Origin of the sequence: Clostridium sp., from assembly GCF_050717545.1 — a bacterium.
GTDB lineage: Bacteria > Bacillota > Clostridia > Clostridiales > Clostridiaceae > Clostridium_AD.
The window spans coordinates 57672-115342 of the sequence record NZ_JBOITN010000017.1 but is presented as its reverse complement, the minus strand read 5'-3'; the positions used below and the strand labels follow the sequence as shown (position 1 = coordinate 115342).

The 57671-nt window shown below is 30.3% G+C and carries 64 protein-coding genes (2 of these 64 cut by a window edge); 4 read left to right on the top strand and 60 right to left on the bottom strand.

What is annotated here, in order from left to right; all coding sequences use genetic code 11:
- The 23 genes from ACREVX_RS03755 to dapF form a co-directional block, all read right to left on the bottom strand.
- Window positions 1–734 carry the 5' portion of a bifunctional 5,10-methylenetetrahydrofolate dehydrogenase/5,10-methenyltetrahydrofolate cyclohydrolase gene (locus ACREVX_RS03755; protein ID WP_431542828.1) on the bottom strand. Its footprint begins 115 nt before the window's first position, so 734 of the gene's 849 nt are visible here — the first part of the coding sequence; the start codon lies at window positions 732–734; its stop codon lies beyond the left edge, outside the window.
- Window positions 735–882: 148 nt separating this feature from the next.
- A complete protein-coding gene (gene nusB / locus ACREVX_RS03750; RefSeq protein WP_431542827.1) occupies window positions 883–1278 on the bottom strand; it encodes a transcription antitermination factor NusB in 396 nt (131 codons plus the stop codon).
- 95 nt (window positions 1279–1373) lie between these two features.
- On the bottom strand, window positions 1374–1763 hold the full coding sequence (locus tag ACREVX_RS03745; protein WP_431542826.1) for an Asp23/Gls24 family envelope stress response protein: 390 nt from the start codon (window positions 1761–1763) through the stop codon (window positions 1374–1376).
- An 81-nt stretch (window positions 1764–1844) separates the two neighbouring features.
- The gene (locus ACREVX_RS03740; RefSeq protein WP_431542825.1) at window positions 1845–2345 is read right to left on the bottom strand and encodes a SpoIIIAH-like family protein; all 501 of its coding nucleotides are present in this window, start codon (window positions 2343–2345) and stop codon (window positions 1845–1847) included.
- A gap of 37 nt (window positions 2346–2382) precedes the next feature.
- Window positions 2383–2931 carry a stage III sporulation protein AG gene (gene spoIIIAG, locus ACREVX_RS03735; protein WP_431542906.1) on the bottom strand — a complete coding sequence of 183 codons (549 nt, stop codon included), beginning with the start codon at window positions 2929–2931 and terminating at the stop codon, window positions 2383–2385.
- A 155-nt stretch (window positions 2932–3086) separates the two neighbouring features.
- Entirely contained in the window at window positions 3087–3680 is a 594-nt protein-coding gene (gene spoIIIAF / locus ACREVX_RS03730) for a stage III sporulation protein AF (RefSeq protein ID WP_431542824.1), read from the bottom strand.
- 82 nt (window positions 3681–3762) lie between these two features.
- A complete protein-coding gene (spoIIIAE, locus tag ACREVX_RS03725; protein WP_431542823.1) occupies window positions 3763–4920 on the bottom strand; it encodes a stage III sporulation protein AE in 1158 nt (385 codons plus the stop codon).
- 48 nt (window positions 4921–4968) lie between these two features.
- Window positions 4969–5352 (bottom strand): stage III sporulation protein AD, encoded by a 384-nt coding sequence (spoIIIAD, locus tag ACREVX_RS03720; RefSeq protein WP_216305389.1) that lies wholly within the window; start codon window positions 5350–5352, stop codon window positions 4969–4971.
- Between the two features lie 74 nt (window positions 5353–5426).
- A complete protein-coding gene (gene spoIIIAC, locus ACREVX_RS03715) occupies window positions 5427–5624 on the bottom strand; it encodes a stage III sporulation protein AC (RefSeq protein ID WP_216286890.1) in 198 nt (65 codons plus the stop codon).
- A 16-nt stretch (window positions 5625–5640) separates the two neighbouring features.
- Window positions 5641–6159: a stage III sporulation protein SpoIIIAB gene (gene spoIIIAB, locus ACREVX_RS03710; RefSeq protein WP_431542822.1), complete on the bottom strand. Its 519-nt coding sequence runs from the start codon at window positions 6157–6159 to the stop codon at window positions 5641–5643.
- Window positions 6152–7081: a stage III sporulation protein AA gene (gene spoIIIAA / locus ACREVX_RS03705; RefSeq protein ID WP_431542821.1), complete on the bottom strand. Its 930-nt coding sequence runs from the start codon at window positions 7079–7081 to the stop codon at window positions 6152–6154. The genes spoIIIAB and spoIIIAA overlap by 8 nt, the downstream gene beginning before the upstream one ends.
- Window positions 7082–7246: 165 nt before the next feature.
- Window positions 7247–7804, bottom strand: coding sequence for an elongation factor P (gene efp, locus ACREVX_RS03700; RefSeq protein WP_431542820.1), 558 nt, complete (start codon window positions 7802–7804; stop codon window positions 7247–7249).
- 357 nt (window positions 7805–8161) lie between these two features.
- Window positions 8162–8566 (bottom strand): hypothetical protein, encoded by a 405-nt coding sequence (locus tag ACREVX_RS03695; RefSeq protein WP_431542819.1) that lies wholly within the window; start codon window positions 8564–8566, stop codon window positions 8162–8164.
- Between the two features lie 2 nt (window positions 8567–8568).
- Entirely contained in the window at window positions 8569–9021 is a 453-nt protein-coding gene (locus tag ACREVX_RS03690; protein WP_431542818.1) for a hypothetical protein, read from the bottom strand.
- Between the two features lie 6 nt (window positions 9022–9027).
- Window positions 9028–9804 (bottom strand): type IV pilus biogenesis protein PilM, encoded by a 777-nt coding sequence (locus tag ACREVX_RS03685; RefSeq protein WP_431542817.1) that lies wholly within the window; start codon window positions 9802–9804, stop codon window positions 9028–9030.
- Between the two features lie 11 nt (window positions 9805–9815).
- Complete coding sequence (locus tag ACREVX_RS03680; protein ID WP_431542816.1) at window positions 9816–10268, bottom strand: hypothetical protein; 453 nt, start codon at window positions 10266–10268, stop codon at window positions 9816–9818.
- Window positions 10258–10701: a prepilin-type N-terminal cleavage/methylation domain-containing protein gene (locus tag ACREVX_RS03675; protein ID WP_431542815.1), complete on the bottom strand. Its 444-nt coding sequence runs from the start codon at window positions 10699–10701 to the stop codon at window positions 10258–10260. Before ACREVX_RS03675 ends, ACREVX_RS03680 begins: the two co-directional genes overlap by 11 nt.
- Window positions 10701–11141: a type IV pilus modification PilV family protein gene (locus tag ACREVX_RS03670; RefSeq protein WP_431542814.1), complete on the bottom strand. Its 441-nt coding sequence runs from the start codon at window positions 11139–11141 to the stop codon at window positions 10701–10703. Before ACREVX_RS03670 ends, ACREVX_RS03675 begins: the two co-directional genes overlap by 1 nt.
- Window positions 11142–11521: 380 nt before the next feature.
- Complete coding sequence (locus tag ACREVX_RS03665; RefSeq protein WP_431542813.1) at window positions 11522–12943, bottom strand: IS4 family transposase; 1422 nt, start codon at window positions 12941–12943, stop codon at window positions 11522–11524.
- 187 nt (window positions 12944–13130) lie between these two features.
- Entirely contained in the window at window positions 13131–13436 is a 306-nt protein-coding gene (locus tag ACREVX_RS03660; RefSeq protein WP_431542812.1) for a pilus assembly FimT family protein, read from the bottom strand.
- Window positions 13437–13483: 47 nt separating this feature from the next.
- Window positions 13484–14680 (bottom strand): type II secretion system F family protein, encoded by a 1197-nt coding sequence (locus ACREVX_RS03655; RefSeq protein WP_431542811.1) that lies wholly within the window; start codon window positions 14678–14680, stop codon window positions 13484–13486.
- A gap of 29 nt (window positions 14681–14709) precedes the next feature.
- Complete coding sequence (locus tag ACREVX_RS03650; protein WP_431542905.1) at window positions 14710–16215, bottom strand: GspE/PulE family protein; 1506 nt, start codon at window positions 16213–16215, stop codon at window positions 14710–14712.
- 320 nt (window positions 16216–16535) lie between these two features.
- Complete coding sequence (gene dapF, locus ACREVX_RS03645) at window positions 16536–17357, bottom strand: diaminopimelate epimerase (RefSeq protein ID WP_431542904.1); 822 nt, start codon at window positions 17355–17357, stop codon at window positions 16536–16538.
- Window positions 17358–17539: 182 nt separating this feature from the next.
- Between dapF and ACREVX_RS03640 the strand changes: the two genes are divergently transcribed.
- Window positions 17540–19276: an Rqc2 family fibronectin-binding protein gene (locus ACREVX_RS03640; protein WP_431542810.1), complete on the top strand. Its 1737-nt coding sequence runs from the start codon at window positions 17540–17542 to the stop codon at window positions 19274–19276.
- A 230-nt stretch (window positions 19277–19506) separates the two neighbouring features.
- Here the strand turns inward: ACREVX_RS03640 and ACREVX_RS03635 are convergent, their stop codons facing one another.
- The 26 genes from ACREVX_RS03635 to mraZ all read right to left on the bottom strand — a co-directional run bounded on the left by ACREVX_RS03635 (window position 19507) and on the right by mraZ (window position 42464).
- Window positions 19507–19692 carry a hypothetical protein gene (locus ACREVX_RS03635; RefSeq protein ID WP_431542809.1) on the bottom strand — a complete coding sequence of 62 codons (186 nt, stop codon included), beginning with the start codon at window positions 19690–19692 and terminating at the stop codon, window positions 19507–19509.
- A gap of 33 nt (window positions 19693–19725) precedes the next feature.
- Window positions 19726–20190, bottom strand: coding sequence for a PH domain-containing protein (locus ACREVX_RS03630; protein WP_431542808.1), 465 nt, complete (start codon window positions 20188–20190; stop codon window positions 19726–19728).
- A gap of 537 nt (window positions 20191–20727) precedes the next feature.
- Entirely contained in the window at window positions 20728–21867 is a 1140-nt protein-coding gene (locus ACREVX_RS03625) for a THUMP domain-containing class I SAM-dependent RNA methyltransferase (RefSeq protein WP_431542807.1), read from the bottom strand.
- Between the two features lie 142 nt (window positions 21868–22009).
- Window positions 22010–23293, bottom strand: a complete 1284-nt coding sequence (uraA, locus tag ACREVX_RS03620) for a uracil permease (protein WP_431542806.1) — start codon at window positions 23291–23293, stop codon at window positions 22010–22012.
- A gap of 117 nt (window positions 23294–23410) precedes the next feature.
- On the bottom strand, window positions 23411–23947 hold the full coding sequence (gene pyrR / locus ACREVX_RS03615) for a bifunctional pyr operon transcriptional regulator/uracil phosphoribosyltransferase PyrR (protein WP_431542805.1): 537 nt from the start codon (window positions 23945–23947) through the stop codon (window positions 23411–23413).
- Between the two features lie 236 nt (window positions 23948–24183).
- On the bottom strand, window positions 24184–25095 hold the full coding sequence (locus ACREVX_RS03610; protein WP_431542804.1) for an RluA family pseudouridine synthase: 912 nt from the start codon (window positions 25093–25095) through the stop codon (window positions 24184–24186).
- Window positions 25096–25542 (bottom strand): signal peptidase II, encoded by a 447-nt coding sequence (lspA, locus tag ACREVX_RS03605; RefSeq protein ID WP_431542803.1) that lies wholly within the window; start codon window positions 25540–25542, stop codon window positions 25096–25098.
- Window positions 25543–25659: 117 nt separating this feature from the next.
- The gene (locus ACREVX_RS03600; RefSeq protein ID WP_431542802.1) at window positions 25660–26259 is read right to left on the bottom strand and encodes a TraR/DksA C4-type zinc finger protein; all 600 of its coding nucleotides are present in this window, start codon (window positions 26257–26259) and stop codon (window positions 25660–25662) included.
- A 118-nt stretch (window positions 26260–26377) separates the two neighbouring features.
- Window positions 26378–27091 (bottom strand): 5'-methylthioadenosine/adenosylhomocysteine nucleosidase, encoded by a 714-nt coding sequence (locus tag ACREVX_RS03595; protein WP_431542801.1) that lies wholly within the window; start codon window positions 27089–27091, stop codon window positions 26378–26380.
- Window positions 27092–27163: 72 nt separating this feature from the next.
- Window positions 27164–27775, bottom strand: a complete 612-nt coding sequence (locus tag ACREVX_RS03590; protein WP_431542800.1) for a DivIVA domain-containing protein — start codon at window positions 27773–27775, stop codon at window positions 27164–27166.
- A gap of 16 nt (window positions 27776–27791) precedes the next feature.
- Window positions 27792–28565, bottom strand: a complete 774-nt coding sequence (locus tag ACREVX_RS03585; protein WP_431542799.1) for a YlmH family RNA-binding protein — start codon at window positions 28563–28565, stop codon at window positions 27792–27794.
- A gap of 24 nt (window positions 28566–28589) precedes the next feature.
- Window positions 28590–28847 carry a YggT family protein gene (locus ACREVX_RS03580; RefSeq protein WP_431542798.1) on the bottom strand — a complete coding sequence of 86 codons (258 nt, stop codon included), beginning with the start codon at window positions 28845–28847 and terminating at the stop codon, window positions 28590–28592.
- A 15-nt stretch (window positions 28848–28862) separates the two neighbouring features.
- The gene (locus tag ACREVX_RS03575; RefSeq protein WP_431542797.1) at window positions 28863–29315 is read right to left on the bottom strand and encodes a cell division protein SepF; all 453 of its coding nucleotides are present in this window, start codon (window positions 29313–29315) and stop codon (window positions 28863–28865) included.
- A 19-nt stretch (window positions 29316–29334) separates the two neighbouring features.
- Window positions 29335–30006: a YggS family pyridoxal phosphate-dependent enzyme gene (locus tag ACREVX_RS03570; protein ID WP_431542796.1), complete on the bottom strand. Its 672-nt coding sequence runs from the start codon at window positions 30004–30006 to the stop codon at window positions 29335–29337.
- Window positions 30007–30143: 137 nt separating this feature from the next.
- On the bottom strand, window positions 30144–30842 hold the full coding sequence (locus tag ACREVX_RS03565) for a DUF881 domain-containing protein (RefSeq protein ID WP_431542795.1): 699 nt from the start codon (window positions 30840–30842) through the stop codon (window positions 30144–30146).
- A gap of 12 nt (window positions 30843–30854) precedes the next feature.
- Window positions 30855–31193 carry a small basic family protein gene (locus ACREVX_RS03560; protein WP_431542794.1) on the bottom strand — a complete coding sequence of 113 codons (339 nt, stop codon included), beginning with the start codon at window positions 31191–31193 and terminating at the stop codon, window positions 30855–30857.
- Between the two features lie 10 nt (window positions 31194–31203).
- Complete coding sequence (locus ACREVX_RS03555; RefSeq protein ID WP_431542793.1) at window positions 31204–31932, bottom strand: DUF881 domain-containing protein; 729 nt, start codon at window positions 31930–31932, stop codon at window positions 31204–31206.
- Window positions 31933–31981: 49 nt separating this feature from the next.
- The gene (locus tag ACREVX_RS03550; protein WP_431542792.1) at window positions 31982–32791 is read right to left on the bottom strand and encodes a cell division protein FtsQ/DivIB; all 810 of its coding nucleotides are present in this window, start codon (window positions 32789–32791) and stop codon (window positions 31982–31984) included.
- 281 nt (window positions 32792–33072) lie between these two features.
- On the bottom strand, window positions 33073–34179 hold the full coding sequence (spoVE, locus tag ACREVX_RS03545) for a stage V sporulation protein E (protein WP_431542791.1): 1107 nt from the start codon (window positions 34177–34179) through the stop codon (window positions 33073–33075).
- A gap of 18 nt (window positions 34180–34197) precedes the next feature.
- On the bottom strand, window positions 34198–35151 hold the full coding sequence (gene mraY, locus ACREVX_RS03540) for a phospho-N-acetylmuramoyl-pentapeptide-transferase (RefSeq protein ID WP_431542790.1): 954 nt from the start codon (window positions 35149–35151) through the stop codon (window positions 34198–34200).
- Window positions 35148–36599 (bottom strand): UDP-N-acetylmuramoyl-tripeptide--D-alanyl-D-alanine ligase, encoded by a 1452-nt coding sequence (locus ACREVX_RS03535; RefSeq protein ID WP_431542789.1) that lies wholly within the window; start codon window positions 36597–36599, stop codon window positions 35148–35150. The genes mraY and ACREVX_RS03535 overlap by 4 nt, the downstream gene beginning before the upstream one ends.
- Window positions 36600–38045, bottom strand: a complete 1446-nt coding sequence (locus tag ACREVX_RS03530) for a UDP-N-acetylmuramoyl-L-alanyl-D-glutamate--2,6-diaminopimelate ligase (RefSeq protein WP_431542788.1) — start codon at window positions 38043–38045, stop codon at window positions 36600–36602. It abuts the gene before it with no gap.
- A 248-nt stretch (window positions 38046–38293) separates the two neighbouring features.
- On the bottom strand, window positions 38294–40489 hold the full coding sequence (locus ACREVX_RS03525) for a stage V sporulation protein D (RefSeq protein ID WP_431542787.1): 2196 nt from the start codon (window positions 40487–40489) through the stop codon (window positions 38294–38296).
- 84 nt (window positions 40490–40573) lie between these two features.
- The gene (locus ACREVX_RS03520) at window positions 40574–41062 is read right to left on the bottom strand and encodes a hypothetical protein (protein ID WP_431542786.1); all 489 of its coding nucleotides are present in this window, start codon (window positions 41060–41062) and stop codon (window positions 40574–40576) included.
- 27 nt (window positions 41063–41089) lie between these two features.
- Entirely contained in the window at window positions 41090–42022 is a 933-nt protein-coding gene (gene rsmH, locus ACREVX_RS03515; RefSeq protein WP_431542785.1) for a 16S rRNA (cytosine(1402)-N(4))-methyltransferase RsmH, read from the bottom strand.
- Between the two features lie 13 nt (window positions 42023–42035).
- Window positions 42036–42464: a division/cell wall cluster transcriptional repressor MraZ gene (gene mraZ, locus ACREVX_RS03510; RefSeq protein ID WP_431542784.1), complete on the bottom strand. Its 429-nt coding sequence runs from the start codon at window positions 42462–42464 to the stop codon at window positions 42036–42038.
- A 311-nt stretch (window positions 42465–42775) separates the two neighbouring features.
- Between mraZ and ychF the strand changes: the two genes are divergently transcribed.
- Entirely contained in the window at window positions 42776–43873 is a 1098-nt protein-coding gene (ychF, locus tag ACREVX_RS03505; RefSeq protein WP_431542783.1) for a redox-regulated ATPase YchF, read from the top strand.
- 46 nt (window positions 43874–43919) lie between these two features.
- On the opposite strand, the gene ACREVX_RS03500 is transcribed toward ychF, so the two are convergent.
- Window positions 43920–46214 (bottom strand): AAA family ATPase, encoded by a 2295-nt coding sequence (locus ACREVX_RS03500; RefSeq protein ID WP_431542782.1) that lies wholly within the window; start codon window positions 46212–46214, stop codon window positions 43920–43922.
- A gap of 284 nt (window positions 46215–46498) precedes the next feature.
- Between ACREVX_RS03500 and ACREVX_RS03495 the strand changes: the two genes are divergently transcribed.
- Entirely contained in the window at window positions 46499–46912 is a 414-nt protein-coding gene (locus ACREVX_RS03495) for a hypothetical protein (RefSeq protein WP_431542781.1), read from the top strand.
- Window positions 46913–46981: 69 nt separating this feature from the next.
- On the opposite strand, the gene ACREVX_RS03490 is transcribed toward ACREVX_RS03495, so the two are convergent.
- Complete coding sequence (locus ACREVX_RS03490) at window positions 46982–49591, bottom strand: calcium-translocating P-type ATPase, PMCA-type (RefSeq protein ID WP_431542780.1); 2610 nt, start codon at window positions 49589–49591, stop codon at window positions 46982–46984.
- A 229-nt stretch (window positions 49592–49820) separates the two neighbouring features.
- Between ACREVX_RS03490 and ACREVX_RS03485 the strand changes: the two genes are divergently transcribed.
- Entirely contained in the window at window positions 49821–51461 is a 1641-nt protein-coding gene (locus tag ACREVX_RS03485) for a putative manganese-dependent inorganic diphosphatase (RefSeq protein WP_431542779.1), read from the top strand.
- 92 nt (window positions 51462–51553) lie between these two features.
- Here the strand turns inward: ACREVX_RS03485 and ACREVX_RS03480 are convergent, their stop codons facing one another.
- The 9 genes from ACREVX_RS03480 to flhF all read right to left on the bottom strand — a co-directional run.
- The gene (locus tag ACREVX_RS03480; protein WP_431542778.1) at window positions 51554–52333 is read right to left on the bottom strand and encodes a hypothetical protein; all 780 of its coding nucleotides are present in this window, start codon (window positions 52331–52333) and stop codon (window positions 51554–51556) included.
- A gap of 165 nt (window positions 52334–52498) precedes the next feature.
- Complete coding sequence (locus tag ACREVX_RS03475) at window positions 52499–53296, bottom strand: flagellar hook-basal body complex protein (protein ID WP_431542777.1); 798 nt, start codon at window positions 53294–53296, stop codon at window positions 52499–52501.
- Between the two features lie 27 nt (window positions 53297–53323).
- The gene (locus ACREVX_RS03470; protein ID WP_431542776.1) at window positions 53324–54106 is read right to left on the bottom strand and encodes a flagellar basal-body rod protein FlgG; all 783 of its coding nucleotides are present in this window, start codon (window positions 54104–54106) and stop codon (window positions 53324–53326) included.
- Window positions 54103–54240, bottom strand: a complete 138-nt coding sequence (locus ACREVX_RS03465) for a hypothetical protein (protein WP_431542775.1) — start codon at window positions 54238–54240, stop codon at window positions 54103–54105. Before ACREVX_RS03465 ends, ACREVX_RS03470 begins: the two co-directional genes overlap by 4 nt.
- A gap of 62 nt (window positions 54241–54302) precedes the next feature.
- Window positions 54303–54818: a hypothetical protein gene (locus tag ACREVX_RS03460; protein WP_431542774.1), complete on the bottom strand. Its 516-nt coding sequence runs from the start codon at window positions 54816–54818 to the stop codon at window positions 54303–54305.
- Between the two features lie 46 nt (window positions 54819–54864).
- Window positions 54865–55596, bottom strand: a complete 732-nt coding sequence (locus ACREVX_RS03455) for a FliA/WhiG family RNA polymerase sigma factor (protein WP_431542773.1) — start codon at window positions 55594–55596, stop codon at window positions 54865–54867.
- A 12-nt stretch (window positions 55597–55608) separates the two neighbouring features.
- Window positions 55609–56253, bottom strand: coding sequence for a flagellar brake protein (locus ACREVX_RS03450; protein ID WP_431542772.1), 645 nt, complete (start codon window positions 56251–56253; stop codon window positions 55609–55611).
- A 15-nt stretch (window positions 56254–56268) separates the two neighbouring features.
- Complete coding sequence (locus tag ACREVX_RS03445) at window positions 56269–57132, bottom strand: MinD/ParA family protein (RefSeq protein WP_431542771.1); 864 nt, start codon at window positions 57130–57132, stop codon at window positions 56269–56271.
- On the bottom strand, window positions 57126–57671 hold the 3' end of the coding sequence (gene flhF / locus ACREVX_RS03440; RefSeq protein WP_431542770.1) for a flagellar biosynthesis GTPase FlhF. 822 nt of this gene lie beyond the right edge of the window; 546 of the gene's 1368 nt are visible here — the last part of the coding sequence; the start codon falls outside the window, past its right edge; the stop codon is at window positions 57126–57128. The genes ACREVX_RS03445 and flhF overlap by 7 nt, the downstream gene beginning before the upstream one ends.

Sequence of the window (57671 nt, the reverse complement as noted above, 5' to 3'; positions counted from 1 at the left end):
TAAAAATCTACATCACCAGTAATTTTACTATCTACCATTGTAGTTCCAACATCTATAACAACTGCGCCTTCCTTAACAAATTCACTTGTTACAAACCCTGGTTTACCAATAGCTGCAACTATTATGTCTGCTGATCTACAAATTTCTTTTAGATTAGTTGTTTTTGAGTGACATATAGTCACGGTTGCATCTTCGTTAAGTAATAATTGTGCTGCTGGTTTTCCTACAATATTACTTCTGCCAATAACAACAGCATGTTTTCCTTTAATATTACATCCAGTTTGTTTAATCATTTCAATAACACCCAATGCAGTACAAGGAATAAAACTTTTAGCTCCCATATAAAATCTACCCATATTTACATCTGTTAATCCATCAATATCCTTTTTATATGAAATTTTAGAAGTAATTTCTTTCTCATTCAAATTTTTAGGTAAAGGTAATTGAATAATTATCCCATCTACATTATTATCTTCATTAAATTTTTCTATAATATCTATTATATCGTTTTGACTTATCTCTTTATCTAATTGAGTACAAGTATAAGAAATCCCTAATTTATTACAGAGATTGTTTTGACTTTTTACATATGACAAAGAACCTCCATCATCTCCAACCAATATAGTTTTAATTGATGGCACTCTAAGACCTTTACTAATCCCATCCTCTATAATGGACTTAATTTCATTTCTGTAGGTTTCAACTATTATTTTACCATTAACTCTAACTCCCACATTATCTTCTCCTTTTAAACATTTATAATATATTAACTATAATAATACATTTCTAATAAACTTTTAGATTTCCTCTTTTATGAACTAAAATAACTAGTCAAATATACCTTTATATTTGACTAGTTATTTTATTATTATTAATTTAATTTCAGATCATTTTTGCTAAAATACCATTTATAAAAGCTGGTGAGCTGTCTTCCCCATAAATTTTTGCAAGTTCTATACCCTCATTTACGGAAACCTTACCTGGTATTTCTTCCTCGAATAAAATTTCATATGTACATATCCTTAAAATAGCCAAATTCATTTTAGATAATCTAATCAGTTTCCATTTAATTAGGTGTTTTTCAATATTTTGATCAATTTTCTTGGCATTTTCTTGAATCCCAGCAAGCACCTTAGTAATATACTCCATGTCTAAATCTACTAAATTCACATCTGTGTGTTCTTTAAAATTTTCAATTATCTCCTCATACTTTTCTTTATTTATTGACATTTCAAAAAGTAATTTCATTGCTGCTTCTCTCGACTTTCTTCTATTCATTAGTAATCCTCCTAGTCTTCCTAGACTAAATATAGTCTTAATATAATAAAACCTACATAAAAATAAACACCCTCTGTTACAGAGGGTGTTTATTTTTATGCTTCTATTTCCTCTAGCTTTTCTGTTTTAGGTAATACAACATTTTGTACATATACATTTACGGCTGATACTGTAAGACCTGTCATTAGCTCTACAGATCTTTTTACATTTATTTGTGCTTTTTCAGTAACTTCTGGAATTTTAACACCATATTCAACTACAATGTGTAAATCAATTATTGCACTATTTTCTCCAACATTGACTTTTACACCTTTAGATAAATTTTTCTTTCCGCTTAATATTTGAGTTATTCCATTAACTAAACTAGCACTCATTCCAACAATTCCTTGTATTTCAGCAACAGCGAGTCCCGCTATAACACTAACAACATCCTCAGATATCTTAACAACACCCATTTCCGTTTCGTTTAAAATTTTATCTTCCATATTAGTACCCCCTTATTTAACTTAGGTAAAACATGACAATGCTATATTTATTATATCAGATAAATATAGCATTTACAAATATTATTCTTTTATTTTAACATCAATCTTTTCAAGTTTTGTTTTACTCATTACAACATCCTTTATGCTTCTGAGCTCAGCTTCTGTAAGTACTTTTTTATCAGTTTTAACTAATATTTCTACCTTGTCATCTACTATGCTGCACATTGCCTCATTATATCCTAAAGCCTTTAGTGCAAGTTCAATGTCGCCTTCATTTTGCGTAGCCATTGATATGTTCATGTACTCAGTTGCAGCAATTTTCTTTTGTGCTTCTGGTGTATTAGCATCATCCATTAAAACTTTAATTTCTTGAAGAGCACTGTTATTTTGTTGCGTTCTTGATAATTTTGCTTCTGTAAAAAAGCTTGAAGTTGCTGTCTCTGTAAGTGATATTGCACTCTTCTCACTACTAAAATCACCATCATTTACATACAATGGTCCATTCACCTTCGTTGCAAGATACCCTGCAAACACAATAAGTACTACCAATGTAACAATTATACCAGACTGTTTTTTATTCATAATATTTCCCCCCATCTACCTTTCTTTGAATTATATGCTACTTATTCATAGGATATACATTAACTTTGCTTTCTGGCAAATTAAATAAATTAACTACTGCTTGTCTAATTCTAAGTTCTGTAATTTTCTCACTTGATCCCTGGGCCACTACGCAAACACCAGTAATAACAGGCTTGTATTTCTTTACTATTAACGGTTTATTTTCTTCTCCATTGTTAGTCATAACAACAGTACTTCCATTGTTATCTTGAGTAATGTTTCTTTTACCACCAGTTGTATCATTCTCTACTGTAAGACTGCTAGAATCATTAACGTTTACTGCAGGAACACTTTCTTCCCCGCTCTCAAAATATATCATAAGTTGTACCGTTCCAACCCCCTGAATCCCCTCAAGCGTTAATTTGAGTTTACTTTCAAGCTGTGCTTCATAGTCATCTAATCCTGCCGCGCTACTGCCGCTTGAAATTTTTGGGGTTTGCGCGCCAGCATCTACCTCCGTTGTAGTTGATTTTGGTGTTTTAAAAAAACTGCTTGCTAAAACTATTACAACAGCTACTAAGATAACGAGTACTAAGTTCCCAAGCATTTTGTCAGATTTTTTGTTTTTATCATTTTTATTTCCTCCTTTTCCACCATTTAATTTTATTTTAATATACTCAGTAAATTTACTAAGCAAATTATCATTATTCACGAAAATTCCCCTCATTTCTTGTTATAATATTATACTTATCAATCCATAATTTATGAATTTGATTTATAAACCGTAATAACATTATTAGATATTTTGTACTTACTACTTATTAGTTTCTTTATTTTATTCCCCTCATTGCCCTTTAAAACATCCTTTTGTGGCGCACTTACACTTTTTACATCAATGTCTATATTATTTATATTTTTAACTCCTAGTCCCACTACTTCAACCCCAACAGAATCTATATTAAATATTCCATTTTTGCTATCATAAGCAACCTGTATATCAACATTATATTTATTTTCAGGATAAGTCTCTTCTAAATTTGTAATGCAATCTTTTTCTAAATTCTTTTTAAAATTTTCAGTTGTATTTAATATGTTGCTATCTTTATACTTCTTAATATCAGCCTTGTCAGTCCCTGTCTCCATATAACTTGTAGCTTTATCTGAGTAAGAATTTAAATTAAAATCTTTATCAAAAGCTTTTATTATAGGGTTAATTATTACTACTATTAGTATCAATCCCAATACGAATTTGGCATATTTTTTCATGCTATTATCTGGCAAAAGCATCTCCACTGCAGTAATAAAAAACACAGCTATGGTAATACTTGTTATCCAGACCTTTAATATCTCTATCAAATTGCCACCACCTCCTTTATTATCGAGTTTTCTATTGCATTATAATCATTACACCAGTGAATGCTTATCCTCTTAAATATTCTTATCCACCAATTATCCCTCTACCAGTGGATGCAACTATTGCCACCATTATGAAAAACATTACACTAACCGATATTACGCAAGACATTAAAAGAAGAATAGAATCACCTACAGAATTTATACACTGTACTGTTCGGGTGTCACTTATTGGTTCAATTAGTGCTGCTGCTATTTTATATAAAAAAGCCATAATTAAAAGTTTAATGATAGGAAATAAAACTATTACTATAAGAATAACGAGTCCAAGCCCACTTATTGCACTTTTTAAAAGAAGTGAGTATCCAGCAACTGTAGAAATTGCATCAGATAAAAGTTTTCCAACCACTGGTACAAAGGTATCTACTGCGAATTTTGCTGTTTTTATAGTAACTTGATCTAAAGTTTTTGCGGCTATACTTCTTATGGTCATTACAGCAATAAATGCTGTCATTACCAGTCCCTGGACCCATATAGCAATTTGTTTTAAAAGTTTTGTTAAATTATTTATCTTATAATCACTGGATATATTATTAACAAATTGTAGTACAAAGCTCATAAATATTATGGGTATTATAATATCCACGTAAATTCTAGAGCTTATCATTGCAAACCCCATTATCACAGGGTCCAGTAATGTTGCCTCTGCGAATCCACCAACGCTTGCTAGAAGCATCATAAGCACTGGAATAAGTGCCGCCATAAAATCTGTCATACTAAGAATAGTAGTTTTGGCAAGCTCTGCTACTACATAGAAACTTTTAGTTATCATCACAATCATTACGCCATAACAAGCAAAATAAGCTATATTTGATAAACTCTCCCTATTAAATGCACTTTGTAAATTATTAAGTAATGAGCAAATGATAGCAATGATCATAAGGCTTCCTATTAACTGCATAGATGCAATAACTTCTTTAAAAGTATATTTTATAACATACCCGGAAATGTCTTTAAAACTAAGTCCATTTTCACCAGTCTTTATAAATTGATCTACAAAATCTTTCGGCTGCATATCGTTTATTATTTCGTACTGCGTTTTCACATTAGAAATATACTCATATAAATTACTTATTTGCGTTTGTTCTTTTTCCCCTATTTTTCCTATTTGCCCTGCCTCAGTAGCTTGTACACTAATAGGAAAACATATTAAAAATAATAAAATCAATAATATTTTTTTCATATTTTACCTCTACGTTAAAATTAGGAACATTTTTTTAATATTGTGCATCTACATTATTTTAAGAATAGATTGCATTACTGCCATTAGGATAGGAATAGCTAAAACTAGTATTAATATTTTCCCAGCAAAATCTACCTTAGCTGCAATGCTACTTTCTCCAGCATCCCTACAAATCTCACTACAAAATGAAGCTAAGTAGGCAATTCCCAATATTTTGAAAACTGTATTTAAATAAACAACATCAATATTCGCTTTATTTGCAAGTGTTTGTAAAAATCCCATAATTATTGTAAGTTTGTTTACCATAAATAAAAAGATCAATATTCCTGCGGCAATACTCACCTGAATGGCTAAATCATCTCTTCTACCTTTAAATATAAGCACAATAAATAATGCCATGAAAGCAAATGCAACAATCTTGATTATTTCCATAACACCCTCCTCGATTGCCTCTGCAAGTGTCTTTGCGAAAGTAAATGAAAACTATAAATTTTTATATACATGTCCTAAAACTGAAACAAAGTCTTTACAGAAGTAAACAGCTTGTTCACTAAATTTATAACCATCATAAGAAGCAGTATTACTCCTGCTAAATTTGCAACTACAGCAATGTCATCCTTGCCACCGCTTTTTAAGATCTTATCGATAATAATAATTAAAATACCTGTTGCCCCTATTTTAAATAGCAAACTTACATCTAACACCTAAAAAACCTCCTCCCTATAATAATACGATTACCAGCATTGCTCCAAATGAAAAACCCAAATATCTATACATTTTCACATTTTTATTCATAAAATCTTCAGATATCTTAATTTGTTTTTTTAAATTTGATATAGTTAGTGAGAATATACTGCACTGCCCCTGAATATCAGATTCGCCTAAAGTTTTTGTTAAATCTAAAATGACATTAATATCTTCTGCATTTAAATATAATTTGTTTTTCAATAAGTTTACAGCTTCTTTCATTGCCTCATATACATTTTCATATTCATTTCCAGATAATAATTCACTGGTTTTATTAAAAAGTTCCTTTATAGGCTCTTTGCTTTTATCTGCTATATTTTTAAAAGCATCTGGCAATAGCACATGAACATAAGTTATTTCATTTTGAAGTTGGTAAATTGCCCGTTCTATCTCATTAAGCTGAAAAACTCTATATTTAAGTCTTTCACTATATATAAATCCAGCCATAGTTGAAGCCCCTAAAATCACCATACATCCAATTATCTTAATCATGCTGTGACCTCCATACATCTGTACCTTTAGTAAAATCATAAATAGATTCTATTGTTCCAATTCCTTTTTTGTTACTTAGTACTATCGCTCTTGAAAATACGAAATTCTCTACAATGTCTTTAAAAACTAATCTTTTATACAAATCTTCAATTCCAAACCCATGAATGGTTGTAACTAAACTAATTCCAGAATTAAGTGCCATTAATATACTTTCCATATCTCTTTGAGTTCCAATCTCATCACAAACTATGACATCAGGTGACATGCTTCTAATAGCCATCATTATTCCTTGACTCTTAGGGCAATTATCAAGTACATCAGTTCGCACTCCCACTTCCATTTGCGGTATTCCTTTAAAAGAACCAGCTATTTCAGACCTCTCATCAATTATCGAAACATTTTTTCCATTAAAATTTTTATTTTTATCACCATCAGATATTTGCCTTGAAATATCCCTAAGTAGAGTTGTTTTACCACACTTAGGAGGCGATATAATAATGGTGTTATGCATTGAATTATCATGTGTAATGTAAGGCATTACTTTATCAGCACAACCAATAATTTCTTTACATGCCCTTATATTTATAGACGATATGTCCTTTATAGTTTTTATGTTATTGTTTTCTATAACACAAATTCCACAAAGTCCCACTCTATGTCCACCTTTTATAGTTATATACCCCTGCCTAATTTCCTCCTCAAAGGCATATATTGAGTAATTGCTTATCCTCTGCATTATGTATTTGATATCTTCTGGAGTAGCAATATAATCCCAGATTTCCTCTTTGCTGCCAATGTGAATAAACAGAGGCTTGTTTACCTTTATCCTAATCTCTTCAAGTTTTTGTAAATTATTGACTTGTTCCAGTTTTTCTCTGATGTTTTTAGGTAATATCTCAAATAAATCTTTTGTAGCTAACATTTTTTTCACACTCCCATATATAATTTCTATTATAAAATCTTTTAAAATATTCCAAAAACATAAAATTTTTATTGATTTGAATGAATTCATTTTACATATTATACGTGGTAAACAAAAAAAAAGAACAAAAAAAAAGAACCAAATAGGTCCTTTCTCACTTATTCCTTATACTCTTAGCATGTAGTCACCATTTCTAGTATCTATTCTTATCGTTTCACCTTCATTAACAAACATTGGCACTTGAATTATTGCTCCTGTTTCTACAGTAGCAGGTTTTGTTACACTTGATGATGTATTGCCTTTAACGCCAGGTTCTGTAGCAGTTATTACGAGTTCTACAAAGTTTGGAGCTTCTACTGAAAAAGCATCATCTTTATAAAATTTTATTATAGCAAACATATTTTCTTTTAAGTATTTTATAGCATCTTCAACTTTTGCATATTCAAGCGGTACTTGTTCGTATGTTTCTTGATCCATAAAGTAGTATAATCCGTCAGCTGCATATAAATACTGCATTTCCTTTCTTTCTATAACTGCTTCTTGTAATTTTGTAGTAGGATTAAATGTCTTTTCTGTAACCCCTTGATTAATAACATTTCTTAATTTAGTTCTAACAAATGCAGCGCCCTTACCAGGTTTTACATGTAAGAAATCTATTACAGTGTAAACTTGTCCACCTTCATCAAATGTAGTTCCTTTTCTTATGTCTCCTGCTGATATCATAAAGTACCCCTCCAAAATTCATTAATCATTCAATTAACTTAATATATTATAAACATACTTGTTTTTCAAAAGGCTCATCTCTAAACCTTTTATATATTATCATATTTAGTATAGACTAACAATACTTGATTTATACACTTAATCTCATATAAGCTTTATGAATGATATCAATCTACGGCTGATGTGCAGCATATTGATAAACAATGTATTTAATCCAGTTTAGTATATCTATACTAAGCATAACTCAATTCACTAATTATTATAGCACATTCCTGACTAAAAACAGTAAATATAAACATTACAGAGGAACAATGTTATTTTATCAAAACCTAATGACATTTGCAAACATATTTTTCTTTACTTATTCTTTTTAAAATTAATACTTATATTTGTGATTTTGGCATCTTTATCAACAGTTATTTTGTTTATATTTAAAAGATTTCCACTTTCATTTAATTTAAATAAAGAAAATTGCAATAATTTCATATCACCATCATAAATAACTTCCACATTACAAATTTCATCTTGCATCTCGTTAATAGATTTAACTACGAAATTTTTATTTTTTTGTAAACATTCCAAAATATCACTGTATCCATATTTCTCTACACGAACAAAGTTATCTGTTTTGGGATTTTTATTTATAATCTGCTTTTTATTTTGAATAAATACATTATTAAGAAAAGTAAATTTTAAAGTTAAAATAATCATTATTAAGACTAATCCTTCAAGTACCCACTTAATTCTTCGGTTTTCATACATTTTTATACCTCTAACATAACTTTAAAGTTATATTCACCCTCATTTTTAGTGTTTGGAACTAATTTTTTTATTATATAATTATCTTCTAAACATCTTACTATCATTACGTATTCTTCATAACTTTTAGCTCGAATCTCTATTTCAGTCTCAAACTCAGTTATTATAATATTTGTGAAATTAAGATTGTTTTGTTTTGAAAAATCACTAATCTCCTTATATTTTTCAATAGTAATACTACTCTTCTTGAGCACCTCTACTTTTTCTTTAATTTCATTTTTTGGGTTTACTGCCCTAACATCATTTATGTCTTTCAATTTATCTGAAGTATTAAATATAAGGCTCATTAGAAAAATATTTAAAACTATAGTTACCACAATACATATTTTGATCTTTTTATTTTGAATTTCGTTTTTTTGATCTATATACCAATTAGGAATAAATGTTTTTTTCATCATATCAACTTATTCCTTTCCTATAATATATTTTATTAATTCTTCTCGTTTTAGATCCTCAAATATTTGATAGGTTAATTTTAAATATCCAAATTCATCCAAATCTAATTCACTTATATTCGCATAATAAATCTCTTCGCATAACTTGGCGTAATCGTTATAGAGTTCTAAAAATTCATTCATTACCCTAGAAAATTTTATCAAAGGTAATTCCCGAACTTTTATAATATTATTAGCTCTAATTTCATTATTACAACATATTAAAAAGTACAAATTATGATTATAATAAAAAACGAATATATAATTTTTAACACTAATTTTGCTTGCATAATAGTTCTTAAAGCAAAATTGAATTAGATTTACCTTTTTCAAATTAACATTGTTAGTAATACTATTTTCTAAAATGTCTAAGTTATTCCCCTTTAGACAAAAAACTAATATTTCCATATTTGATTTGTCTTGTTTAATTAACTTATAGGTAAATGCTATATTCTTAATATCCTTATAATAATATTTTAATTCATTTTTAACCATATCATTAATTAAATATTTTTTAACCACCGGCAATGTAACCATTTTAATATAAACTGCTTCCCCTTCAACAAGAACATATAAATTTTTATTTTTTATATCTATTCTAAAATCTTGTATATTCTGCGCCTCCTTATAATATACATTTTTGCTCGTCATATTTACTACTCTATTTAATACTATACTTTTAAAAAATTCAGTGCCCGAAATATTTTGCGTTGAAACTTCAAGAAACATATTTTTTCTGAATTTCATATTTGCCTCCCTTAATTCTCATATTTAGTTTTTATAAATATTATATTAAATCCACTAGAAACATCCTCTAATTTAAAATAATCATTTCTATATCCATATACTTCATGCGGATCTTTTAAAATTATGTAACGTGTTCTAAAAATAAAGTCATTATCCTTTTCATTATAACTAACATTAGCTGTGCCATAATTTACTATGGCACTTTTAGACCCTTTAAAATAAACGGCCACTCCTGCATTTTTAATTAGCGTTTTATTTGTATCATTATTGATATATGTGGAAAATAAAGTTGTTAAATATTCTTTGTCTCTTTGATAATTGTCCTCCCTTAATACATATCTTTTATTACTTGTTGAATACTTCACTTCTGACATTTGAATATCGAACATATACATCATAACAATTAAACAAATAATTCCTACTAAAAGAGTATAGATTAATATAAATCCTTTTTTAGTTTGCATTTTCTATCGCCAAAAACTTCTCAATGCTTTGACCATTGCGCCATACAATTTTAATATAAAGAATTTTGCCAGTTTTAATGGCTACAAAGTCTTTAACCTCACTCATAATTGTATTAGAGTAATATGTATTTCCAGAATTAGTAAGTACTATAAGCTTTCCATTAACACATTTTACACGTTTAGGACTACTTCCTTTGTAACAATCTATGGTAATAATATTACCATCAGTTTTCACACACTTTGCATACTCATTAACTTCTGAATCTATCATAAAAATGGCACTGTTTAAATAATTAAATCCACTGTTTTGTACTAAACTATTTTTATAACTTTTCACATAAGACACAAGCATACTCCCTATTGCCCCAAGCATTAAAAATGCCAGTGCCATGACAATTACTATTTCCATAAGCGTAAATCCTTTTTTCTTCATTAATGATCACCTTTATAGAAAGTACACTCAAGCTCTAGGACATCGCTTGGTTTTCCAGAATATAAAGCAAGATTCAGCTTATAAACATTAACATCTAAACATAAAAATGTTAATTTTATGTACTGATTTAATGATGGCTCTTGATTTGTGAACACAGTTTTTACTATCATTTTATTTTCATCTAATATAATATCTTTTTTATTTATATAAATTTTACCTTCATTCTTCAAATTAGTAAGTTCTATAAATGTCATAGCATATATAATATTATTTTTTAAATTTTCTATAATAACTACATTATTATTTATATTTTTAACATCTTTTTTCATGTTAAGAGCTGCTACCTCATAAGACATAATGCAAATAAAAATTATGGAGAAAACCCCAAGGCTGCATATTACTTCTACCAACGTAAATCCTTTTTTATTCTCTATCAACATAGACTGTACCTACTCCCATTCTAATTATATATATCTTTTTATCATTATCCATTAAGGTTATCGACCCTGCATCACCAGTAGAACCCATTCTATTAATTAGGAAGTGATCATCTCCTCGCGTCCCCGTGAGGTCACCTAATGTTATATTCTTTGGAAGTATAAGTTCGTTTACCGTGTTTAGTCCATAGCCATCAACCTAAGAATTCAATAATTTGTAAATAAGGTTACAACTATATTTTTATACAAATTGGAAATAATTTTTGGTAATGATTTTAGAGTTAAACATGATATTTTTAGTTTTGACCCCGAATTGACGCAACTTAATAAGCCTTCACAAAACAAATAAAATAAAGTTCTAAATAAGTATTTATATGCCAGTATTAGCTTGCCATTTTTACCAAATCAATTTCAAATTTATTAAGGCTTTGTAATATTAAAAAGGGTGTTTTTTTGTCTTTTTTCTTAGATTTCACACCATATCGTTCAATAGAGGATACTATACGATGAAATATTTGATTTAAAACTATTTTACCTTTAAAAATATTCATATATATTTCATTAAAATATTGTTTCACAGTACCAAAAGATTTTATTTCACTTAACTCTTTACCAGTTTTCAAATAACTTAAATTACGAGCTGTAAAAACTATTGTTGAAGTTAGTAATAACATAATTAATCTACCATATATGAAACATTGTATTCTTTCTAATCCTGACTGTCTAACTTCATGGATTTTAAAAAGAGATTTCCATATTTTAAACATTATTTCCACCTGCCACCGCAATGTGTACATCAGATGCACTTGTTCCATAGATATCATTTCACTAGGTACGTTGGTTATGTAACAATTAAAGTCAAGCCACCATTTGTTTTGTTCAAGACCTTTAATTTTACCACTATCTTTCATTTTTTTATTATTAATTTCTTTTTTTCTCTTGCATTCTTCTGTTAATTTAGTTAAGATTAATCTGCATTTGGTACTATTTTTAACGGTATTTCCTATGTAAATATTATTGAACTCTATGCTTTCGCCTTCTGATAAAGGCAATACGAGTGATTTAATATCTACGTAGGAGTACCTTTTTCTTATTGTAACTTTTCCTTTAAATCCATATTCAGTTATTTCCTCTTCTTTATAAAGATTAGTATTAACTTTAAGTCTAGAAATATAGAAAGCTTCATTTTCTTCAATAAATTTTAAATCAGCAGTTTTAATATATCCTAAATCTTTTAAAGATAAATCACCTTTTTCAATAGTGCTTTGAAGTGTTGGAAGGTATTTAGCATCTGAAACTGAGCCTGCTCCGAGCTCGCAATGAATAAATTCACCAGTTAATAAATCATACTGTAATTGAATTTTTACAGATGATTTTATACCGCACCCCTTATATTTATCTGCATGCTTATCATCTAACTTAAATCCAGTAGAATCAACTATTGTTATCCTATTAAAACAACTTTTTAATAGAGGCCCATTATCTCTTAAAACCTCATTTTCAAAATTTATCATGTCGTGTAATATCTTTTCAAGAAAATTCACGGATTTCTCATTAAATCTTTTACTTAATGCCTGAGGAGATATTGATACTTTCTCATTAGCTTCTAATTTGGCACACAAATTCGATAAGGAAGAGGAACATAAGTCCTCACCTAGAAAGGTGCATAGGTTTAGAAAAGATTTAGCAGAAACTTTACCCTTCCTAATATTAAACTGATGTTTTTTAGCTAACTTTTCAATCCTATTAAGGTTGTACACCTTTTCTAAATTGAGAATTATTTGCTTTATTTTTTTTCTGTTCATTGTAAATAACATCCTTTCGGTTAGTTTTATATATATTTGAATAAAAGTAATATATACACTAATTATATATTATTTAGCAATAAATCAAAAAACAAAAGGTGTATTTTATACCATAATTAGGTTAAAATACACTCTTTAATGAAAATAAATATTCTGTTTTTTTTAGGTTCTATTTATATACAAGTATTTAGTTAAAATCTATACTATTTACATTTAATGGTTCTGTTAGGTTGATGGCCATGGTGTTTAGTCCTCTATCAAGTAAAATCTTACCTCTAATCTTATCAAAAGTTATAACTGCACTACAAGAATTTTCCTTACAATACATTTTTGAATTATTAATAAAACTTATTACCTCGTTACAATTATAATCTACCAACATTTTGTTTTGAATGTCATTATAATACTTAAACGAAAGTACACTACACCCCATTAATATACCCATTATAGCCATAACTATCGTTATCTCAATTAATGTAAATCCTTTATTCATAAACCACCTATCCTTATTAAATCATCTCCTGCGGAGCTGAAATATTGTTAAAATTTTCCTGCAGAGTCCATAACATTTAACATGGGAAGCATTACCGCAAGTATAATAGTCCCAATCATAATTCCTAAAAATATTATCAAGATTGGCTCTAGTAGTACTGTGGCTTTTTCCACATTTTCCTCGGCATCTTCATAGAAAATATCTGCAGCATTTAAAAACATTGAATCTAAATCACCTGTTTCTTCCCCTATTTTTATCATAGCAACAAAAAATTGCGGAAATAGATCCATATCATTTAATGCATTTGATAAATTCTTTCCTTTTTTTATTTCATCAGATACTGTTTTAAGTTTTAGTTTAAAATACCTATTGCTTATAACATCATTAATTATTTCAAAAGATCTTACGATTCCCACTCCACTACTTAGTAATATATTAAGACCTCTAGAAAACCTTGTATATATAAGTCGTTTATATACTGGCGAAAGTATTGGGCAGATAAATTTGAATTTATCAAAAACAAATTTTCCTCTTTGAGTTTTAATATATTGCATGGTAGCAGTGACTAAAGTTATTATGATTATAAATATCCATAATAAATTGCTTCGCATAAAATTACTGGCAGACAAAACAATCCTTGTTATCAAAGGAATTTTGGCATCAAATGAATCTAAATTTGTTATAAATATTGGGATTACTTTTATAATTAAGAATAATGATACTACCAAAAGTGTTATAAACACAGTACATGGATAAATCATTGAATTAGTAAGTTTTTTTAATAGCTTATATTCTTTCTCGTAATATTTTGATAACTGATCTAGAATTATGTCAAGTTTTCCGCTTTCCTCTCCCAAATAAATCATATTTATCATAAAATCAGGGTAAGTATTTCTAATCATTTTCATACTTTCAAACAACGTATTACCCTTTTGTACGTTTTCCCTAATACTAATAAGACTTGTTTTTATGGATTTATGAAGTATTTGTTCATAAAGCAGATCCAAGACATCACAAATTGCAATACCTGATTTAATACATATTGAGAATTGCCTACAAAACATAGCAATAATTTTTAAATTAGGTCTACTAGAAAATTTGCTTATTTTTTTCGTACTAATAATTTTCATTAAAAATATTTCTTTTTCACGTAAATTTAATGCTAATTCCTCTATACTATCACTATCAGTTGTAGCCTTTATTAAAGTCCCATTTATTGTTTTTGCAATGTATCTATATTTCATAATGCGATTCACCAATCCTGACGTTTTTTTTATTTGTAATTATAGCTATAAGTAGCTTCTTCAAATTCTTCTATTGAGGTTATCCCATTAATTACATTTTCCCTACAACTACCCATAAACGACCCCGATCTTTTTTCATCACAATATTTCCAAAGCTCATCGCTTATTCCACTTCTTGCTATAATAGATCTATGATTACTATCTAATCTTAAAAGTTCATATATTACAGTTCTTCCTTTATACCCTGTTTTATTGCACTTATTACATCCTACTGCTTTATATATTTTTTCTCCCCTTTTAAAACCTAAATGTTCAAATTCATTGCAAGCAATCTCACATTCTGTTTTGCAATGTGGACATAATTTCCTTACAAGTCTCTGCGCCAGTACCACAACTAATGAATCGGCAACTAAATATGACGGAATCCCCATATCTATTAGCCTTGATATGGACGCTGCAGAATTATTTGTGTGAAGCGTAGATAAGACCAAATGCCCTGTTATGGATGCTCTTACTGCTATTCTTGCTGTTTCCTCATCCCTTATCTCTCCTATCATGATAATATCGGGATCTTGGCGCAATATACTTCTAAGCCCCATTGAAAAAGTAAGCCCAGCTTTATTATTTACATTTACTTGATTAATTCTAGGCATGTTATATTCTATCGGGTCCTCTATAGTAACAATATTTTTACTTTTACTATTAATTTCATTTAGCAATGCATATAACGTTGTTGATTTTCCACTACCAGTTGGACCTGCCACTATTATCATCCCATGAGAAAGTTTTAATGTGTCCCGTAATAACTTAACTTTATCAACGCTAAAACCCAATGAATCTAAATTAATAAATCTCTCTGCTTTGTATAAAACTCTTATTACTAGTTTCTCTCCATACATTGTTGGCAATGAGGATACCCTAAAATCATAATCTACTCCATCTATATTTTCAGTTATCTTTCCATCTAATGGAATAAATTTTGTTGCAATATCCATATTTGCCATGATCTTTACTCTTGTACACAATGATTTGTATACTTTACTAGGAATTTTGTTTGTTTCACTTAGTATTCCATCTACTCGCATACGAATTATAGCTGAATCCTTAAACGGTTCTAGATGAATGTCACTAGCCTGAGCATTAACAGCCCTCTTTAATAATGAATTTGTTATCCTTATAACTGGTGCATCTTCAACCCAAGACGCAGCCTTCATCTCTTCATTTTTTTGCTCTATTTCTAACATATATTCTTTTTTCATCTCTTCAACTGCCACATCGACAATTTGTTTACCATAACAATTTTCAATAGCCTCAGATATATGTATATCTATTGCGAAAAATACTTTCACTTTTTTATTTGTTATAAATTTTAGTTCATCGATGACCTTTATATCAAATGGATTTGAGAACGCCACACATACTTCATTGCTGTCATAATAAAAAGGTATTAAATTATACCTTTTAGCCACTTCTTTTGATATTAGATTAAACGCCTCCTTCATTGCAGGTTTTTCTTCTAAATCAATATATGGTATGTTAAAGTCATTCTCAATAATTGAAATAAGTGCATTTATATCTATTTTGCCTCCGCTTAGAATTATTTGCTCTTCGCTTATATTTCTTTTAATTGAAAGCTCTTCTACCTCTTTGTAACTTTGGGTTGTAATAAGATTTTTATCTAATAATAATTTAAGTAAATTTTTTTTAATATTATTTCACCTTCTAGCCTTCAAATTTTAAAAAGGATGTACTACTTTTTAATCATTGTCATTTTTTTAAATTTTATTCACTTTATTATTATTAATTGCATAAAAAAAACAACTGCCCTAATAATAAATATGGCAGTTGTTTTTATTTAATTTATAAAAAATTGTCCTTCGAAAGTAATTTCAGCAGGTCCCTCCATTAGCACCTCATCATTAACAATCTCAATATAAAGTAATCCTCCTGGAACATGTACAGTTACTTGTCCCTCTACGTAGCCCAGCCTGCTTGCTGCAACTACCGACGCACAACTACCAGTGCCACAAGCAAGTGTTGGCCCTGCACCTCTCTCCCACGTTTTAACCCTTATCGTATTTTTATCTACTACATGACAAAAGTTAACATTTGTTTTCTGAGGAAATAATTCAAATTTCTCAATAACCTCCCCTTCCTGGACCATGTATTGATCAACTCCTCCAAACACAATAGTATGTGGCACTCCCATAAGCATTGACGTTATGCTATACTCTTTACCTTTAATCTCTATCTTTTTATTAATTATTTGCTCCTCTGCTAAGGCTGGAATGCTTTTAGGATCAAAATTGTATCTTCCCATATTTATAGTTACACCTTTAAAAATTCCATCCTTAACATCTATACTTGCCAATTTTACACCATCGCCAGTTTCAATTTTTATAGAATTGCTTGTAACATATTTTTTCTCCCAAATATATTTAGCAAAGCATCTTATTCCATTACCACACATTGATGCATAAGAACCATCAGCATTAATAATCACCATTTGCAAATCTGCTATACTACTTTTTCTAACAACTAAAATTCCATCAGCACCTATTCCAAAATGTCTATTACAAAGTTTTTTTGCAATCTCCTCTAAATTTTCATATTTACCTTCCAAATCTTCTATAACAACAAAATCATTACCAGTTCCCTGCATTTTCGTAAAATTTATGATTTCCATATAACTCCTCCTTTTTCTATCAATATGATGCGACTTTTCAATAATTTTCTTTAATGGTATACTATTAATAATAGAATATGTTAATAGTAGTATATTATATATTGTATTATTTACAAAGCATAAATATAAATTTATAAAATTTTACGAAGTTTTAAAGTGGAAGGATGATATATATGGCATTAGATGGAATTTATTTATCTAGCCTCGTTGAGGAAATAAAAGATGTAATAATAAATTGTAGAGTTGATAAAGTAACCCAACCAGAAAAAGATGAGGTTATATTAAGTTTTAAAAAAAACAGAAAAATACATAAATTATTAATAAGTTCAAGCCCAAATTATCCTAGAATTCATTTTACAGAATTTAATAAACAAAACCCGGTGCAAGCTCCTAAATTTTGTATGGTTCTAAGGAAATATTTAAATACTGCAACTGTCCTAGATGTAAGGCAACTAAATTCAGATAGATTACTAATTATTGATTTTAAATCCAGCGATGAACTAGGTTTTGATAGTGTATACTCTTTAATAATTGAAATAATGGGTAGGCACAGTAATATTAGTTTAGTTCGTACCCGTGATAACATAATTATGGATAGCATCAAACATGTTAGTTCTGACGTTAATAGTTACCGTGTTTTGTATACAGGTGTAGAATATATATATCCTCCTGCTTCTACAAAACTAGATGCATTTAATTTTACGTATGATGAATTCTATAAATATATAACAGAAAAGGACATAGACTTTGGTGAAAAATTTTTCACTAGTTGTTTTACAGGAGTAAGCTCTAATCTATCATCAGAAATTGTATATAGATATTATGCAAAGTATCCAGATTTTAATATAAAAAGTGCTCAAAATATTTATGATTTTACAGTAACCCTATTTGAAAATATTGCTAAAAATACTTTTATAGCTTCATATTCTAAAAATAGTAAACTAAAAGATTTTCATACAACTGAGCTCACATCATTAAAAGATTATGAAATCGAAAAATATGATTCTCCATCTAAACTAATAGAGGATTTTTATTTCCGTAAAGATAAACATGATAGGTTAAATGCTAAAAGTGCAAATCTTCAAAAAATAGTTAATAATAATATTAGCCGTTGTGATAAAAAAGTGAGAATACTTACCCAAACTTTAAAAGATTGTACAAATAAAGGTACTTATAAACTACACGGTGAACTTCTAACGGCAAATATATACTCACTTAAAAAGGGTGACAAAGTCGCTTGCCTTGTGAATTATTATAGCGAAAATGGCGATACTATTAAAATCAAACTTGACGAACATAAAACTCCATCACAAAATGTTCAATATTATTACAAGAAATATAATAAATTTAAGATAGCAGAAGAAATGGCTTTGGTTCAAATGAACCTTACTGAAAATGAATTACAATATCTCCATTCAGTTTTAACAAACATGATAAATGTAGAAGATTATAATGGAATTGAAGACATTAAAAATGAATTGATTGAAACTGAATATATTAAAATTAAAAAACAACATGGTAAAACTAAAAAAGTTAAACCTACAAAACCAATGCATTTTATTTCAAGCGAAGGCATCGACATCTATGTTGGGAGAAATAACATTCAAAATGATCTCTTGACTTTAAAATTTGCAAACAAAAACGATATGTGGTTACACACAAAGGATATCCCAGGTTCACATGTTATTATAAAACATATTGGTGACGTACCTGAAACCACCTTACTTGAGGCTGGTAACTTATCCGCATACTTTAGTAAATCACAAAATTCCTCTAGCGTACCAGTTGATTATACGCAAGTTAGAAATGTAAAGAAACCATCAGGTGCAAAACCAGGAATGGTTATATACTCTACAAATAAAACTATATATATAACTCCTACTGAAAGTACTTTAGAACGGGTTAACTAAAAAAGAAAAAAGTATATATTACGCGTATTGCAATACGATTAATGCATTCACTTCGCTATGAACTACTAATTTTATTTTTAGTTGATTTACTAAAAATAAAATTAGTAGTTCTAAAGCTTGTTCAAATGTATTATACGCAATATATACTTTTTTTGATAATCCTCATCAAAAAATCTTTTAGACGTTAGGCTGTAGATGCAGTACATTTCCTTTGCATTTAATATATTATATTAAATCTTAGTTTTATCTTTATAAAAATATTTTGTCACATTACCAATTATTACTCCAAAATATAAAAGTATACTTATTGCTAATAACTCCTTTCTATGTGTTCCCCAGTAAAGCAATAACCCCAAAGACGGTATACATGAAATTATAGCCATAGGTTTTAGCATATATTTAAAGAAAATCTTCACTATTTCACCCCTTTACAAATATTTTTTATATGTTTATTCATTGATGATTGTTTGTATCTGTGCTTGTTCAGGTAAATTTTCTTTTAGAATAGTAATGATTTTATCGTAATCGCTGTTTTTAAAATGAAATGTTTGCTCCATAAACCCACACGCTACCACAACCTTTATATTCTTTGAACTGATTACCATAACTTTCTCAATTTCATTCCATAATATAATCTCTTTCAATCTATACATTGATATGAAACCTTTTGAGTAGATTCCATGTTTAATCCACATGCTTACAAACATAACAATAGCTAACACCCCTGCAACATAATGAACCCAGGTATTCGCATAAAAATATGTAAGACCTATGAAAACAACAACACTAAGCAATACAGTAATAGTTTCTACATACGTTTTTCTTGTTGGTATTATTAATACTTTTATATATTTAATCTGTTTTAAAATAATTACAATAAAAAATAACGGAACAATAATATCATAAATACTCATTTAAACTCTCTCCTTCACAAGTAATTTTAGTTGTGAATATTTAGTGTTCATGTTATTTACTTTGTAAATTTTTACGACTATGAAACAACTTACTCATAAATTGTACCATTTAATATCATGAAATAACCTTAATTCATCAAAATATAAGACAGAAAAGAGGATGGATATATGTATAATATATCCATCCTCTTTTCTTCTTTAGAAATTCCCATACCCCTTCCAACAGTGGGTAATCAAATCCCATCTAGTCCATCCCTTGACCTTCCCGCAGGTATAGGCATACTAGAATGAACTTTCTCCATAGCGACATGAAATAAGAAGCGCAGTAACATTGAAATTTCATTTAGAAATTTTTCTTTTGCTAATATAAAATTCTCGTGAACCTGACAGGATGTCAGGTTAGTGAACCCGAGACAGGACGTCGAGTGTGAACGATAGAGAATTTTATATTCGCAAAAGATTAGATTTTCTTAATGGAATTTCACGTTTCAAGCTCTTATTTCAATGCAGCTAGGAGAAGGACATCTAGATGCACTCCTATTCTTCTCTTTTTTTCCTAGGCACCTCTATTATATATTGGTAGTAATAACACAATAATCTTCCATTATATAATTTTCTATTTTTATCTGATCTGTTTCCGAATTGCTTCTGAAAATCAACATTTGATGTTATAACGTAGCAAGACCAATCGTTTAAGCTCCTATACATTTCGCCAAGACCCTCGTGTATTTTTTTCACCTGTTCACGCTCACCAAGTCTTTCTCCATAAGGTGGGTTTGTAATTATAACACCATATTTTTGCCTAGATGCAAAAGTTTGCATTGGTATCTTCTGAAATTTTATGAACTCAGCAACTCCTGCTTTTTCTGCATTTTGCATTGCTGTCCTGAGTAAACTTCCATCAATATCTGATGCTAGTATTTCAATTTCATTAGGGCTAACAGTTTTTCTTGCGCCTTCACGTACTTGTACCCAAATGTCACTGTCTATATTTGGCCAAGTTTCGCTAACAAATTCTCTGTTTATTCCTGGTGCCATATTTTTCGCTATAAGTGCAGCTTCTATTGGAATAGTTCCAGAACCACATAGCGGGTCAGCTAAAACTCTTGTACTATCCCATTTACTTATTAGGACAAGGGCAGCAGCTAACGTTTCCTTAAGCGGTGCTTCTCCAGCATATTCCCTATATCCTCTCTTATGTAGTCCAACACCTGATGTATCTACTGATAAAGTAACTATATCCCTTAAAATTGCAACCTCAATCTTGTACACAGGACCATCTTCAGTAAACCATTCTTTATCATACTTTTTCTTCATTGATTCTACTACTGCCTTTTTTACTATTCCTTGACAATCTGGCACACTATGAAGCTGTGATTTCACAGATTTTCCTACAATATGCATCTTACCATCTTCAGGTATTAAATTACCCCAATCTACTGCAAGTGTTCCTTGAAATAAGTCTTCAAAAGATAATGCCTTAAATTCAGCCATCTTTATATAAAGTCTTTCTGCGGTTCTGAGCCAAGTATTGCATATAGCAATATCCATTTCATCCCCTTCAAAGATTACTCTTCCATTTTCAACAATTAAATTTTCGTACCCTAGTGCTTTTAGTTCTTTAGCAGTAACTGCCTCTATTCCAAAAGTAGTAGTGGCTATTAAAGTATACATCATATATTATCTCTCCCATCTCACTATCATGATATCTCTATTTGCTATTATTGTCTATAAATTTTAAATTTATCTCTATAAAATACACAAAAGTGCCAGAACTACTCTGACACTTTTGTGTATTATTTTTAGTATAACCCTATAATTAATTGTCTCCTGATTTACTAGTTTGAGGTAACACTAAGTTAAGTATAATGCCTACCAACGTTGCTAAAGCAAGTCCTGCAATTTCTACATGTGCTCCTAAAAATTGAAAGTTAATACCTCCTCCACCTATTCCTACAACTATTATAACTGAAGCAATTATAAGATTTCTCTTTTTACTAAAATCAACTTTATCTTCAACAAAAATTCTAAAACCAGAAGATGCAATTATGCCAAATAACATTACACTTACTCCTCCAATTACAGGTAATGGAATGTTACCTATAACTTCTGATACTGGTCCTATGAATGATAGTATTATTGCAATAATAGCTGCTCCTCCTATTACCCAAACGCTGTAAACCTTAGTGATTGCCATAACCCCTATGTTTTCTCCGTATGTTGTATTTGGAGGCCCACCAACGAATCCTGCAAAAATTGTAGCAACTCCGTCTCCAAGTATTGATCTATGAAGCCCTGGATCTTTTGCAAAATCTTTTCCGCAAACATTGCTTGTAACATATACATGTCCAATATGTTCAGCAAGTGTTACAAAAGCTATTGGAGCCATAAGCATAATAGCATTTATGTTAAAGGTTGGCATTACAAAACTTGGTAATCTAATTAATTTAGCAGATTCAATTTGAGCTAGAGCCTCACTAGGAATTGCTCCCAGTATTATTGAAAGTATGTATCCCACTACCATTGCAATCAGAATAGGTACCACCCCGAAAAAACCCTTGAAATACATGGTTCCTGCTATTGCTACAGTCAATGTTGTCATTGATATAAATATCCACGTTCCTCTAGATATTCCCTCAAGTGCTGGTGATGTAAATGTGGAATCCAGTCCCGACCATTGTATTGCAACACTTGCAAGGCTTAATCCTATTACAATTACAACGGAACCCACAACAACTGGAGGCAATAGTTTATTTATCCATTTAATTCCCACAAGTTTAATAATTAAAGCCACAATTACATATACACATCCTGCGGCAATAATCCCTGAAAGCATTGAACTTTGTCCATATGCCTTTGTAGCAACCCCCATAGGCCCAATAAATGCAAATGATGACCCTACATATGCCGGAAGCCTAGCTTTTGTACATAAAATATAGAGTAGTGTACCTGCGCCACTACAAAACAGTGCAATAGACGGGCTTAGACCTGTGAGCATTGGAACAAGTATTGTTGCCCCCACCATTGCAAATAAGTGCTGGAGACTTAACGGGATAGTCTTGAGTATTGGTAATTTTTCATCAACATCTATAAAATCTTTCATTAGTTCCTCCTTTTAGTCTCGCTGGACTATATTAAAAGATTACTTATCTTCTTCGAAGCTTATCTTCTTCGAAGCTACTTATCTTCTTCGAAGCTTTATCTTTTTCAAAGCAATTCGCTAAATCTCAAATATACTTACTGAGTCTTTTTCATCAGTTTCTGTTAATTTAACAGAAATCATCTCTTTACTTGAAGTAGGGATGTTTTTGCCTACATAATCTGCTCTAATTGGCAGTTCCCTGTGTCCTCTGTCTACTAAAACAGCTAATTGTATCGCAAGAGGTCTGCCATTATCAATTATTGCGTCAATTGCAGCCCTAGCAGTTCTTCCTGTATACAATACATCATCCACTAAAATTATTTTTTTACCTTTTACATCTATACCTAAATCTACATTATTTAAAATTGGTTGGTCATCGAGTGTTGTAAGATCATCCCGGTATAAAGTAATGTCAACTGAACTTACGGGGACCTTAATTCCCTCAAACTGCTCTATAAGACTAGCAATCCTTTTTGCAATTGGAACCCCTCGTCTTTTTATACCTACAAGTATAATATCTTCTATTCCCTTATTTTTTTCTATAATTTCATGTGCCACTCTTGTAAGTGTTCTCTCTATTGCTTTTTCATCTAATAAAACTGATTTAAATTCCATAATTTCACCTCCCTCGTAATAATATTCTTATTTTTTTTAAAAATACAAAAAGCCTTCACCAAAAAGGTAAAGGCATACTATACTTTCATAATAGTACTACTATCTTTATCCTTATGATCTCTCTGGAACATTTAAAGGGATAAATATTTTATTAAATAATCTCCTGCGGAGCTACTATAATAAACATAAAGTGTTATATAACACTCATAATATACTACCACAGGTTACTATCTATTTCAACTATTTTTTAACTTAACTATAAGTTTTTCAAGATAATTTGGAAGAGGCGAGTTAAATTCCATATACTCATTAGTACTTGGGTGAATAAACCCCAGTTTTTTTGCATGAAGTACTTGGCCCTTTAAATTAAATCGTTGCTTTTTAAATCCATATATCAAATCACCAACTAAAGGATGTCCTATCTTTGCCATATGTACTCTTATTTGATGAGTTCGCCCTGTTTCTAGGTTACATTCCACTAAAGTATTACTTTCAAATCTCTCTAATACTTTAAAATGAGTTACAGCCCTTTTACCTGATTCTACTACAGCCATTTTTATCCTATCTTTAGGATGCCTTGCAATAGGCTCATCAATTGTTCCTTCATTGTTTTTAATTATTCCTTCTACTAATGCTATGTAACTTCTTGTCATTGAATGATCTTTTAACTGCGCTGCAAGAGAATTATGTGCATTATCATTTTTAGCAACCACTAAAGCCCCTGATGTGTCCTTATCAATCCTATGAACTATCCCTGGCCTTAGAACGCCATTAATGCCCGATAGATCTGTGCAATGATTTAAGAGTGCATTAACTAGCGTACCACTATAATTTCCCGGTGCTGGGTGAACCACCATATCCTGTGGTTTATTAATTACGATTACGTCACTATCTTCATATATAATGTCAAGTGGTATATCCTCAGCTTTTACGTTTAGCTCTACAGGAGCTGGAACATTTAAAGTAATTATATCCTCAAGTTTTAGTTTGAAATTACTTTTTCTACATTTACCATTTACTAACGCATTTTCACCTTCAATTATTCGTTGAATATATGACCTTGATCTATTTTCGAATTCATTAGAAATAAAAACATCTAACCTACTACCCACTGAACTCTCGCTTACCTTAAACTCAAAACCTTCCATTTATATCTCATCCTTTACTATAGAAATTGCCAAAATCAGAGTTCCCACTACTACCAAGCTGTCAGCTATGTTAAATGTGGGGAAATAATATACATCTTTATAATGTACTAAAATAAAATCTACTACATATTTATAAAACATTCTATCATACAAATTTCCTAAAGCTCCACTTATAATCAAGGCAAAACTTATTCTTATGAATTTTGATTTTGGTTTATACTTAATAATATAATATATCATACCTGCTATTACTAATAACGTAACTAGAGCTAATAATAATAATTTATTTTGAAGAATGCCAAACGCAGCACCTCTATTCTCCAAATATTCCAATTTAAAGATATTTTTAATCAATACAACTCCATCTTCGTCTTTTAAAGCACTTAGCGCCCAGATCTTACTTAATCTATCTAGTAACAACCCAAAAAAAACAATTAGTATCTCCATACACTTCCCCCTACTTGAGGCATAATATAAAAGTATATATTGCTCTAAATTTATGTGTTATAAAAATTTTACAATATATACCTTTTTAATTTACCTAAATTAACTCATCCCATTTTCTTAATCAGGTAACTGATTTTTATATTGTCCATTACTTATTTGTTCTATTGGTTCAACATAACCACCGTTATCGTCGTCATCGTAAAATTCAACTATATCATCTAATTTATTAAAACGCTCAACAGCTTGGTAAGTATCTTCTGAATCAACACCTATTTCACCTTTACTGCAACTAAAAAACGAGCCAAGCACGTCTTCCTCTACGCTTCTATTGTTTTGCTCAGCAGGTTTGTGATCCCCTATAGATTTTTGGCATATCTGGCAATTTTGCGCATAGGGCATAAATTCTAATCTTTCACTGGCTATATCACTACCACAACTAAGACATTTCCCATAGGTATTTTTTTCAATACTTTTTAAAGCATCCTCAATTTTGTTTAAAATAGATATTTCATTCCCCTTTAATGCAAGGCCCTTTTCCTTATCAAATAATTCGGTTGCCATGTCTGACGGGTGGTTATCATAAAAAGACAAGTCCGTTTCCATTTCACTATTAGAATTTACAACTCCATTGTGTTTCATTTGGTTAATAAGACTTACTACACGTGCCTTCTCATTTATTAATTTTTCTTTATAATACTCCATTTTTTTCTTTTCCATGAAAACAACTCCTCTAATTTTAATATAGAAGTATTACTAAACAAATAAAACTTCTATATATCTATGTTTTCTCATGGAAAGAATTTTATAACACTTATTTAAAAATATTTAAATTTATTTAAATATTTTTATGTGGTTCAGTTATCAATTTCAACATATCACTTAAAATACTTGTAGAATTCTCTACAGCAATGTCCTTAAATTCTTCATAATCCATTTCAGCCCCGTTATTTGCATTGTCTGATATAGATCTTATAACTATAAATGGGGTTTCATTTAAATAACACACTTGAGCAATACTTGCTCCTTCCATTTCACATGCCAATGGATCAAACTCAGAGTTCAACCAATTTATTTTATCTAGATTTGCAATAAATTGGTCACCCGACACAATTCTCCCTATAAAATGGTTATGTCCTTTAATAGAAAGACATGCTTTCTCTGCATATTCAATTAGTTTTTCATCACATTTAAATTCGAAAGTATCCATTCTTGGAATCTGTCCAAGTCTATCACCAAATGCAGATGTATCAATATCATGTTGTACTAGATTGCGCGCTATTACAACATCTCCTGGGTATATATTATCGATGGTACCACCTGCAATACCAACATTTATAATATAATCAACTTTAAAATCATCAATTAATATTTGAGCACAAATTGCAGCATTAACCTTACCAATACCACTAGTAACTATAACTACATTTTTATCATATATGTTACCAAGACTAAATTCCATTTTGGCCTTGGTCTCTTTTTTGTTAAGTTCCATTCCCTCTATTAAAAATTTAACTTCCTCTTCCATTGCGCCAATAATACCTATAATCATTTTCTATTCCTCCCTGGTTTATGTTATGAATCTACATAAAAAATCTCACCCGGTGAGTGAGATTTTTTAATTCTAACCTTTTGCAAAAAAACTTTTTATTTCTTCAATCTCATTGCTTTGAAACTCTTTTTCATCTATATTTTTAAGCGTCAAATTAGAGTATTCTAAATCAATAGCAGCTTCACCATCACTTTTATTATCAGGAGTTTCATTACCAACATTATAATTTTTAAGATAATCATTTTCAAGTCCTTCAAACATCTCAAGCTGGCAATTCATAAAATTTCTAAATTTTGTTCTAAACTTTGCAAATTCTTGTTTTGTTTTTTCAAAATCATCATTAATCTTAAGTACATCATTATGAGACTTATCTAGCAATCTTTGAGAAGAATCGTTCGCATTTTTAATAATAAGTTCTGATTCCTTTTGAGCACAAACTTTTGCTTGTTCTGCTGCATTTTGAGCAAGTACTAATGTGCTTTGAATTGTAGTCTCTATACTAACATGATGCTCTAATTTTTCTTCTAGAAAACTTGTTCTTTCTTTTAGCGATGAATTTTCTTTATATATAGTTTCATATTCTTCAGCTACCTTTTCTAAAAATTCATCAACCTCATCAGCATTGTATCCTCTTAAACCCTTTTTAAATTCTTTATTATTAATGTCCATAGATGTTATTCTCATCTTACTCCCACCCCTACTAAATATATTGCTTTATTATAATTTTAAAACGACCTTTTTGAGTACTTCCTATAATATCTGAAACCAAAAATTTCCCATAACCTCTAATAGTTAAAATATCATTATTATTAATAACTTTATCTTTTTTTAAACACTGAAAATAATTTATAAGTATTTTACCTGTTGATATTAAAGTTGTTGAATTACTCCTTGAAACATTACATACAGCTGAAACCATACCATCCAACCTAAATGACGTAGCTATAATTGTTTTTTCCTTAAATTGCCTTTCTGGAAGATCTCGCATCTCATAATCATGATGACTTACTTCACAAGGGCAATTATTTATTTTACTCAAATTATTAATTATGTAACTACTAATGTCACTACAAACCGGCGCATAACAAACAGCATCTTTAATTATTAAGTCGCCTAATTTTTCTCTTTGAATTCCTAATGACATTATTGCACCTAAATAATCCTTATGCTCCACCACTGCAAATTTAGATTTATTGGTTATTTCCAATAAATCTATAGGATATGTTGTAGGCTTCTCATAACTAGAAAATGATAACATTCTCCTATCAGCATCTTTAAATAAACCATTTGTATATAAATTCATTTTATAACTTTCACATATCACTGAAATTTGATTCCATATGTCTGGTGGTAAAAAACTGTTAGTAAATATTATTTTATTAGTTTTGTCTGCTATTTGCATTTTATCAAATATGTTAGATAACATATTCTTATCTTCGCAAGTTATACTATTTAAAAAATAATTTTTGTCCATTTAACTCCTACCTTACTCTGTTATTTACAGTATAAAAAACACAATTCTTCTTAGTATCGCTAAAATAACAAGTGCAATTATTGGTGAAAAATCTATCATTGTATTACTAAAATACCTTTCTTGAATTTTTCTACCAGGCCCTAGTAGAGGTCCCGTAACTTTATGTAATAATTCTGTATATTGATTTGACCTTCCCGCATAAAACCAAGACAAAGCAACCTCAATAATTATCGCATACTGTAGCAAGTTAAAAATTGTATTTAATAAACTATACAAACTCAAATCTTGTACCCTCCTTTATTTGTTCCAGTTAAAGATTCCTTTTGAACTCAATTCATTTTTAAGCTCATTATTAACTTCTATATTAGATGGAGATATTATATATACTCCCTTTTCTACCTGCTGAAGATCACCACTAAGTGCATAACACACTCCTCCTACAAAATCTAATAATCTTTGCCCTGTTCTAGGATCTAGTCCTGTAGTATTAACTACTACAATTTTCCTAGCTTTTAAATTATCGCTAATCACGGATGCTTCATCAAAATCATCTGGTTTTATTATAACTACTTTTGTAGATGCAGATGTGTGAATATTAACTACTTTACTTTGTTTTTTGTTTGCACTCATTAATGTTTCAATATCCATTACATCATCCTCATCCTCATTCTCTATCTCTTGGACTTCATCCTCATCTTCTTCTGCCATTCCAAAGAATCCCATAACCTTATTCACTACTTTGCTTCCCATGTTTACCCCTCCATTTTTTTTATAATTCCATTTTATTATAATCTCGTTTTCCAAATATACTAGTGCCAACTCTTACCATGTTAGATCCATTTTTAATCGCTATTTTAAAATCTTTACTCATACCCAATGATAAAAATTCCATAGAAACATTTTTATGTTCCATAACTTTTAAATCATCAAATATAACTTTCATCTGAGTAAAGTATTTTTTGCAGCTTTCCTCGTCTCCAATAGGAATTGTTGCCATTAGTCCTTTAACTTTTACATTACAACAATCCATGCAAGCTTTTATTAAAGCCCTTATTTCCTCAGCAGCTATACCTGTTTTTGCAACTTCTTTGCCTATATTTACTTGAATTAAGACATTAGCAATTTCATTTTTTGCAGCATAACGTTTTTCAATCTCTTTGAGTAAATGTATACTATCTAAAGAGTGAATAAGATGAACTTTGCCAACCAGATATTTCACCTTGTTTGTCTGCAAATGCCCTATAAAATGCCATCTTATATCCTTAGGCAAATTCTCATATTTCCCAACAAATTCTTGTACCTTGTTCTCTCCAAAATTTCTTGCCCCGGATTCATAGACCTCCTCTATTTCTTGGATTTCTCTAGTCTTAGAAACGCATATTAGTGTAACACCAGGTGAAATTTCATTTTTTATCTTATTATACTCTTCACTAATTGCCAACTAATTTTGCCTCCTTGTTGTTTCCATTGCATTAATTAATCTTATTTACAATATAAAATTTAAATTTACCATTATTCTTTAATTCTTCATTAAAGAGAAAATACCTTCATTATATTATGATTTTTAATGATTTTATTTTATTTTTTTATAAGACTCATATATTTATAGCCAAGTGTTCCAGTATATGACAGTATTCTTATTTTTCCTACCTTAGTAACGTTAACTTTAACCTCTCTGCCCTTTAATGATGTTATACGTGTATTTTCAAGTGTTAAATAATTATATAATGTATCTTGATTCCCAATGGCCTTTATATAAAAAGGACTTACTATCTTAATACCATTTAAATTAATATACGGGCCACCACAATATCCATAGTTACTGGCAACAACTCTTTCACCATTAACGGAAATTGCTTCTGCGCCTGCATTTCTAAGATCATTTAATACTCCAAGAATATCAACATCGTGAATCAGCTGAAAAGTACTACCAACTTCATCAGCATCATCTAATGTAATTTTAATACCAGGACCTTCAACATCAGTACTTCCTAAGATTATATTATTATTATTAACTTCCTCTTCCATTTGCTTTTTCACCTGGTCTGTTTCAGCATAACCACTTTCATATTTATTGAGTTTTTGGTTAATCTTATCATATTCATCATTTAAATTATTTAGATCAGAATATAATTTAGATCTTTCATTATAGGCTACATCATACTGCCCTGCATCTAAAAGATTGCTTTTCCCTTCAAACCCTATATTCATAGCTATAAGTAGCCCTACAATTACTGATGCAATAAAAACAAATATAGTAGCTTCATTATTCTTCATATAACCACCTCATTAATGTGATTTAGTTTTGTCCAGCAATAGTCTTCTAATTATAGCAAAGTTATTAAATATTCTTCCTCCGAATACTATAATCGCGGCTAAATAAATTGGGATTCCTAATTTATCACCTAAATAAACCATTGCCACTGCTAAAGCCGCATTTCCGAAAAATCCAGATATAAAAATATCTGCTCTAAAATTCTGTGAAATCGATCCTCTAATTGCGCCAAAAACAGAATCTATACATGCAAAAATTGCTACAGAAATATACGGTGAAAATTTAACCGGAATTTCAACATTCCATACAATCCCTAATATAACACCTATTAACAACCCTACAAAAGCAACCATTTACCCACCCCTATTTCTCTACTATTGGTTTAGCATACTCAAATTTATATATTTTATTATATTTAGATACTATGATTTTATCTGATTTCTCAAATGTTACATCACAGGCCTTAAGAAGATCTGTTGGAATTGCTCCTACGAAATCTATAACCCCATATAATATATCACTTTTCCCTATAGCTTTAATAACTATCCTATCATTATAAGAAATTTTTTCATCATTTATAAGAATCACATTACCAGCATTTCGTATTCCACTACGCGAAGTAAGCCTAATATCATTAATAGATATTGCTTCAGCGCCTCCTGAATTCAACTCATTTACCAAACTAACAAGGTCCTGATCATTTATAGACTGGCTATTTGTAGGCGCGCTACCAAAAATATTACTTTTAGGGTCTATGTAAATTGTCAAACCTTCTCCTTGTACGTCAGTTTCCCCTGTAAGAATTCTTGTTTCCTCTAGTGTTTTTTTTAATAATTCACTTGCTGCATCTATTCCGCTTGCAGCATTTTCATATTCCTTTGTTTTAGCATCTAATTGATTAATTTTTTTCTGCATGTCTATTTTGCTCTTTTTAAGTTGATCATTTTCAATTATTATTTCAGGTGCGGTAGTATCTGAATCTACTACTTCTGCCGAATTTTGTTTGTTTATCATTTTAAATTGATAACTCATCATGAACCCTAATAATATACATATTACTCCAATGGATATTTGGGATTTAAACTTTTTCATCGACTTCCTCCTTACTACTCCGTAATAGAAACTTCATATTAAATCTCTATTACTTCTCGTCTATAAAAACTACAGGATTTCCACTAGAACTAACATCTACATATCCCTTTTTGCTTTCATATTTCAGTTGCGTAATAATATTTATTGCTTTATTAAATTTACTTTTCAAATTCAGCGTTGTTCCAAATTTAATACACATTTCTCCTGAGAAAACCTTGACATCTAGTACATCACTTACATCGACCATTGTTATATTGCTATTATTGTTAGCTTTTCTATACTCATCAATAATACTAGTTAATTCCTTTAAGATAGTAATTTTCCGATCATCTTTTAATCCAATTAAATCTCCTACTTCATACTTTTCATAATTAAATCCAGTTAATTTCACTAAGTTCATATCTTTAATATTAGATCTTTTTTCAAGTATATAACCCTGATTATCTAATATATAATAAAAATTATTCACTTTTCCATAAAACACTGCTACTTTTTCCTCAATTGTTATTACAATTTTTTTAGGCAAAACTTTCTTAAATGTTACGCCTAGTACGTAGGGATTTTTCATAATTTGATTTTTGCTACCATTAAAACTAGCACTAATGATATTACTTCCTAACTTATCGTTAACCGAATCGTTAATTTGAGTTTTAGATGCATTAGAGTTTCCTAGAATTTCGATTTTTGTTATATTAAAATAAGGCAATTTAATACATAACGTGATTAATGTCGAAACCATAATTACAACAAGTAATATTAGAAACCTTGCTTGCTTTCTCTTTTTCCTTCTATGTAATAGTTTTTCTTTATTTTCTATAATATAATTGACTTTTTTAAGATCATTGCTTTTCTTATTCATCCACTTCCTCGCATTCATTAACATATATTTTTTAATTTAATTTTAGTAAATAAAATTATTATTTATATAAATTCAAATAATAATTAAGCTTAATTTATGTAAACTTAATTTTAAACTAGCCCTACTTATATAATAACACTTTACTTAATTTTTTTCATCTCAATTTCAATGTATTTCCAAAATTAATAATCTGTAATCGTATTTAATTAATTAGAAATAGAAAAAAGCATGCAATTTGCATGCCTTTACGACATTTCAGCTCCGCAGGAGATGATTTAATCCTAATTTTTATTTACAGTTTGCCTAGACACATTTAATAGTATTCCCATGGCAAACATATTGATAACCAAAGCCGACCCTCCATAACTAATAAACGGAAGCGGCACACCTGTTACTGGCATTGATCCAGTAACTACTGCGATATTAATGATTGCTTGAACACCTACAACTGACGTAATTCCAATCGCCAGGATGGTGCCATACATATCAATCGCTGTCACTGCTGTTTTTATACCACGCCATATAAATACTATAAATAATAAAATTATAAAAGCGCATCCGATTAATCCTAATTCCTCACCAATTATTGCGAAAATAAAATCCGTATGTGGTTCTGGTATATACAAGCATTTCTGCCTCGATTGTCCTATTCCCGAACCAGTAACTCCTCCTGACCCAAGGGCAAGAAGTGATTGAACCAGTTGATAACCAGCACCTTGACTATCAGCAAATGGGTCTGTAAAATTCATAAGTCTCTTCATTCTGTATGAAGCTGTAAATATTAAGACAATAACAGCTCCAACGAGGCTTCCTCCTATGGCAAAAAGGTGCACTAATTTAGCTCCCACTGCAAACAAAATAACTACAGTAACAATCATTATAACAGCTGCGATGCTTAAGTTGGGTTCCATTAAAATTAAACCCGCGTAAAATCCCGAAACCATTAAGTATGGTACTACCCCCTTCATAAATTCTTTAACCTTTTCTCCTTTTAGATCTAAACTTTTAGCCATATACACCACTATAATATATTTTGCGATCTCTGATGGTTGGAAATTTGCAATCCCTAATGGAATCCACCTCTTTGAGCCATTTATAGGATCGAATGCAAATACCGCAAGTAAAAGAATAATTGTAATTATCATCAAAATACCTGTATATTTTTTTATAATGTGATAATCAATTTTCATAGCTATAACCATAAATATACCACCAAGAATTGCCCACATACCTTGTTTTTTTAAATAGTATTCCGGATCATTAAATTTGAAAGCCGCATAATATGATCCAGCACTATAAACCATTACTACTCCAATTGCCACAAGGAGCATTATGATTGCAAATAGTACAAAATCTATTTGACCCATTTTAACCTTGTTCTTTTTCATATACTATCCTCCTCGCCACTAATATGGAAATGATAGAAATCCAATTAAACAGAAAAGTACTGTTATGATTGAGAATACAGCAACAATCTTAGTTTCATGCCATCCACTTAATTCAAAATGGTGATGAATTGGAGACATCTTAAATACTCGTTTACCTGTAGACTTAAACACCAAAACTTGAATAATAACAGATAGAGCCTCTAGAACATATATTCCACCCACAATTGCAACTAGTATCGGTGATTTTAGTATCATACCAACTGCAGCAACTGCGCCACCTAGTGCAAGCGAACCCATATCTCCCATAAAAATTTGTGCTTTATAAGCATTAAATTTTAAAAATCCTAGTAATGCCCCTGCAAGAGCAGCGCAAAATATTGCAAGAGTTGTATGAAACATCATATTACTTACCAAAGCAAAGAATGTCATAACTATTATTGTAACGCAAGTAGCAAGACCATCTAACCCATCTGTTAAATTAACCGAATTAGTGGTTGCTGCAAAGTATAATATAATACATGGTACATACCACAGACCTAGATCTATATCTTTGTTTAAAAATGGTATCATTATGTCCGTTCCTATTTTAATGGAAGCATAGTAACCAATTAGTCCTGACACTACTGCTATTAATAACATCTTTTGTTTAGATGATAGGCCTTCATTTTCCTTATGTGCTATTTTAAGAAAATCATCAATTAATCCTATAATTCCAAAAGCTATAAAACAGTATAACGCAATCATAGCTTCATCACTTGTATGTCTAACAATTATCATCATTGTTATTATTGTTGAAACCATGAATATTATACCACCCATAGTAGGTGTCCCTGCTTTTTTAAGATGACTTTTTGGTCCTTCTGATCTTATATTTTGGCCAAATTTAAGCTTATGTAGAATAGGAATTACTAAGGGTCCCAATATTATTGATAAAAAAAATGCAATCAATACCGAATAAATAATTAAATTCATTTTTTCATCACCTCTTTAGCATTTTTTTCAGTAATTAAATTTACATTAGAAAATGAATCTAGATTCATTAAATCATTTACTATGCTCTCAAATTTCATACATCTTGAAGCTTTAACTAAAACAACATCATTTTGCTGGATAACTGCATCTATAAATGAAACTACCTCATCATAAGTGTGAAAAGTTCTATATTTATCTATATCCTTAAATCCTTCTTTATATGCCTCATTAAATTCCCCTAGAGCAATTAATAAATCAATATTTTTAAGTCTTGCATACTGCGCCACTTGTTTATGCGCGTCATAAGCACTATCGCCGAGTTCCTTCATAGTGCCAAGTATAACAATTTTCGAATTTGAGTTCATATTACAAAGTACATCAATTGCAGCAACCATTGAATCAGGGCTAGCATTATAAGCATCATTAATTATAGTAAACTTTTCACCTTTAATTATGTCTAAGCGCATTGAAGTAACTTCTAATTTTTTAAAACCTAATACAATTTCATCATACTTCATGCCCATTTCTCTTGCGCAAGCTATTGCTAGCAATGAATTTAATACATTATGACGTCCCGGTATATTTACTTCAACTAAATTATCCACTAAATTTTCATTTTCCATTAAATTAAATGTTATTTTTTTCTCGTCTATTTGTAGATTACAAGCTTTAAAATCTGCTTTCGAATCAATTCCTGTTTTAATAAGTTTATAATCTGTTGCTTTTATGTCTTGCAATAAATCATTATCTGAATTCACTATCAGCGTGCTCTCCAAACTAAAGAAATCCGTAATCTCCATTTTAGCCTTCAAAATATTTTCTCTGGATTTAAGGTTTTCAATGTGAGACATTCCGATATTTGTAATAATAGCAATATTAGGTCTAGCTACCTCACATAAGTTATGAATTTCAGAAAAATCACTCATTCCCATTTCTAGAACTGCAACATCATAAGTTTTGTCTAACTTAAATATCATAAGTGGCAATCCTATTCCATTATTAAAATTTCCAATAGTTTTAAAGACCTTAAACTTTGCACTTAGCACCGCAGAAGTCAAATCCTTTGTTGATGTTTTCCCTGTGGACCCCGTAATCCCTACAACTTTTATGTTTAACTTTTTTATATAAAAACCTGCAAGATTAAGTAGTGCTTTTTTAGTATCTGTTACCTTAATTACAGTTGTTTTCTTATTAAAACTAGTTTCATCAAATTTCATGTCATCGATTAAACAAACTGAAGCACCCCTAGAACTAGCCTCAGGTGCGAAATCATTTGCATCAAAATTTTCACCTTTTATTGCTATAAAAATATCATTATCTTTTATAGCCCTTGTATCTAAACAAACATTGTTATATGTCTTTATATATCCATTAACCTTTGTTTCACCCTTAGTAATTATTTCTCCACGGGTTGCCTCTATTATTTCTTCAAGACTAATATATTCCATCTAATATAACTCCTTTAATATCTCTGATATAACTTCTCGTTCATCAAAATGTATAGTTTCATCTTTAAGCACCTGGTAATCTTCATGACCTTTTCCTGTAATAACAATTATGTCACCAGAACCTGCAATTTCAATTGCTCTCTTTATAGCATCCCGTCTATTCTCCACAATTTCATAATTATCTTGTTCAATGCCAACAGCTACATCTTTAATTATTTCCATAGGAACTTCTGTCCTTGGATTATCAGAAGTAACTACTGAAAAATCGCTTAATAATGTTCCGATTTTACCCATTATAGGTCTTTTAGTTTTATCTCGATCTCCACCACATCCAAATACACTTATAAGTTTACCTGTTGTAAATTCCCTAACAGTTTTAAGTATATTTTCTAAGGCATCTGGTGTATGCGCATAATCTAAAATTATTTCAAATCCTAAATTGTAACTATTACGCACAAGCTCACAACGACCAGGCACTTGTAATTTCTTTAGTGCTAGTTTAATTACGCAGGCGTCAACTCCTTGATTTAGGCAAACAGCAGCAGACCCAAGAGCATTATATATATTATAATTTCCTGGTATACTTAATTCTATTTCAAAGGAACTATTTTTATACATCATAGTAAAGTTGCTACCCCTTGAATGCATTTTTATATCACTTGCCATAAAGTCTACGTTATGATTTAAGCCATAGCTTAATTTACTACCTGTAATGGATTTAAACGCCTTTGCTCCATAAGTATCATCAATGTTAATTACAGAGCTTTTGCTTAACATAAACAGCTTTAATTTAGCATTAAAATAGTTTTCAAACGTTTTATGAAAATCTAAATGATCCTGAGTTAAATTTGTAAAAATGCTTTCACAAAACTCTATGCCATATACCCTGTCTAAATATAAAGAGTGTGAAGAAACCTCCATAACACAATAATCAACGCCCGAATCAACCATTTCCTTAAATAGTTCATGTAATTCTAATGATTCTGGCGTAGTTCTTTCTGTATGGATCTTTTTATCACAAATATAATTTGCAATAGTTCCAATAAGTCCAACTTTATACCCTGCGCTCTCTAAAATAGCTTTCACCATAAATGCTGAAGTTGTTTTCCCATTAGTACCTGTAATTCCTATCATCTTCATATTGTGGCTTGGATTACCATAGTAATTAGCTGCGCCTATAGCTAGGGCCATTCTACTGAATTGTACTTTAAGAACGCAAACTTCTGAATCTATTTCTATATTTTTCTGACATACAATTGCAACTGCTCCATTATTAATTGCACTTTGCACATATTTATGACCATCTACATTGTATCCTTCAATGCAAAAAAACACATCTCCTTGCCTTATCGCTCTTGAATCATATTGAATTTTATTTATTTCTACATCTATATTACCCTTTATCAAATCGAAATTAATATTCTCCATTATTTTTTTTAGTTTCATATTAACACTCCCTTAAATCTTTACATAATATATAATTTTTCTTTATTACTAACCTCTTTCAACTATAGTATACAATATAAACTAAAATTTATAAAAGAAGTTTTGAATATTCTTCCTTTACATTATAAATCCGACAGTTCAGAAATGCTGAGTCCTGTCGGTTTTTCTCTATATGCTACTATATATAATTATACACTATTTTTCAGCATTGAATATGATGATTTAAATCACCCTTGGTGATTATTTAACTAATCAGCGGTAATATCTAGATTTACTGTAATTGTAGTTCCTTTTTTAACCTCTGTGCCTTCTATGCTTTGCTCTGCCGCTATTCCATTACCAACAAATTTAACTCTCAAACCTAAACCATTTAAAAGTGTGCTAGCTGCCTCAGGGCTGCTCCCTATAATACTCGGAACCATAACGATATTATTATTTTTCACCTTCGTATTAGTATGCAAAATAACTTCTGTTCCCTCTTTAATCGTATATCCAGGTTTAGGAGTCATGTCAGTAATTACATCTCCATTGGTACTAAGTTTCATCTTTAGATTACTATCTTTTAATATCTTTTCTGCAGCTGCTTTTTTAAGACCTCTTACTTCAGGCACAATAACATCTTTAAGCAAACTTTTTCCAATTTCTTCACTGGTTGCATCAGATTTAATTGCTAAATAATTAAATATATCATTAAATAATTGTTTTGCAACTACTGTAGCAATCTGACCACCATAATAATTAGATGCATCAGGTTCATCAATATTAATTACTATAGATATTTGAGGATTATCTGATGGTGCCATTCCTGCAAATGATGCCACATATTTTTTTGGTGCATACCCACCCGTTAAGGGATCAACCTTTTGAGCGGTTCCTGTTTTTCCAGCAATATGGTATCCAGCGATGTATGCCTTTTTACCCCCTCCATTTTCTACAACTTGTTCAAGATAAGTTCGAAGTTGTTTTGTAGTTTCCTCATCCACTATTCTTCTTTCATTATAATTTGAGTATGCCTGCAAAATCTTTTTATTATTTGAATCATCAATATCTACTATTTCTTTCATAATATGAGGAGTTATAAGCTTACCTCCATTAGCAATAGCATTAAAAGCTGTTATATACTGCACACTAGACAAAGAAGTGCCTTGCCCAAATGATGTTACTGCTACATCAAGCGGGGTCATATCTTCAGTTTTTCTAACTATTCCTAAAGCTTCTCCATTTAAATCAATGCCCGTAGTTTTACCAAAACCAAACAAGGAAATATACTTATTTAGTTTTTCAGCGCCTAACCGCTTGCCTAGCTCCATAAATCCAACATTACAGGAATTTTTTAAAATATCAACAAAATTTTGCTCACCATGCCCTGTAGTCTTCCAACAGTTTACTTTTTGACCTGAAACCGTAGCGCTGCCAGTACAATAAAACTTATCATCTTCCTTAACTAGTCCTTCTTCCATAGCTGCCGTAGCTGTTATTACTTTAAAAATAGAACCTGGCTCAAACGTATCACTTACTGCCCTGTTTCTCCATACTTTTTGATTTTCATCATAAGTTTTAGTAAGATCCCAAGGGTCATTAGGGTTATAGTCTGGTTTATTAACCATTCCTAGTATTTCACCATTTTGAGGATTAGTCGCTACAATAGTAACTCCTGCCGCTTTATTATCAATCATAGCTTGGTCCGCTGCTTTTTCACAAAAAAATTGAATCATCTCATCAACAGTAAGTATTACATCTTTACCATCTATTGGCGCTGTATAATCAGATGCCGTATAAGGTAATACCTTGCTTCTCATGTCATTCTCTGAAATTTCCACTCCAGGTATACCCGTTAAATATTTATTATAATATAGTTCAACACCAATTAATCCATTTCCATCAGAATTAGTATGTCCTAGAACATTTGCTAAGAAATTATTATTTGGATAATATCTTTTCGTATCTGCTGTAGTAACAATTCCACGAAGCTTATATTTTTTAGAAAAATCGCTAATTTTATCAGAAGTAGATTTTTCTATCCTTCTTTTTAAAAGTGCTGACCCAATAGGCTTACCATTTTCATTAGTTTTAGTTAAAATGGTTAAAACATCATCAGATTTCATATCAAGTATTTGGGCAAGCTGTGGTGCTATATCTTTCATAGTTAACTTGTTTTTGATTGTAGTTTCTCTTAATGAATTAAGATCTAAATCTACCCTAAAAACATTTGCGCTTATTGCCAGTTCTTTTCCATTTCGGTCTAAAATTCTTCCTCGTTTTGCTGCAATACGTTCATCATTTGTCCATTGCAGCATTGCTTTTTCTTTATAATCTATTCCTTTAACTATCATTACATAACTAAGCCTTGTAACTAATAGAAAAAACAAAACAAAAAGTATGAAAAAGACAAATAACATTCTATGTTTCACAAGCATCTTGTCTTTATACTCTCCTCTTGCCAATTTATTTCCCCCTTACCGGCTCTTTCTAAATAGGCCTTAAATCATCACCTGCGGAGCTGAAATGTCATTAAGATTAATATCTATTTAAAATATGATGTTTTTAATTTTACTAATTACATTCTTACTTATTTTCACCTGTGAAACCTCATTTGTCTCCAAGTTATTTTTATTTAAATCTAAATATTCCACATCACTAATTTTTGGTTCAACCATATTAAGTTTTGTAGTAGCTGTTTCTTCGATGTACTTAATATTCCTAAACTTCATAAGCTCTACATCATACGCATCATTTTCTTTACTTAACATATCTATCTGAGCAACAGCTTTTGAATTCGCCGCTTGTAAATTATAAATCATACAATATCTAAATACAATAACCATGCCTATAATAAAACCTATGAATATATTTCTAAGCACACTTTTTTTTCTCGTGATCTCTCTAAGCTTTTTAGCGCTATTAGCTTTTTTTTGTGATTTCTCTAGTTCTTCATGTCTTTCTCTCTCTCTAAAGGATTCATCTGGTGCCAGAATTGTGTTTCCAAACATTTCCAAGTTGTTTTTTTCTATTATCACATTATTCACTCCATCCTCAATTTAGAATTAAATTTTTTCAACCACTCTTAATTTTGCACTTCTACTTCTAGAATTCATTTCAAGCTCCTGCTCAGTCGCTCTTATAGGTTTTCTGCTTATGAGTTTTATAATTGGTTTTTTACCGCACACGCACATAGGTAATTCTTTTGGACATTTGCATGGATCTTCTAAGCTTTTAAATTTAACTTTAACAATTCTATCTTCAAGTGACTGGAATGTAATAATTGCCATTCTTCCACCGCTATGTAGTCTTCCTATCCCATCCTCTATTGCTTTATCTAAGATTTTAAGTTCTCCATTGACTTCAATTCTTATGCCTTGGAAAGTTCTTTTGGCCGGATGCCCTCCCTCCCTTTTAAATTTTGCTGGAATCGCTGCATCTATAACATCAACTAGTTGCAAAGTTGTATTTATGGTCGCCAGTTGTCTCCTATCTACTATAAAATTAGCAATTCGCTTTGAAAATTTTTCTTCTCCATAATTTCTTATAACCTCTGCAATTTGTTGCTCCTCATAGTTGTTAACCACATCAAACGCCGTTATCCCCTTACTTCTATCCATTCTCATATCTAGAGGGGCATCCCGCATGTAACTAAATCCACGTTCCGTATTATCCAATTGGTATGATGAAACCCCTAAATCCATAAAAATTCCATCAACTTTGTCTATTTCAAGATTATTTAATATTGCTTCAATATTATAAAAATTATCGTGTACAAATGTAACGTTGTTAAAATCTTTAGTTTTTTCCTTGGCTGCATTTAATGCGTCCACATCTTGATCAATTCCTATTAATCGACCCTTTTCTGATAATTTTTTTAATATTTCTAAAGAATGTCCTGCACCACCAAGTGTGCAATCAACATAAATTCCATCCTCTTTAATATCTAGTGCTTCAATACATTCATTTAATAAAACTGATATATGCTTAAATTCCATTTTATATCTCCTTTTATATTCCAAGTTCACTCATCTTTTCTGCTATCTCATCGAAATTAATATCCGATTCATTATATTTATCCCATTTGTCCTTTGCCCATATTTCTATTCTAGTTGATACTCCTATGCTTACTATTTCCTTTTGCACACAGGCGTATTCACATAAATTTTGTGGTATTAAAGCTCTTCCTTGCTTATCAATTGTTATTTCATTGGCACCAGAGAAGAAAAACCGAACAAATGCTCTGGCATCCTTACTAGTTAATGGAAGTTTTTTTAGTTTTTCTTCCATTATCTTCCACTCTGCCATTGTATATATATATAAGCACCCATCAAGACCTTTAGTGAGTATTAATTGACTTCCTAGTTCATCTCTAAATTTTGTGGGAATAATCATTCTATTTTTACTATCAATTGCATGTTGATATTCACCAATAAACATTTTATTCCCTCCAATTTATAAACTCACTCCACTTTGCCCCACTTTAGACCATTATTAACCACTAATAAGTAATATTCTATATAAAAATGAAAATCCCTTCTTATTTTATAAATTATTATCAGTTTTTAAAATCGGCTAATTTTTTTTATTTTTTATTCCATAATATTAACTAATATTGGATTTTTATTGTAATATAAATTTAATATATGTAAAATATTACTTTGATTTACTTTCTTGAAATACATTAAGATGTAGGGTATAATTTATAAGGAATTAATAATATTAAGAGTATGAAAGGAATGTACATATATATGAAGCTAGGAATTGTAGGTTTACCAAATGTAGGAAAAAGCACATTGTTTAATGCAATAACAAAAGCAGGCGCAGAATCTGCTAATTATCCGTTTTGTACTATCGAACCAAATATAGGTGTTGTTAGTGTACCTGACAAAAGATTAGATGTACTACAGGCTATGTATAATAGTAAAAAGATAATTCACACCGCAATTGAATTTTATGATATAGCAGGTCTTGTAAAAGGAGCAAGTAAAGGAGAAGGTTTAGGTAATAAATTTCTATCTCACATCAGAGAAGTAGAATCTATTGTTCATGTAGTAAGATGTTTTGACGATGAAAATGTCATTCACGTAGACGGCAATGTTGACCCAACTCGTGACATAGATACTATTAATTTAGAACTTATATTTTCGGATCTTGACGTATTAGAGAGAAAGATGGAGCGATCAGTAAAACTTGTTCGCTCTGGTGACAAAACGGCAAAGTTTGAATATGATCTTATGGAAAGAATAAAAGAGCACCTTGAATCTAACCTCCCAGCACGAACATTAGAGCTTACCGATGAGGAAACTGCTTTTGTAAACATTCTTTTCCTAATTACTTCAAAACCAGTATTATACGCTGCAAACATCAGCGAAGATGATTTAATGTCTGGTAATACTGAAAATGAAATGGTTAAAAAAGTTAAAGAGTTCGCAAAAAGTGAAAATTCAGAAGTAATCGTAGTTTGCGCAAGACTTGAAGAGGAATTATCGGCTTTAGAAGATGATGAAAGAATGGAGCTTCTACAAGAATATGGTCTTACTGAAACTGGCCTTGATAAACTTATTCACGCAAGTTATAAACTATTAGGCCTCATGAGTTTTTTAACTGCAGGTGCTCCAGAAATAAGGGCATGGACTATAAACATTGGAACAAAAGCCCCTGCTGCTGCTGGCAAAATTCATTCTGACATTGAAAGAGGATTTATAAGAGCAGAAATAGTTTCATATGACAATTTAGTTGAATGTGGTAGCGAAGCTGCTGCTAAGGAAAAGGGACAATTTAGACTTGAAGGAAAAGAATACATTATGCAAGATGGTGATGTAGTGAATTTTAGATTTAACGTATAAAAAAACTAATGGCACAGATACTAAAAAATTAGTATCTGTGCTTTTTTTATTTTCTACTACTATATTTCTTCAATTCCTTGTTAATGGCAAACATTACTGTTTCAAAAGTTTGATCAGAATTTCCCATTAGTACTCTGATTGCATCATCAATAGATGTCATAGTGTATATATGAAAGTTTCCTTTTTTAATTTCAAGTTCAATATCTGCATTTAGAACCAAGTCGTCTGAGTTAGATGATGGAATTAGCACTCCTTTGCCACATGCTTCGTCTATGACCTTACAGGCTGCAAAGAAACCTTCTATTTTATCATTTACTCCTCCTATAGGTTGAACGTCTCCAAATTGGTTTACAGACCCTGTGATTGCGATGCTTTGTTTTACAGGTATTTTGCTCAAAGCTGAGAGCATACATATTATTTCTGCAACGGACGCGCTATCCCCATCTATCTTACCGTAAATTTGTTCAAAACTTAAATGAAAATCAACTGGTAGTCTACTAAATCCTCCATTAATACCGCTCATATAACCCTTCAAAATATTAATAGATTTGCTATGGATACTACCACTTAGATTACTCTCTTGCTGAACATCTATTATATTACCAGCACCTTTGTAACAACAGCAAGTAATCTTTATTGGTTTACCAAAGCTAAAATATCCTGTATCAATTACTGATAACCCATTTATTTGGCCTATCCTACTGCCAGTAACATCAATAAGCATTTTCTTTTCAATATAGTGATTTAGAATTTCTTTTTCCATAATATCTTTTGTATAACCTACCTTTATTATATCATCACAATCAATCTCTTTTTTATTTTCCTTATTAACTTTATTGTTAGCTAATATCAGTAGTTTATTTATTTCATATTTATCATAATATATTTTTTTCTTACTCTGCGCCTTTTTAGATAGGATTTTTGCTATTTCTCTTATAGCTCCCTTAGTAGGAAACTTAAAGTTACTTTCACTACAAATTTTATTTATCTCAAACACTAAAGAACTCTTTAAACTATCATCTATATTTTGAACTTGGTTACATTCTGCTTTTATAGTAAAAATCTTTTTAAAGTCTTCATCATAATTATAAAGCAAATCATATGACTCATAATCCCCAATAAGTATGATTTTTGTTTTAATAGGCACCGGCTCAGGCTTTAATGTATTTACAATAACCACCTCAGAATGATTATTAGTACATGCAACATCTACCTTTTCTGTTAATAAAGATTTTTTTAAATGATAATAAGCCAAAGGACTCGCAAGTAAACTATTTATTCTAATCACCAAACATCCTTCATTTGCTTTTAACATACTACCGCCCTTTATGAACCCTACATCAGTGGAATAAACCCCTTTATTATTCTGATACTCTATATTACCAATTAAATTTGTCAAAGTTGGATCTTGTTCAAAAATAACTGGTGGAATTTGATTCTCACTATTATCTACAATTACATTAACAACATATTTGTATATAATCTCATTTATTTTTTCATCATCATCATCATAATTTAGAGAATAATTTTCTATAAGTTTTTCCTCAATATCTTCTGCAACCATATCAATATATTCTTTTACTATTTCATCTTCCATAAATATATTTTTGTACTCTTGCCTTAAATCCATCATTTCATTTTTAAAGTACACTTGCATTATTTGTTTTATTTTATCTAAATCTATTAATTCAACCGACTTTAATTGTTCTAATATATCTTTAGCTTTTTCTTTTAACATACTTGCTGTATTTAAAATGCTTTCTTTAGTTTCTTTATCTAAAATATCATACTCATTTTCAGACATTTCTTTCCCACGACTTAACGGAATGAATGTAAATCCACCATTAGTAGACTTTATATCAAAACCCTCATCTTTTGCTGCATCTATTAAGCTGCCAATAAGCTCGTTTCTTTTCTTTATGATATTTTCTTGAATCTCTTCCTTTTCCTTATCTATAGAATTATTATAAAACTGGAAAGTAACTTCTAAATACTCATTCTGCATCTCTTCAAGAGTTTCTTTAAGTCTATTACCTCCCCCATTGCTTACAAAAATAGGCCTAGGACATTTTTCATCTTCATACAATACATAACAAATATCTTTTGGCTTACTTTTATTCTCAAAAGTTTTACTTACATATTTCATAATATCTTTTAGTGTTTCTTTTGAAAAATTGTCTATTAAATAAACATTAAAACCCTCTTCATCTATACTCATTGCAGTCTTAATATTTTCTATTACTTCACTATATTGCGGCATAGAATCTACCGATTCTCGTGTATTCATATCTTCAATATCAAATTCGTATATTATATCCTTTGGAGTTAATTCTCTATTCATATTCCTCCTCCTTTCAATTCTTTATTATATTAATATTCTCAAATTAAACATTGGGGACAAATATTATACTTTATAGTTAATATTATTTTCTAAATTTGTATGCACATATATTTTTTCACATTATAACCACTAAAATATAAAAAATAGAATTTTTTTATACTTGAGTTAAATTACAACATAAGATATAATAAACTTATTGAATTTTTATATATTTTATGATTTTGATTGTAAAAGACTATTTATTGTTGTAAAAGAGTAATTTTGATTATAAAGGAGTAATACTTATGGGAATTAAAGATAAAATTACAAATAGCTACACAAATGCTTATTTAAAAAAATATGGTGATAGACTTACTCAGGCTCAAGGCAGAGTTCTATCAATTAAAGTTACAGAAAAAAATTATCTTAGAATATTTTATAAACTAATTGTAACCATTTTAGTAAAAGCTGATGGAAGTAAATCTATTGCTAAGTGTGTATTTGATAAACACCGTTGGTTTAAAAAAGTAAAATTTATTTCTGTGCTCCAGGGACATTCTGTTGTAATTCAAGGAATGAAAGGTAAAAAAGGTAAAGAACATAGAGAACAAATTCAAATTGTAAATATTAGAAATATGACTACAAAAAAAGATTTGGTCCCAATGAAGGGAACTGAACAAAAGGTACAACGAGTTAGAGCAGATAAACGTTTTAAATAATAAAGATATATGACTTTTGTCATATATCTTTTTTTTGTAAAACTACTTAATACAATGCTTTAAAAATTCTTAGTGTTTATGCATTAAGTATAAGTACAAACTGTTTATGAATGAAATTATTCCCGAGAAAAATAATATTATGAGCCATTGACCCATATTAAGTGGTATTGTATGAAATACACTCTGTAAAAATGGAACATATACTATACAAATTAGCATAGTTACAGATATCCCTACTGCACCAATTAGGTACAAATTTGTAAATGGATTAATTTCAAATAAAGAGTGTTTTTCTGATCTACATTCAAACACATGTATAAGTTGAGATAATACCAAAGTCCCAAGTGCAAGTGTTCTACACGCTTCAATGCTCATGCCATAATATTTACCACCAATAAACGATAATATAGTACAAACACCAATGAGACATCCTCTAATTAAAATCTTTTCTGTAAGACCTCTTGAGAATACACTTTCATTTTTCCCTCTAGGTTTTTCAAACATAATATCTGGATCAGCTGGGTCAACGCCCAAAGCAATAGCAGGAAGTCCATCTGTCACCAAATTTACAAATAAAATTTGGATTGGGAGTAGTGGATTTTCGAGATAAAATAATGATGCTAAAAACATGGTAAGAACCTCTCCTAAATTACAAGATAATAAATATCTAATAAATTTTCTTATATTATTATATATAACGCGGCCCTCTTCAACAGCTGCAACAATAGTTGCAAAGTTGTCATCTAAAAGAATCATTGACGCTGCCTCTTTAGTTACATCTGTGCCTGATATTCCCATAGCTATTCCGATATCTGCTTCTTTTATAGCTGGCGCATCATTAACGCCGTCACCAGTCATAGCAACAATATGATTTTTATGTTTAAAAGCCTTTACAATTCTTAGTTTGTGTTTTGGACTTACTCTTGCGAATATTTTAAAGTTATCAATGCTCTTATCTAATTCTTTATCACTTAATTTATCCAGTTCGTCACCTGTTATAACTTCCTCTGGGAAGTTACATATATCTAAGTCTTTGCCAATAGCATAAGCTGTATTTTTGTGGTCTCCTGTTATCATTACAGGTTTTATGCCTGCAATCTTACATTTTATAACTGCATCCTTTACTTCGCGCCTTGGAGGGTCAATTATTCCAGCTATCCCTATAAAAATTAGATTAGATTCTAAGCCGTCATTACGAGCAATACCAGACACCTTATATGCACAAGCAATACATCTTAGTGCCTTGTAGGACATAGACTCTACAGCTCTTATTAAAGAGCTTTTATAGCTTGCTAGCATAAGTTGCACTGATCCATTGATCAATATATAATTACAGTTTTCTATAACTCGCTCCGGAGCGCCTTTTACATAACAAATTTCCTTGTCATTTTCTTTAACAATTACAGACATAATTTTCCTTGTTGAGTTAAAAGGTATTTCATATACACGTTTTGATTTATTTAAAAATTCTTGTAGATCTTTAGAATTCTTAAAAAGTCCTTTAATTAAGGCAGTTTCTGTAGGATCACCAAATAAGCATTTTTCCATATCTTTAACGCTAAAATCGTAATTACAATCGTTGCAATATGTATAAGCTTTTTTCATGAGTAAATTTAATGGGATTTTGTCTTTATCAACATCATAACCATGTCCATCAAAATAGAATGCTTTTACTGTCATATTGTTCTCTGTTAAAGTTCCTGTTTTATCTGTGCATATTACAGAAGTACAACCTAACGTCTCAACTGCTGGTAATTTTCTAACTAGTGCATTTCTCTTAAGCATTCTAGATACGCCAAGTGCTAAGGCCACTGTAACAATAGCAGTTAATCCCTCTGGTATTGCAGCTACTGCAAGGCTTACCCCTAGTAAAAACATTGCATATTTATCTTGACCACGCCAAATTCCCATAAACGTTACAACTAAACATATTATTATACAAAGTATAACTAATATTTTTCCTAGATGAGCTAGTCTCTCTTTAAGTGGAGACTTTTCATCTTCAATGCTATGAAGCATATTCGCTATTTTCCCCATTTCTGTATTCATGCCTGTAGCCATAACTTTTGCTTTTGCTTTTCCTGTAAGAATTATTGTTCCCATATAAATGTCATTTTCCTTAGAATTAGTACTTTTACTTACCCCAGCAGATTCACCTGTAAGCAGTGATTCATCTAGCATTGCATTGTTACCTTCTGTTATAATGCAATCTGCAGGAATCCTATCGCCACTCTCGAGTATTATTAAATCTCCTGGCACTAAATATATGGCATTTATTACTAGGATTCCGCTATCTCTAATAACTTTAGCAGTCGGTGCTGCAAGTTTGCTTAATGCCTCTAATGATTTCTCAGTTCTAAATTCTTGAATAAACCCAAGTATACCATTCATTATAACTATAATGAAAATAGTTATTGCATCTGCTTTTTCTCCCATAAGTCCAGAAAGCACTGTTGCTGCAATTAATATCCATGTAATAAAATCATTGAATTGTGAAAAGAATATTTGAAGAGCAGATATCTTCTTTTTATTTTCTAACTTATTAAATCCATATTTTTTGAGTCTAGACTCAGCTTCCGTACTACTAAGCCCTCTTGCTGCATTCTCATTATTATAGGTAGAGACTCCTTTCCTATTATCGTCCTTAGTATTATGCTTTGAAACACGTTCATTTAACACTAATATACCCCCCCTATCACTCTAAGATAGATAATGTTCTCTAACTATTACCTCAGAATACTAAGTTACTATTTTTTATTCTCTTCTAATATATGTGAATGCACGGCTACATATGAAAAGAATATTTTGTTTTTTCTTTACAATATGTAAATTTGAATATAAAATAATACTAGTAATGATTGTTAGTTAAAATTTTATATATTGCAAACTGAAACTAGGAGGAACATACGTGAAAAACATAATTTATATTACTGGGCATAAAAATCCAGATACTGATTCGATTTGCGCCGCTATTGCCTATGCACAATTTAAAAATAAAACAGGGAAAATTCCTGCAGTTCCTATAAGGCTCGGTGAAATCAATCGCGAAACACAATTTATTCTTAATTACTTTAAAGTAGAAAAACCCGAACTAATAACTACAGTTAAAACACAGATTTCAGATTTAGACATTGATGTTGTAGCTCCTATTTCACCAGATATTTCTCTTAAAATGGCTTGGTCCCTAATGAGAAAAAATGACACTAAAACTCTGCCTGTTATTGATGATAATGATAGACTTGCTGGCGTTGCGTCAGTTTCAAACCTTGCTTCAAGTTATTTAGATGTGTGGGACAATTCTATTCTTGCAAAAAGCAATACCACACTTGAAAATATTTTGGATACTCTATCAGCTAAATGTATATGCAAGCCAACTGGCACTTTTAAAATAACAGGAAAGATTATTGTATCTGCTATGCACCCTGAAAGCACAAAAGCTTTAATCGAGATTGGAGACGTAGCCATTTGCGGCGATAGAGAAGATTCTCAACTTTTAATAATTGAATGCAAAGCGTCACTCTTAATAATTACAGGGAACCATACACCAACGGATGATGTTATTGAGCATGCAAAAACTAATGGATGCACAATAATAACAACACCATATGACACTTTTACAGCTTCAAGATTAATAACTCAAAGTATCCCTATTAATCATGTTATGAGCAAAAAAAACATTGTAAGTTTTAACTCAGATGATTTTATTGATGAAATAAAATCTATTATGATTGAGACAAGGTATAGAAGTTATCCAGTTATTAATGAAAATAACAAAGTCATTGGAAGTATATCCAGGTTTCATTTAATATCACAAAACAAAAAAAAAGTAATACTAGTTGATCATAATGAAAAAACACAATCTGTATTAGGTCTTGAAGACGCTGAAATATTAGAAATTATAGATCATCATAGAATTGCAGATATTCAGACTGGTTCTCCTATATATTTCAGAAATGAACCTGTAGGTAGTACTTCAACAATTGTAGCAAACATATTCTTTGAGAATGGAATTAGACCTTCAAAAAATATTGCTGGTCTTTTATGCGCAGCAATTATTTCTGATACGTTATCACTAAAATCTCCTACTTCTACACTAGTGGATGAACTTACACTAAATAAATTATCTCAAATTGCGAATTTAAATATAGAAGAGTTTGCAAAAGAAATGTTTAAAGCTGGTACGTCTCTCGAGGGTAAAACCGCTGAGGAAATTTTCTATCAGGACTTTAAGCCATTTACACTTAACACTTTTAAAGTAGGGGTATCACAAGTTGGTACAATGTATATTGATAGTTTTAACCCTCTCAAAGAGGATATGATAGAACTTATGAACAAGAAGGCCAAAGAAAGTGGTTTTGACTTGATTTTACTAATGTTAACCGATATATTAAACGCTGGATCCGTACTAATAGCCGCAGGTGAACATAAGGATATTGTGTCAAAAGCCTTTGCTGTTACGCTAACTAATGAAGGCGTATATATTCCTGGTATAGTTTCAAGAAAAAAACAAGTTATACCTCCTATTACAGCTGCATTTAGCACACTATAAAAAAATGAAAAAAGTATATATTAATAGTATTGCAATACTATTAATATATACTTTTTTTCGTGTATAAAATATTTGTTATAATAGTTTTATTCTTATATTAGTTCAAAAACAACGAAAATAGCAAAAACAATAAAACATATAGAATAACTAATGCTTAAATAATCCTTAATGCATAGATCATCAATTTTGCCACTATAATCGCCATAACTTTTTAAGTAATGCATATTGTTACCATTATAATGAAAATAGAAATTAACAGATTCTATATAAGCAGCTAAAATATCAATATTTAATAAAGGTATTTTCCAAAGATTACTTATAAAATCCCCTTTGAAATTTATCTTAAAATTTCTATTTCTTAAAACATAAATCATATATAAAAATATTTCAGCAATTAATGATGGGATTATTATAACAATAGATTTAACCTTGTTAATTATATTCAGATTATCGTTAAGTGATAAATTATAGATTATAGCAAATATAATAGCAGTAACATTTCCTACTATTAAAATACATAATAAAGGTGCTATGAATCCACATATAAGTGCTGTAGATATAGTGGATATTGTATCATAAAAATATTTTTTATCAGACTTTTTTAAATTTTTTCTCTCTGTATTACTTATATCTATTACTATAAAAGCTGTAACTGCATTGTATACTTGTTCATTTTTAATAAAAAAATGTTTTTCTAATAGGTTAAGACCAATATATATAAAAATTAAAATACAAAAATATATTAATTGTAGTTGATAAACATTTTTAATTTTTTTATTTAATTTCTTATTAATAAAATTAAAAACACCTTGTCTATCAAATCTCCACAGCAATATACTAAATAAACAACCAACTAAATATCCTATCCCCATTTTCATCCCCCTATAGCTTATTATTGAAGCCTTTACTAATAATATATGAAAGCAAGTGTTCAATTAAAACTATTTTATTCTTAATTATTTATTTTTAATTATTTAAAACTTATAAAAAGACATGCCAATAAAAGCATGTCTAAGTACTATCTGGAAGTAAACACTTTATTTACGCAAGTTATTAGCCATTTGCCACATTTCATCTGCAGTCTTTAAAGTAGTAGAACTAAGTTGAAAAGCTCTTTGAGTAATTAGCATATCCGTCATTTCTGTTGCAATATCAACATTAGATTGTTCTAAGTATCCTTGCATAACAGAAAAATCCGTGCTTTGCACTACAACCTGACCGGACTTTGGCGCAAACAAATTATCTCCTACAGAAATCATTGAACTATCACCTATAAAATTTGAAACTTTTATTTCGCCCACAGCTGTCTGCGTATTACCCTCTTTTATAGTTACAATTCCACTTGAATCAACCTTAAAATTATTAGCAGTAAACTTATAAGGACCATTCACCGTATTAATATCATTGCCCTGACCATCTACTATTCCTAAGTTATTTCCATTTTCATCAACTATATTTCCACCTGAATTAGCTAGGAAATTACCTGATCTGGTATAGGCCTTACTATTATCCGGCAAAGTCACTTCAAAATAACCGCTACCATCTATTGCCAGGTCAGTTGAGATACTAGTCTGAGTAACAGCCCCTTGAGTAGAATCTCTTGTCCACTCACCTACCCTAACCCCAGTACCATTTTGAAGTATGGCTTTCCCATCTTCAGCTTTGGATACTGGGTATCCTTTTCTGTCAAGCGTCTCGTAAACCAGGTCTTTAAAATTTGCATCCAGTTTTTTATACCCATTAGTATTTACATTTGCAATATTGTTTGATATAGCATCTAATTTTTCTTGCTGCGCTGCCATAGAACTTTGGCTATTCCATAAAAGTCTTAACACTTTTTGCCACCTCCTAATATATATCTTTTATCTAACAGTGCCTACCTCATTAACAGCTTTTCCCAAAGTCTCATCGATAGATTGTATAATTTTTTGATTGGATTCAAAATTTCTCATAATTGTCATCATATTTACCATTTCATTTGTAACATTTACATTAGATTTTTCTAATGTGTTTTGTTTTACAATAATATTTGCATTTTGAATAGGATTTGCGCCGTCAAACAAATTATCTCCAACCTTTTGTAGACTATTATAATCTTGAAAATCTACAGTATTAAATTTATATAGATTTTGACCATCAATAGAAATATTTCCGTCACTTTCCACTTGAAGTTTACCACTTCCAACATAGACAGGTTCTACAGCATTGGTCGCTTTATTTGTCCCTAAAACCTTATCCCCACTGTCGCTAACTAAAAAACCTGTTCCATCAATATGAAAATTCCCACTTCTAGTATAGTAATCCTTAGTGGTTATTCCGTCATCCCTTTGTACTGTAAAAAAGCCGCTTCCATCTATTGCAAAATCTGTGGTTTTATCTGTTGCTTGAAAAGTTCCCTGGGCGAAATTTGTGTTTAATTCATCTATTTTACTTCCCATACTAAGTGACCCAATAGTAGTCTTAATATTTTGACCATTTACAACTTTATCATAGTTTTGAATTAATACATCATCAAATTTTTTAATAGAAAGATCATCACTTTTAAATCCAATTGTATTCGCATTTGCTATATTATTAGTAACTGTGCTTTGTTTAGCTTCTCCGGTTATGAGTCCTGTTACTGCTGTATAAAGACCTCTAATCATTTTTTCACATCCTTAGTCGTAATTATTGGCATCTCATCGGGGTAACGCATTCCGTATCCTCTAGCTTTAATCTCAATTTTTCCTTTACCCATTTCATAATTTATCTTTGCACCTGTTAATAAAACAGAAGCCATAATCAGCCCTATTCCTATCCCTACTAGAAGTTTCCTATCACTTAAGAAGTCTATTATTTTTTTTATCTTACATACAAATCTTTTATTAATAGTACTTCCCCCTTACCTAAATGCAATATTTCTGATATTTTATCTACAGTTTGTCCATCACTAAATAGTCTTTTTATTTCGTCAACCTTAACACTATTACTATTTTGAGATTTATTTATAATAATTTCATTTTGACCATCATAATTTTTACCCTCTTCATAAATTCCCTGATTAACTTCTTCATTGTTAACCTTCTGATCATGCAATTCTATATCTGTTTTAGTAATACCTTTATATATTAAATCATCATAATCTTTCGCTATTATATTGTTCTTCTCTATAATTTCTTTTAGTCCCATTATTTCACTTTGAAGTTCCAATATACTCTCAGAAAATTCTCGTCTAAGTTCGCCTAGTTCAATGTCATAATCTTGGACATTTTCCATAGCATTTCCTAGCACTCCGTTAAAAGATTTATTCTGTTTTTTTATACCTAAAATATTTAAAATCACTAGAATTAATCCAACAAAAATTAATAATCCCGTCATATAATCCACTCCAAATTTCCCAAATTAAATTTTCTTTATAAAAATTCTATGCTATATCATATTTAAGTTTTACCAAAGCCTTTCTTAAATTTATAATTGCTCTGCTATGTAGTTGACAAACTCGTGATTCAGATACAGTTAAAACATTTCCTATTTCCTTTAATGTAAGTCCTTCATAATAGTATAAATCTAAAACTAGTTTATCCTTCTCCTTAAGACTTTCTATTCCTAAAGCTAAATATTCAACTTGTTCTTTTTCTTCTAAAGCTTTTTCTGGGCTTAAGCTCTTATTATCTTTAATTGTACCACTAAGAGGCATATCGTCATCATCAGAAAAAATCAGATCCTCAAGGGACACTACTGATATATAATTTATGTTGCTCTCGATATCAGCTACATCATTAATTGTAATATTAAGTTCCTTTGCGATTTCATAATTAGTCGGCTCTCTATAAATACGTTTCTGTAACCTTTCAACAGCCTCATTATACCTATTAAGTTTATCCATAGCACCTTTAGAGATTGGACTATTTCGCCTAAGTTCATCTATCATAGCACCTTTTATTCTTATTGATGCGTAACTTGAAAACTTCATACCTTTAGTATCGTCGAATTTTCCAAGGGCATCCATAAGTCCTAGCATACCGTAGCTAATTAAATCTTCATATTCGACGTATTTAGTTTTTCCAATTATAACTCTAGAAGCAATATATTTTACTAAAGGTATATGCGTTTTCACTATTTGCTCGCGTACATTAGCTGCCATTGCTATGGACATATGAACGCCTCCCTAAATTTTTTTCATTTGTTCTCTCATAAGCCTAAATATATATTTAATTATCTTTTCACGGGTCAAGTTATCTAAAAAGTTTAAACTAAGTCCACAGATATATCTACCATCATCTTCTTTTACAATCCTCATTGCCTTGCCGACTATAAGTATGTCTTCATTGTTAATAGTTAATGATACCAAAAGATAATCATTAAGCTTTATTAACTCTGGAACCTTAACCTTCATACCACCGCCACTCAAATCAACTAGTAGTGCCTTTGAATATTCACTGGGATCAATTGATCTCGGATCAGTTCGTGGCTCACTTCTAAGATTTGTATATTTAACAATATTTATTAATGGTACTCTAACATATTTTCTTCTCTGAATCTTTTTAATATCTTTTGGTTTTGATATAAGTAAAATTGGTATCTTTTCAAATTTACGTCCTATAACAATAGATTTAAACTTATATAGATTTTCATCTTCATAATAAATTACATCTATCATAGTCCCCTTTGACAATGGAATATATTCACCTGCATTAATAGGAATACTAATTGCTATATATTCCTCTGTTATATCTTGAACATTGCTGTTAAAATATCTTTCGTCCACTAATATTTCTAATTTTTTATTTAATTTAAACTCAACTTTAGCCACTCTACCCCCAACCCCTTATGAAAAAATGCTGAAAATTCTCTTAAATAATCCCTCGAGTCCCATACCACTTGTTTTATCCTTCATTCCATCAATTTTACTTGCAATTTTATTTATATCCTGGGCAACTCCTGAGCTAGGATAAGTTACAATCACAGGTTGTTGCGCTCTTACTGCGTAAGCTAGTTTCTTATCTTCACTTATTTTACCTAAATACTCTAATTTCATATCAAGAAATTTAGCGACTGCATTATTAAATTTATTAAAGGTCAAATTAGCTTCGTTATTATCTAAAGATCTATTAACTATAACTTTAGCAGAATTTTTAATATTAAAATGTTTAACAGCTTTAAGCAGGCTATATGCATCTGTAAGTGACGTAGGTTCGGGTGTTGTTACTATAATTAGATCCTCGCAACAAGCAATAAATCCCAAAACGCTCTTATTTACACCAGCTCCTGTGTCCATTATTATATAATCAAGTCCCGTTAAAGCAGTAAGCTTATTTAAAAATGATTGTCTTTGAATTTCTGATAAATCCTCAACTTTTGTAAGTGCAGAACCACCTGGAAGAAGTTTTACTCCAAAAGGTCCAGTTAAAACAACCTCTTCAATTTCCTTACCATTAAATATAACATCAAACACATTATATTTAGACAAACATCCCATTAATATATCATCATTTCCCATTCCTATATCTGCATCAAAAATCATAACTTTTTTGCCCATTTGTTGAAGAGCTATAGATAAGTTCACTACTATGTTACTTTTACCTACACCACCTTTACCCGAAGTAACAGTTATAATTCTAGGTTTACGTTCGGGCACCGCATCACTGCTATTAACTGCCATTTGCCTAAGTCTCTGCGCTTGATCTAGCATACAGTCTCCTCTCCTAATACAAGACTAACAATATTATCTGTTGATAGCTCTTTAATATCATCAGGTACATTTTGACCGGTTGATACAAAACTTAAAGGGATATTAGCAGTTTCCAGTATATTAAGTATTGAACCATAAGTGGATGTTTCATCTAATTTAGTTACTATTATACTATTATAATTCAAAATTTGATAACCTTCAATAATGTATTTAATATCTTTATTCTTTGTTGTAGCACTCAGCACTAAACTAATGTTTTCCGTGTCAGCCTTTTCAACGAAAGTCCTGAGTTCTGCAATTTGCATTCTATTTTTACTACTTCGCCCCGTAGTATCAATTAACACCACTTCACATTCACTCATACTTTCTATTGCCTTTCCCATATCGCTGATATTATATACCACTTTAAAGGGTATATTCATGATGTCAGCGTAAGTCTTTAGCTGCTCTACTGCGCCTATTCTATAAGTATCTACAGTAATAAGCCCTACTTTTTTACCCTCCGTTAATGCAAGCCTACCTGCAAGTTTTGCAATAGT

Bases quoted from the DNA above. Each gene is read 5' to 3' on its own strand.
- nusB (WP_431542827.1), bottom strand. From the start codon at position 1,278: ATGAATAGAAGAAAGTCGAGAGAAGCAGCAATGAAATTACTTTTTGAA.
- ACREVX_RS03745 (WP_431542826.1), bottom strand. From the start codon at position 1,763: ATGGAAGATAAAATTTTAAACGAAACGGAAATGGGTGTTGTTAAGATA.
- ACREVX_RS03740 (WP_431542825.1), bottom strand. From the start codon at position 2,345: ATGAATAAAAAACAGTCTGGTATAATTGTTACATTGGTAGTACTTATT.
- spoIIIAG (WP_431542906.1), bottom strand. From the start codon at position 2,931: ATGCTTGGGAACTTAGTACTCGTTATCTTAGTAGCTGTTGTAATAGTT.
- spoIIIAE (WP_431542823.1), bottom strand. From the start codon at position 4,920: ATGAAAAAAATATTATTGATTTTATTATTTTTAATATGTTTTCCTATT.
- spoIIIAD (WP_216305389.1), bottom strand. From the start codon at position 5,352: ATGGAAATAATCAAGATTGTTGCATTTGCTTTCATGGCATTATTTATT.
- spoIIIAB (WP_431542822.1), bottom strand. From the start codon at position 6,159: ATGATTAAGATAATTGGATGTATGGTGATTTTAGGGGCTTCAACTATG.
- spoIIIAA (WP_431542821.1), bottom strand. From the start codon at position 7,081: ATGTTAGCTACAAAAGATTTATTTGAGATATTACCTAAAAACATCAGA.
- efp (WP_431542820.1), bottom strand. From the start codon at position 7,804: ATGATATCAGCAGGAGACATAAGAAAAGGAACTACATTTGATGAAGGT.
- ACREVX_RS03695 (WP_431542819.1), bottom strand. From the start codon at position 8,566: ATGTATGAAAACCGAAGAATTAAGTGGGTACTTGAAGGATTAGTCTTA.
- ACREVX_RS03690 (WP_431542818.1), bottom strand. From the start codon at position 9,021: ATGATGAAAAAAACATTTATTCCTAATTGGTATATAGATCAAAAAAAC.
- ACREVX_RS03685 (WP_431542817.1), bottom strand. From the start codon at position 9,804: ATGAAATTCAGAAAAAATATGTTTCTTGAAGTTTCAACGCAAAATATT.
- ACREVX_RS03680 (WP_431542816.1), bottom strand. From the start codon at position 10,268: ATGCAAACTAAAAAAGGATTTATATTAATCTATACTCTTTTAGTAGGA.
- ACREVX_RS03675 (WP_431542815.1), bottom strand. From the start codon at position 10,701: ATGAAGAAAAAAGGATTTACGCTTATGGAAATAGTAATTGTCATGGCA.
- ACREVX_RS03670 (WP_431542814.1), bottom strand. From the start codon at position 11,141: ATGTTGATAGAGAATAAAAAAGGATTTACGTTGGTAGAAGTAATATGC.
- ACREVX_RS03665 (WP_431542813.1), bottom strand. From the start codon at position 12,943: ATGAACAGAAAAAAAATAAAGCAAATAATTCTCAATTTAGAAAAGGTG.
- ACREVX_RS03660 (WP_431542812.1), bottom strand. From the start codon at position 13,436: ATGAATAAAGGATTTACATTAATTGAGATAACGATAGTTATGGCTATA.
- ACREVX_RS03655 (WP_431542811.1), bottom strand. From the start codon at position 14,680: ATGAAATATAGATACATTGCAAAAACAATAAATGGGACTTTAATAAAG.
- ACREVX_RS03640 (WP_431542810.1), top strand. From the start codon at position 17,540: ATGGCATTAGATGGAATTTATTTATCTAGCCTCGTTGAGGAAATAAAA.
- ACREVX_RS03630 (WP_431542808.1), bottom strand. From the start codon at position 20,190: ATGAGTATTTATGATATTATTGTTCCGTTATTTTTTATTGTAATTATT.
- ACREVX_RS03625 (WP_431542807.1), bottom strand. From the start codon at position 21,867: ATGATGTATACTTTAATAGCCACTACTACTTTTGGAATAGAGGCAGTT.
- uraA (WP_431542806.1), bottom strand. From the start codon at position 23,293: ATGAAAGATTTTATAGATGTTGATGAAAAATTACCAATACTCAAGACT.
- pyrR (WP_431542805.1), bottom strand. From the start codon at position 23,947: ATGGAATTTAAATCAGTTTTATTAGATGAAAAAGCAATAGAGAGAACA.
- ACREVX_RS03610 (WP_431542804.1), bottom strand. From the start codon at position 25,095: ATGGAAGGTTTTGAGTTTAAGGTAAGCGAGAGTTCAGTGGGTAGTAGG.
- lspA (WP_431542803.1), bottom strand. From the start codon at position 25,542: ATGGAGATACTAATTGTTTTTTTTGGGTTGTTACTAGATAGATTAAGT.
- ACREVX_RS03600 (WP_431542802.1), bottom strand. From the start codon at position 26,259: ATGGAAAAGAAAAAAATGGAGTATTATAAAGAAAAATTAATAAATGAG.
- ACREVX_RS03595 (WP_431542801.1), bottom strand. From the start codon at position 27,091: ATGATTATAGGTATTATTGGCGCAATGGAAGAGGAAGTTAAATTTTTA.
- ACREVX_RS03590 (WP_431542800.1), bottom strand. From the start codon at position 27,775: ATGAGAATAACATCTATGGACATTAATAATAAAGAATTTAAAAAGGGT.
- ACREVX_RS03585 (WP_431542799.1), bottom strand. From the start codon at position 28,565: ATGGACAAAAATTATTTTTTAAATAGTATAACTTGCGAAGATAAGAAT.
- ACREVX_RS03575 (WP_431542797.1), bottom strand. From the start codon at position 29,315: ATGGGAAGCAAAGTAGTGAATAAGGTTATGGGATTCTTTGGAATGGCA.
- ACREVX_RS03565 (WP_431542795.1), bottom strand. From the start codon at position 30,842: ATGAAGAATAATGAAGCTACTATATTTGTTTTTATTGCATCAGTAATT.
- ACREVX_RS03560 (WP_431542794.1), bottom strand. From the start codon at position 31,193: ATGGTTGCTTTTGTAGGGTTGTTAATAGGTGTTATATTAGGGATTGTA.
- ACREVX_RS03555 (WP_431542793.1), bottom strand. From the start codon at position 31,932: ATGAAAAAGTTTAAATCCCAAATATCCATTGGAGTAATATGTATATTA.
- ACREVX_RS03550 (WP_431542792.1), bottom strand. From the start codon at position 32,791: ATGAATAAGAAAAGCAATGATCTTAAAAAAGTCAATTATATTATAGAA.
- spoVE (WP_431542791.1), bottom strand. From the start codon at position 34,179: ATGAAAAAGAACAAGGTTAAAATGGGTCAAATAGATTTTGTACTATTT.
- mraY (WP_431542790.1), bottom strand. From the start codon at position 35,151: ATGAATTTAATTATTTATTCGGTATTGATTGCATTTTTTTTATCAATA.
- ACREVX_RS03535 (WP_431542789.1), bottom strand. From the start codon at position 36,599: ATGGAATATATTAGTCTTGAAGAAATAATAGAGGCAACCCGTGGAGAA.
- ACREVX_RS03530 (WP_431542788.1), bottom strand. From the start codon at position 38,045: ATGAAACTAAAAAAAATAATGGAGAATATTAATTTCGATTTGATAAAG.
- rsmH (WP_431542785.1), bottom strand. From the start codon at position 42,022: ATGGAATTTAAGCATATATCAGTTTTATTAAATGAATGTATTGAAGCA.
- mraZ (WP_431542784.1), bottom strand. From the start codon at position 42,464: ATGTTTATTGGTGAATATCAACATGCAATTGATAGTAAAAATAGAATG.
- ychF (WP_431542783.1), top strand. From the start codon at position 42,776: ATGAAGCTAGGAATTGTAGGTTTACCAAATGTAGGAAAAAGCACATTG.
- ACREVX_RS03500 (WP_431542782.1), bottom strand. From the start codon at position 46,214: ATGAATAGAGAATTAACTCCAAAGGATATAATATACGAATTTGATATT.
- ACREVX_RS03495 (WP_431542781.1), top strand. From the start codon at position 46,499: ATGGGAATTAAAGATAAAATTACAAATAGCTACACAAATGCTTATTTA.
- ACREVX_RS03480 (WP_431542778.1), bottom strand. From the start codon at position 52,333: ATGGGGATAGGATATTTAGTTGGTTGTTTATTTAGTATATTGCTGTGG.
- ACREVX_RS03470 (WP_431542776.1), bottom strand. From the start codon at position 54,106: ATGATTAGAGGTCTTTATACAGCAGTAACAGGACTCATAACCGGAGAA.
- ACREVX_RS03465 (WP_431542775.1), bottom strand. From the start codon at position 54,240: ATGGCTTCTGTTTTATTAACAGGTGCAAAGATAAATTATGAAATGGGT.
- ACREVX_RS03460 (WP_431542774.1), bottom strand. From the start codon at position 54,818: ATGACGGGATTATTAATTTTTGTTGGATTAATTCTAGTGATTTTAAAT.
- ACREVX_RS03455 (WP_431542773.1), bottom strand. From the start codon at position 55,596: ATGTCCATAGCAATGGCAGCTAATGTACGCGAGCAAATAGTGAAAACG.
- ACREVX_RS03445 (WP_431542771.1), bottom strand. From the start codon at position 57,132: ATGCTAGATCAAGCGCAGAGACTTAGGCAAATGGCAGTTAATAGCAGT.